Annotated in this window: 52 protein-coding genes and 1 pseudogene (1 of these 53 only partly in view); 36 read left to right on the top strand and 17 right to left on the bottom strand. The window is 45.2% G+C overall.

What is annotated here, in order from left to right; all coding sequences use genetic code 11:
- Positions 1-28 precede the first annotated feature (28 nt).
- Entirely contained in the window at positions 29-1,243 is a 1,215-nt protein-coding gene (locus M1D71_RS29065) for an ATP-binding protein (protein WP_458124706.1), read from the top strand.
- Positions 1,244-1,306: 63 nt separating this feature from the next.
- Here M1D71_RS29065 and M1D71_RS29060 read toward each other — a convergent pair whose 3' ends face one another.
- The 4 genes from M1D71_RS29060 to M1D71_RS29045 are packed head-to-tail and all read right to left on the bottom strand — an operon-like array spanning position 1,307 to position 5,250.
- On the bottom strand, positions 1,307-2,107 hold the full coding sequence (locus tag M1D71_RS29060) for an ABC transporter ATP-binding protein (RefSeq protein ID WP_458124705.1): 801 nt from the start codon (positions 2,105-2,107) through the stop codon (positions 1,307-1,309).
- Positions 2,107-3,138: a FecCD family ABC transporter permease gene (locus M1D71_RS29055; RefSeq protein WP_169482588.1), complete on the bottom strand. Its 1,032-nt coding sequence runs from the start codon at positions 3,136-3,138 to the stop codon at positions 2,107-2,109. The genes M1D71_RS29060 and M1D71_RS29055 overlap by 1 nt, the downstream gene beginning before the upstream one ends.
- Positions 3,135-4,175: a FecCD family ABC transporter permease gene (locus tag M1D71_RS29050; protein ID WP_458124704.1), complete on the bottom strand. Its 1,041-nt coding sequence runs from the start codon at positions 4,173-4,175 to the stop codon at positions 3,135-3,137. Before M1D71_RS29050 ends, M1D71_RS29055 begins: the two co-directional genes overlap by 4 nt.
- Positions 4,168-5,250 carry an iron-siderophore ABC transporter substrate-binding protein gene (locus tag M1D71_RS29045; RefSeq protein ID WP_458124703.1) on the bottom strand — a complete coding sequence of 361 codons (1,083 nt, stop codon included), beginning with the start codon at positions 5,248-5,250 and terminating at the stop codon, positions 4,168-4,170. Before M1D71_RS29045 ends, M1D71_RS29050 begins: the two co-directional genes overlap by 8 nt.
- Before the next feature lie 293 nt (positions 5,251-5,543).
- Here M1D71_RS29045 and M1D71_RS29040 point away from each other — a divergent pair, with 293 nt between their 5' ends.
- Complete coding sequence (locus tag M1D71_RS29040; protein WP_458124702.1) at positions 5,544-7,487, top strand: hypothetical protein; 1,944 nt, start codon at positions 5,544-5,546, stop codon at positions 7,485-7,487.
- A gap of 27 nt (positions 7,488-7,514) precedes the next feature.
- The gene (locus tag M1D71_RS29035; RefSeq protein ID WP_458124701.1) at positions 7,515-8,276 is read left to right on the top strand and encodes a leucine-rich repeat domain-containing protein; all 762 of its coding nucleotides are present in this window, start codon (positions 7,515-7,517) and stop codon (positions 8,274-8,276) included.
- 165 nt (positions 8,277-8,441) lie between these two features.
- On the opposite strand, the gene M1D71_RS29030 is transcribed toward M1D71_RS29035, so the two are convergent.
- The gene (locus M1D71_RS29030; protein ID WP_458127381.1) at positions 8,442-9,533 is read right to left on the bottom strand and encodes a substrate-binding domain-containing protein; all 1,092 of its coding nucleotides are present in this window, start codon (positions 9,531-9,533) and stop codon (positions 8,442-8,444) included.
- A gap of 441 nt (positions 9,534-9,974) precedes the next feature.
- Here M1D71_RS29030 and M1D71_RS29025 point away from each other — a divergent pair, with 441 nt between their 5' ends.
- The 5 genes from M1D71_RS29025 to M1D71_RS29005 all read left to right on the top strand — a co-directional run bounded on the left by M1D71_RS29025 (position 9,975) and on the right by M1D71_RS29005 (position 16,946).
- Positions 9,975-11,591, top strand: coding sequence for a xylulokinase (locus M1D71_RS29025; protein WP_458124700.1), 1,617 nt, complete (start codon positions 9,975-9,977; stop codon positions 11,589-11,591).
- Between the two features lies 1 nt (position 11,592).
- Positions 11,593-12,288, top strand: coding sequence for an L-ribulose-5-phosphate 4-epimerase (locus M1D71_RS29020; protein ID WP_036611813.1), 696 nt, complete (start codon positions 11,593-11,595; stop codon positions 12,286-12,288).
- A 272-nt stretch (positions 12,289-12,560) separates the two neighbouring features.
- Positions 12,561-13,985, top strand: a complete 1,425-nt coding sequence (gene araA, locus M1D71_RS29015; RefSeq protein ID WP_458124699.1) for an L-arabinose isomerase — start codon at positions 12,561-12,563, stop codon at positions 13,983-13,985.
- A gap of 160 nt (positions 13,986-14,145) precedes the next feature.
- A complete protein-coding gene (locus M1D71_RS29010) occupies positions 14,146-14,916 on the top strand; it encodes an AAC(3) family N-acetyltransferase (protein WP_458124698.1) in 771 nt (256 codons plus the stop codon).
- Positions 14,917-15,254: 338 nt separating this feature from the next.
- The gene (locus M1D71_RS29005) at positions 15,255-16,946 is read left to right on the top strand and encodes a diguanylate cyclase (RefSeq protein ID WP_458124697.1); all 1,692 of its coding nucleotides are present in this window, start codon (positions 15,255-15,257) and stop codon (positions 16,944-16,946) included.
- 157 nt (positions 16,947-17,103) lie between these two features.
- Here M1D71_RS29005 and M1D71_RS29000 read toward each other — a convergent pair whose 3' ends face one another.
- The 4 genes from M1D71_RS29000 to M1D71_RS28985 form a co-directional block, all read right to left on the bottom strand.
- Positions 17,104-17,487: a hypothetical protein gene (locus M1D71_RS29000; RefSeq protein ID WP_458124696.1), complete on the bottom strand. Its 384-nt coding sequence runs from the start codon at positions 17,485-17,487 to the stop codon at positions 17,104-17,106.
- Positions 17,488-17,621: 134 nt separating this feature from the next.
- Positions 17,622-19,679: a S8 family peptidase gene (locus M1D71_RS28995; RefSeq protein ID WP_458124695.1), complete on the bottom strand. Its 2,058-nt coding sequence runs from the start codon at positions 19,677-19,679 to the stop codon at positions 17,622-17,624.
- Positions 19,672-20,667 carry an AAA family ATPase gene (locus M1D71_RS28990; RefSeq protein ID WP_458124694.1) on the bottom strand — a complete coding sequence of 332 codons (996 nt, stop codon included), beginning with the start codon at positions 20,665-20,667 and terminating at the stop codon, positions 19,672-19,674. Before M1D71_RS28990 ends, M1D71_RS28995 begins: the two co-directional genes overlap by 8 nt.
- A 347-nt stretch (positions 20,668-21,014) precedes the next feature.
- Positions 21,015-21,353, bottom strand: a complete 339-nt coding sequence (locus M1D71_RS28985; RefSeq protein ID WP_278297552.1) for a helix-turn-helix domain-containing protein — start codon at positions 21,351-21,353, stop codon at positions 21,015-21,017.
- A 220-nt stretch (positions 21,354-21,573) separates the two neighbouring features.
- Here M1D71_RS28985 and M1D71_RS28980 point away from each other — a divergent pair, with 220 nt between their 5' ends.
- The 4 genes from M1D71_RS28980 (at position 21,574) to M1D71_RS28965 (ending at position 24,678) form a co-directional block, all read left to right on the top strand.
- The gene (locus M1D71_RS28980) at positions 21,574-22,377 is read left to right on the top strand and encodes a DNA-binding protein (RefSeq protein ID WP_458124693.1); all 804 of its coding nucleotides are present in this window, start codon (positions 21,574-21,576) and stop codon (positions 22,375-22,377) included.
- A gap of 185 nt (positions 22,378-22,562) precedes the next feature.
- A complete protein-coding gene (locus tag M1D71_RS28975; protein ID WP_458124692.1) occupies positions 22,563-23,762 on the top strand; it encodes a WXG100 family type VII secretion target in 1,200 nt (399 codons plus the stop codon).
- Positions 23,762-24,175, top strand: a complete 414-nt coding sequence (locus M1D71_RS28970; RefSeq protein WP_458124691.1) for a hypothetical protein — start codon at positions 23,762-23,764, stop codon at positions 24,173-24,175. Before M1D71_RS28975 ends, M1D71_RS28970 begins: the two co-directional genes overlap by 1 nt.
- Positions 24,176-24,273: 98 nt before the next feature.
- Positions 24,274-24,678 carry a hypothetical protein gene (locus tag M1D71_RS28965; protein ID WP_458124690.1) on the top strand — a complete coding sequence of 135 codons (405 nt, stop codon included), beginning with the start codon at positions 24,274-24,276 and terminating at the stop codon, positions 24,676-24,678.
- Between the two features lie 180 nt (positions 24,679-24,858).
- Here the strand turns inward: M1D71_RS28965 and M1D71_RS28960 are convergent.
- Positions 24,859-25,979, bottom strand: a protein-coding gene (locus tag M1D71_RS28960) for an IS3 family transposase (protein WP_458123683.1) whose coding sequence is annotated in 2 segments (ribosomal slippage) — positions 24,859-25,730 and positions 25,730-25,979 — 1,122 coding nt in all. Because the reading frame shifts where the segments join, the coding sequence is not laid out codon by codon here.
- A 132-nt stretch (positions 25,980-26,111) separates the two neighbouring features.
- Here M1D71_RS28960 and M1D71_RS28955 point away from each other — a divergent pair.
- The 3 genes from M1D71_RS28955 (at position 26,112) to M1D71_RS28945 (ending at position 27,346) form a co-directional block, all read left to right on the top strand.
- Positions 26,112-26,498 (top strand): hypothetical protein, encoded by a 387-nt coding sequence (locus tag M1D71_RS28955; protein WP_458124689.1) that lies wholly within the window; start codon positions 26,112-26,114, stop codon positions 26,496-26,498.
- A gap of 34 nt (positions 26,499-26,532) precedes the next feature.
- Positions 26,533-26,862: a hypothetical protein gene (locus tag M1D71_RS28950; protein ID WP_427436675.1), complete on the top strand. Its 330-nt coding sequence runs from the start codon at positions 26,533-26,535 to the stop codon at positions 26,860-26,862.
- 79 nt (positions 26,863-26,941) lie between these two features.
- Complete coding sequence (locus M1D71_RS28945; protein WP_458124688.1) at positions 26,942-27,346, top strand: Imm7 family immunity protein; 405 nt, start codon at positions 26,942-26,944, stop codon at positions 27,344-27,346.
- A gap of 56 nt (positions 27,347-27,402) precedes the next feature.
- Here the strand turns inward: M1D71_RS28945 and M1D71_RS28940 are convergent, their stop codons facing one another.
- Positions 27,403-27,828: a hypothetical protein gene (locus tag M1D71_RS28940; protein WP_458124687.1), complete on the bottom strand. Its 426-nt coding sequence runs from the start codon at positions 27,826-27,828 to the stop codon at positions 27,403-27,405.
- 369 nt (positions 27,829-28,197) lie between these two features.
- Between M1D71_RS28940 and nikA the strand changes: the two genes are divergently transcribed.
- The 6 genes from nikA (at position 28,198) to M1D71_RS28910 (ending at position 35,182) form a co-directional block, all read left to right on the top strand.
- The gene (gene nikA / locus M1D71_RS28935) at positions 28,198-29,748 is read left to right on the top strand and encodes a nickel ABC transporter substrate-binding protein (RefSeq protein ID WP_458124686.1); all 1,551 of its coding nucleotides are present in this window, start codon (positions 28,198-28,200) and stop codon (positions 29,746-29,748) included.
- On the top strand, positions 29,748-30,695 hold the full coding sequence (gene nikB / locus M1D71_RS28930; RefSeq protein ID WP_062836581.1) for a nickel ABC transporter permease: 948 nt from the start codon (positions 29,748-29,750) through the stop codon (positions 30,693-30,695). Before nikA ends, nikB begins: the two co-directional genes overlap by 1 nt.
- Positions 30,692-31,546, top strand: coding sequence for a nickel transporter permease (gene nikC, locus M1D71_RS28925; RefSeq protein WP_458124685.1), 855 nt, complete (start codon positions 30,692-30,694; stop codon positions 31,544-31,546). The genes nikB and nikC overlap by 4 nt, the downstream gene beginning before the upstream one ends.
- Positions 31,543-32,343 (top strand): ABC transporter ATP-binding protein, encoded by an 801-nt coding sequence (locus tag M1D71_RS28920; RefSeq protein ID WP_458124684.1) that lies wholly within the window; start codon positions 31,543-31,545, stop codon positions 32,341-32,343. Before nikC ends, M1D71_RS28920 begins: the two co-directional genes overlap by 4 nt.
- On the top strand, positions 32,340-33,308 hold the full coding sequence (locus M1D71_RS28915; RefSeq protein ID WP_458124683.1) for an ABC transporter ATP-binding protein: 969 nt from the start codon (positions 32,340-32,342) through the stop codon (positions 33,306-33,308). Before M1D71_RS28920 ends, M1D71_RS28915 begins: the two co-directional genes overlap by 4 nt.
- A gap of 368 nt (positions 33,309-33,676) precedes the next feature.
- Positions 33,677-35,182: a malate:quinone oxidoreductase gene (locus tag M1D71_RS28910; protein ID WP_458124682.1), complete on the top strand. Its 1,506-nt coding sequence runs from the start codon at positions 33,677-33,679 to the stop codon at positions 35,180-35,182.
- A 211-nt stretch (positions 35,183-35,393) separates the two neighbouring features.
- Here the strand turns inward: M1D71_RS28910 and M1D71_RS28905 are convergent, their stop codons facing one another.
- The gene (locus tag M1D71_RS28905; protein ID WP_458124681.1) at positions 35,394-38,348 is read right to left on the bottom strand and encodes a hybrid sensor histidine kinase/response regulator; all 2,955 of its coding nucleotides are present in this window, start codon (positions 38,346-38,348) and stop codon (positions 35,394-35,396) included.
- A gap of 310 nt (positions 38,349-38,658) precedes the next feature.
- Here M1D71_RS28905 and M1D71_RS28900 point away from each other — a divergent pair, with 310 nt between their 5' ends.
- Both M1D71_RS28900 and M1D71_RS28895 read left to right on the top strand, forming a co-directional pair.
- Entirely contained in the window at positions 38,659-39,795 is a 1,137-nt protein-coding gene (locus tag M1D71_RS28900; protein ID WP_458124680.1) for a response regulator, read from the top strand.
- Between the two features lie 316 nt (positions 39,796-40,111).
- Complete coding sequence (locus M1D71_RS28895) at positions 40,112-42,217, top strand: TerD family protein (RefSeq protein WP_458124679.1); 2,106 nt, start codon at positions 40,112-40,114, stop codon at positions 42,215-42,217.
- A 79-nt stretch (positions 42,218-42,296) separates the two neighbouring features.
- Here M1D71_RS28895 and M1D71_RS28890 read toward each other — a convergent pair whose 3' ends face one another.
- Positions 42,297-42,950 carry a glycosyltransferase gene (locus M1D71_RS28890; protein ID WP_458124678.1) on the bottom strand — a complete coding sequence of 218 codons (654 nt, stop codon included), beginning with the start codon at positions 42,948-42,950 and terminating at the stop codon, positions 42,297-42,299.
- Positions 42,951-43,020: 70 nt separating this feature from the next.
- A pseudogene (locus M1D71_RS28885) lies at positions 43,021-43,757 on the bottom strand (glycosyltransferase).
- A gap of 372 nt (positions 43,758-44,129) precedes the next feature.
- Here M1D71_RS28885 and M1D71_RS28880 point away from each other — a divergent pair.
- Entirely contained in the window at positions 44,130-45,005 is an 876-nt protein-coding gene (locus tag M1D71_RS28880) for an AraC family transcriptional regulator (RefSeq protein ID WP_458124677.1), read from the top strand.
- 166 nt (positions 45,006-45,171) lie between these two features.
- Here the strand turns inward: M1D71_RS28880 and M1D71_RS28875 are convergent, their stop codons facing one another.
- The gene (locus M1D71_RS28875) at positions 45,172-45,858 is read right to left on the bottom strand and encodes an MIP/aquaporin family protein (protein WP_458124676.1); all 687 of its coding nucleotides are present in this window, start codon (positions 45,856-45,858) and stop codon (positions 45,172-45,174) included.
- Between the two features lie 207 nt (positions 45,859-46,065).
- On the opposite strand from M1D71_RS28875, the gene M1D71_RS28870 reads away from it, so the two are divergent.
- From M1D71_RS28870 to M1D71_RS28845, 6 genes are all read left to right on the top strand, one after another.
- Positions 46,066-46,191: a hypothetical protein gene (locus tag M1D71_RS28870; RefSeq protein ID WP_458124675.1), complete on the top strand. Its 126-nt coding sequence runs from the start codon at positions 46,066-46,068 to the stop codon at positions 46,189-46,191.
- 27 nt (positions 46,192-46,218) lie between these two features.
- Positions 46,219-46,428: an S-layer homology domain-containing protein gene (locus tag M1D71_RS28865; RefSeq protein ID WP_458124674.1), complete on the top strand. Its 210-nt coding sequence runs from the start codon at positions 46,219-46,221 to the stop codon at positions 46,426-46,428.
- 162 nt (positions 46,429-46,590) lie between these two features.
- Positions 46,591-47,556 carry an SMI1/KNR4 family protein gene (locus M1D71_RS28860; protein WP_458124673.1) on the top strand — a complete coding sequence of 322 codons (966 nt, stop codon included), beginning with the start codon at positions 46,591-46,593 and terminating at the stop codon, positions 47,554-47,556.
- 333 nt (positions 47,557-47,889) lie between these two features.
- On the top strand, positions 47,890-48,624 hold the full coding sequence (locus M1D71_RS28855; protein ID WP_458124672.1) for an SDR family NAD(P)-dependent oxidoreductase: 735 nt from the start codon (positions 47,890-47,892) through the stop codon (positions 48,622-48,624).
- Positions 48,625-48,690: 66 nt separating this feature from the next.
- On the top strand, positions 48,691-49,110 hold the full coding sequence (locus tag M1D71_RS28850; RefSeq protein WP_458124671.1) for a MarR family winged helix-turn-helix transcriptional regulator: 420 nt from the start codon (positions 48,691-48,693) through the stop codon (positions 49,108-49,110).
- A 31-nt stretch (positions 49,111-49,141) separates the two neighbouring features.
- Positions 49,142-49,504, top strand: coding sequence for a winged helix-turn-helix transcriptional regulator (locus M1D71_RS28845; RefSeq protein ID WP_145324899.1), 363 nt, complete (start codon positions 49,142-49,144; stop codon positions 49,502-49,504).
- A 75-nt stretch (positions 49,505-49,579) separates the two neighbouring features.
- Here the strand turns inward: M1D71_RS28845 and M1D71_RS28840 are convergent, their stop codons facing one another.
- Complete coding sequence (locus M1D71_RS28840; RefSeq protein ID WP_458124670.1) at positions 49,580-50,650, bottom strand: SDR family oxidoreductase; 1,071 nt, start codon at positions 50,648-50,650, stop codon at positions 49,580-49,582.
- A 258-nt stretch (positions 50,651-50,908) separates the two neighbouring features.
- On the opposite strand from M1D71_RS28840, the gene M1D71_RS28835 reads away from it, so the two are divergent.
- The 3 genes from M1D71_RS28835 to M1D71_RS28825 all read left to right on the top strand — a co-directional run bounded on the left by M1D71_RS28835 (position 50,909) and on the right by M1D71_RS28825 (position 54,958).
- A complete protein-coding gene (locus M1D71_RS28835; RefSeq protein WP_458124669.1) occupies positions 50,909-52,060 on the top strand; it encodes a response regulator in 1,152 nt (383 codons plus the stop codon).
- A gap of 231 nt (positions 52,061-52,291) precedes the next feature.
- Complete coding sequence (locus M1D71_RS28830; protein WP_458124668.1) at positions 52,292-53,611, top strand: ATP-binding protein; 1,320 nt, start codon at positions 52,292-52,294, stop codon at positions 53,609-53,611.
- 210 nt (positions 53,612-53,821) lie between these two features.
- Entirely contained in the window at positions 53,822-54,958 is a 1,137-nt protein-coding gene (locus M1D71_RS28825; RefSeq protein ID WP_458124667.1) for an SGNH/GDSL hydrolase family protein, read from the top strand.
- A 120-nt stretch (positions 54,959-55,078) separates the two neighbouring features.
- Here the strand turns inward: M1D71_RS28825 and M1D71_RS28820 are convergent, their stop codons facing one another.
- Complete coding sequence (locus M1D71_RS28820) at positions 55,079-55,621, bottom strand: dihydrofolate reductase family protein (protein ID WP_458124666.1); 543 nt, start codon at positions 55,619-55,621, stop codon at positions 55,079-55,081.
- A 69-nt stretch (positions 55,622-55,690) separates the two neighbouring features.
- On the opposite strand from M1D71_RS28820, the gene M1D71_RS28815 reads away from it, so the two are divergent.
- From M1D71_RS28815 to M1D71_RS28805, 3 genes are all read left to right on the top strand, one after another.
- Positions 55,691-56,599 carry a helix-turn-helix transcriptional regulator gene (locus tag M1D71_RS28815; protein WP_458124665.1) on the top strand — a complete coding sequence of 303 codons (909 nt, stop codon included), beginning with the start codon at positions 55,691-55,693 and terminating at the stop codon, positions 56,597-56,599.
- A 263-nt stretch (positions 56,600-56,862) separates the two neighbouring features.
- Positions 56,863-57,132 (top strand): CD3324 family protein, encoded by a 270-nt coding sequence (locus M1D71_RS28810; protein WP_458124664.1) that lies wholly within the window; start codon positions 56,863-56,865, stop codon positions 57,130-57,132.
- A gap of 147 nt (positions 57,133-57,279) precedes the next feature.
- Positions 57,280-57,671 carry the 5' portion of a hypothetical protein gene (locus M1D71_RS28805; RefSeq protein ID WP_458124663.1) on the top strand. It continues 157 nt past the right edge of the window, so the window shows 392 of its 549 coding nt (coding positions 1-392); it begins with the start codon at positions 57,280-57,282; its stop codon lies off the right edge, out of view.

The raw sequence follows: 57,671 nt of genomic DNA, 5'->3' as shown, positions 1-57,671 counted from the left end.
TCTTAAATTAATATAAAGTGGTGAATTTATGAAGGAATTGCACAATCAGAAGAACCAGAAAGTATACTATATGTCCACACTAACGATTATTGTCCTGATGGTATTCGGATTAATACAGTCCACGACAGGCTGGAACGGAATTACGTTCGGTTATATTATACATATCTTATGTGTGCCGATTTTGGCTATATGTTTACTGATATACCCAAGGTATGGGAGTTTTTTTTTGCGGTTGAGCATCATTATGCTTGTATTTATATACTTCTATGCGCTCATTTATATATATCCCGAGACTTGGACAACCTATATTCTCATTTGTCTTATTCCTGCGCTCGCCATTCTTTATTTTGATCTAAAATTATTCTATTTCTCATTGACTTTAAATGGAATATTTATCATCCTTACGTTTGGCTATATCTTCCTGATTGATCAAGGGGTTGTCTATTCTTATCTGTATGGTGACATGGTAGGCAATCTGATCAATATTATGGCGAGTCAGGTGATCCTGTTTCTCATTTTCCATCTGACTTTTAGTCGAATACGTAAACAACAACTATATTCGGAGCAATTACAACAATCGGAGCGTTTGAAGATGATTGCTCATCTAACCGCTGCTGTCGCACATGAAATTAGAAATCCAGTAACCGTTGTTCGAGGTTTTTTGCAGTTATATGGGAAGGATCCTTCCTTCAGTGATTCGGTGAAAAGCAAGTTCGCTTTGATGATAGATGAACTAAACACCGTCGAGCAGGTTACCTCTCAGTTCTTGACTTTGGCTAAACCTAATAAAGATCTCCAACCGGAAGAGGTGGGGGTAAGAGAGATTCTTGAAAGTGTAACAGGCTTGCTCAGCTCCTATGCGAGGTTATCGGGTAAACATATGGATATCCAGGTAGAGAGATATTGTACGATTCTCATTAATACGATCGAGTTCAAGCAATTACTAATGAATCTCATCAAAAATGCGTTAGAAGCTTCGGATGCGGGCCAAGCCGTCAAAGTAACAGCCAGGAGAGTGAAACATAACGTTGAGATCAAAATAATTGATGAGGGAAGCGGAATGTCAGAGGATCAGGTGAAATCACTGGGTACTCCGTTTTATTCATTGAAAGCAAATGGGACGGGGCTTGGATTAATGATCTGCTATAATATCGTGGAAAAGTATGAGGGAACGATCGAATATCATAGCGCAAAAGGTCAGGGGACCTCGGTGACTATTCGCTTTTTAGCTAAAACGGTATAGGCGTAAAAATAAGATAGCGACAGTTAGGACAAAGGGATCTTTGTCTCAACTGCCGCTATTCGTCTATCTCGCATGATATCGCCCTTTGGGCACCACCATCGGTGATCCTGAAACGGGATCTTCAATGACCGTACATTCCAATCCGAAAATGTCTTTCACTTGTGGGGCGGTTATTACCTCTGCAGGTTTACCCTCAGCCACAAGCTTTCCGGTATGAAGCGCAAAGATATGATCCGCATATCGCGCAGATAAGTTGATATCGTGCAGTACCATCACAATGGTCGTTCCGTGTTTGCGATTCAGCTCCGTAAGCAGGTCCAGAATCTCGACTTGATAGGTGATGTCCAAAAAGGTCGTAGGCTCATCGAGAAACAGGATATCCGTCTGTTGCGCCAGCGCCATAGCAATCCACACACGCTGACGTTGGCCGCCTGAGAGTTCATCAATATTGTGATTGGCAAACTCGGTGATTTTCATGATGGTCATAGCTTCGGCCACAGCCTCATAATCCTTCTTGGTCCATCCACTGAACAAGGATTGGTGTGGAAACCTTCCACGACCCACCAGATCCGCTACCGAAATGCCTTCCGGAACAATGGGAGACTGCGGGAGTAATCCGATCACCCGAGCCAATTGCTTGGGCGGGATTTTGCCAATGGCTTTGCCGTCCAGCGTAATGCTGCCCGAAGTAGGCTTAATGAGCCTGGCCATCGTTTTCAAAAGGGTAGACTTACCGCAGCCGTTAGAGCCAATAATGACGCTAATTTTATTACTCGGTATGACAATGTCCACACCATGGATAATCGTTTTATTTTCATATCCCGCAACGAGTTGTTTCGCTTCAAATACATGTGTCGGTTTCATTATAACTCCCCCTTACGATTCATTCGGATTAACAGGAAGATCAGATACGGTGCTCCGAGTAATCCAGTAATGACGCCTACGGGGAATCTGTACTCAAAAGCAAACTGTCCGATGAGGTCGGAGGCCAGAACCAGATTAACGCCAACCAGACCTGCCGGGAGGATGTTCGAGGAGCCAACACCTACGAGCCTCTTCGCAATAGGCCCCGCAAGGAAGGAGACAAAGGCAATCGGACCTGTAGTCGCGGTAGCAATGGCAACCATGCAGACGGAACTGACAATAAGTGCAATTCTGGTTTTGTCCGTATCCACACCTAGTGAAAATGCCGATTGTTCTCCGAGTTCCAATATACTGAGATGTTTACCCAGCATCATGATGATGGGTGAGCAGATTAGTACGGTAATCACGAGAGGCGGTAGTGCACTCATCTGAGAACCGTTCAGACTGCCTGTGAGCCATCGAATTGCGGCAGGAATATCCTTTTCAGAACTAACCAGCAGGAGGTAAGAGATCACCGCATCAAGCATAGCTTGAATACCAATCCCGATAAGTATTAACCGTCCGATGGAGAATACTTTTCCTCTGGAGAGTACATAAATGAACAACACTGTAGCCAGACCTGCAATCACTGAAGCCAAGGAAACAATGGCTCCGCTTGCATGAAGTACGACGATACAGAAAACAGCCGCAGCGCTTGAACCTGACGTGATCCCGATGACATTAGGATTGGCCAGCGGATTCCGCAACATGGTCTGGAAGGTATAACCTGCAATGCCGAAGGCGAATCCGGCAAAGAGACCTGTGAGCATTCTCGGTAGACGTATCGTATTTACGGCAAAAGACACACCTTTGATCTTCTCTCCTGAGAGGGAGCTGATGACATCTTTAACCGGATAGATTGTGTTGCCGAGCAAAAGCATGGCGCAGCAAAGAGCACATGCAAGTATGGCAAGTAGACTGGTGACAAGTATCCAGCGGCGACGTCGATGACGTCTGCCCGCCATAATAAATTCAATGGATTGATCTCTCATAATGAACGCACTTTCGATCGCATCGCAAGGATGATTAATATTGGAGCACCTATAAAGGCAGTAACGACACCGACTTCAAGCTCTCCAGGGTTGCTGATGAGTCTGCCACCGACATCGGATATCGTTAGAATGATCGTTCCAGCTACGGCAGACATGGGTATGACAAAACGTAAGTCAGGACCCAGTATAAGGCGTATGACGTGGGTAGATAACAATCCGATGAAACCAATAGGTCCAGCCAGTGCAGTAGCTGCTCCGCATAATAGAACCCCTGCAAGAGCCGCAATGAATCGAAGTGTTCCAGTTCGAACACCTAGTCCTGTTGCAACATCGTCACCGAGAGCCAGCGCGTTCAGTGCTGGGGCCGTAAGAAACGCAATGAGTATACCGATGAGCAGAAACGGGATGAACGTGCTGATTCCACTCCAGGTTGCCGATCCTACGCTGCCCACTTGCCAGAACCTGAACTGGTCCATGACATAAGAGCGAGGGATCATAATGGCGGTGACAAGGGAGGAGAGCGCGGCACTTATGGCCGCTCCGGCCAAAACGAGCTTAATGGGCGTGGCTCCGCCACGCCCCATTGAGCCGATTCCGAATACGAACACGGCCGTTATTGCAGCTCCGGCTAGTGCCAGCCAGATATATTGATTGGCGCTGCTGATGTTCAGGAATGCAATACCGATCACCACAAACAGGGATGCCCCTGTATTGACGCCCAATATGCTTGGGTCGGCAAGCGGGTTCCGAGTAACGGCTTGCATAAGTGCTCCTGACACGCCGAGTGCTACTCCGCATAACAAACTGAAGACCGTTCGGGAGATCCGTTTGCGCACAATGTTTGCCCCATATGAGTCTACCTCTGGGTGAAATAATCCGTCGATTAACTCATGAAACCTCACGGGTCTAGAGCCGAAGACCAGTGAGGCAATCATAGTTGCAGCGAGCAGAATGAAACAAATGATTAACACCAAGATGAAGTTCTTGGGGACATGTGCTCGTATTCGATTATCGTTCGAAAGCGATGTACTATTCATTGATCTTGTCGATGGCTCCACTAATCAATTTCAGGTAATCATCAATAGTATACGAAATGGACAGCGGGTTTGGCGTTCCAGCAGCAACCAAAGGTGTGTCTGCTTCAATGAATGCTACGGAACCACGTTTAACCGCAGGGATTTTACCAAGCAGTGGATCAGCCTGAATGGCTTTCAGCAACTCGGAATTACCATAACCAACAAGGATATCTGCATCATTAAGGGCCTCAGCATTCTCTGCGCTTAGACTCAGGGAGTAACTGTTAGGATCTTCAATTTGGCTGGTAACACTCTCTGGAACAACCAACCCTAGCTCACCAAGGAAGGCCACGCGTGAATCTACAGGTGTATAGATATGAAGTTTGGACATGTCTTCAGCGGAGAAGTTAACCCAAACCACTTTTTTGTCTTTGATCTGAGGATATGCGGCTAATTTGTCGTTGACCATGGTCTCTGTATCTTTGATCAATTGCTCGCCTTCTGCTTCCATACCCATACCCTCCGCATTGAAAGTAACCTGCTCACGCCATGTTGTTGCCCATGGAGCCGTTGGATAGGCTACAACCGGAGCAATTTCACTAAGCAGATCATAGTCTTCCTGAGTGATACCGGAGTATGCTGCAAGAATAACATCCGGATTGGAATCGGAAATCGCTTCAAAATCAAGTCCATCTGTATCTTGGAAAACGTTCGGGTCTGTTACGCCGAGTTCATCGAGTTTCTTAGCAGTCCAGGGTAGCAGTCCGCTATCATCCTGAACACCGAAGTTTGCTGCCGAGAAGCCTACAGGAACTTGTCCAAGCGCGAGAACGACATCTTGGTTCGCCCATTGTACAGTAGCTACACGCTCAGGCTTTTTCTCAATAACCGTTTCACCCAAAGCATGCTTGATTGTAATTGGATATCCGGCATTCTCATCTGTAGCGGCTGGTGTTTCTGTAGCTGGAGCTGTCGAATCACTTGCAGCAGGAGTTGCTGCTGGCTCAGCTGTTTGGTTGCCACAACCTACCAATGCCAAGATGAAGACCAGTGATAGAAGTAATGTTGTTAAGGAAAGCTTTCTCTTTGTGTTCATGTGTTTCCCCTTCCTGTAATCTTAAAATATATTTGGTGGTGCTGAATATCCGGGTTGATCTATTACATCCATGAGGATGTGAACAAGTAAATATATAAAACGTTTTATGTATCTGATAATGATTATCAACATCAATAAATATATCTTTTATTTAAAGGGAGTGTCAATGAAAAAAATTGTAAAGGCTCATATCATATTAGGGGTTTCTATTAGAAAGGGATGAACATATTATCGATGTATTGCATTCCAGATCATGGTATATTTGTAGTATTAAATAATGTAAGGAGATAGCCATGAGTCGCACACTAGTTTTTTCACTAAAAGTAATACCTCTACTGTTAACCACGATCCTGCTGTTTTCCCTAATTTCTGTATATCCTGCCCAGGCAGAGGGTGAAGTTGCCAACATTGAGGATGCTGTAGTAACAAGTCAGTTGAACCTTAATTGGTCTTCGTTGGATGAGTTAAATAGTGGAGTTTCCAATTCCATTGCCTATGGTGGAGGGATCTATATGATGCCAGCCGCTGGAGGCTATGTTAAAACCTCAAAAGATGGGGTTACATGGAAGACAATCTATACCGGAAATCCAGTAGATTTTAGTTTGATTATTCGTGGAAAGTCTGAATTCATGGGTTTTCGTGAGGAAACAGACAACGTAACCGTATGGACATCTAATGATGGTCTGTCATGGAAGAAGTTAAATAATCCAATACATATAAGAGTTTTAAAAGACGCGGTATGGAACGGAAAACGATATATTGCAGTTGGTGGAACCACATATGAAGGAAAGATTTTCTCTTCAGAGGATGGATTGACGTGGACCGAACGAAAAACAGGAATCTCCACCAATTTTACAGCCGTAGCATGGGGCAATAATACCTTCGTAGCTCAAGGTTATGAAGGCGGAGTCGTAGCGGTATCTAAAGACGGAATCACCTGGAAAAAGGTGAAGACCAATCAGCCTAATTATGAGCAAGTTTGGGATATGACCTATGGCGGTGGAGCTTTTGTTGCTGTAGGGGATGCAACGATCATGACCTCGAAGGATGGACAGAAATGGACATACGTATCGTCCAAAGCTTTTTGGTCCAAGGTGTACTGGGCAAAGGACAGGTTTTATATTTTTGGTTTTGAATATGTGAATAAAGCCAATCATGTCCTGAAAGAGGTCAACTGGACATCCAAGGATGGTAAGAGCTGGAGCGATGCTGGGTTTGCAACTAGCCCTAAGCAGAATCCGTTTTTTACCATTCACAACGGCAAACAGTATATAACGATTACGGATGCTGGTATTCAAACATCTGCGGATGGGCGCAAATGGAAGCTGACAAAGCGATATCCTTTTGTGCTTCCAAGTAACGTATATGAAGCAGCAGTGAGCAAGGATAGGCTGGTGCTGGTGGGTGGGTATCGTAGCCAGCTTAACTTCCTTTCCGTCAGCTCGCAGGGTTCTGCAAAGATGAACACGGCTGGCAAATGGCAATCTTCTTATGTGGATCAAGCGTATCCACTTCGGGGAGTTGTATGGTCAGGGAAGGACTTTTTTGCGGTAGGAGATAACGGGAAGATGATGTCCTCTGTTGATGGGGTAAAGTGGACAGTCATTAAATCACCGACAACTCAATCACTTACAAGTGTGTTATATGCCAATAATACGTATTACGTGGCAGGGGAGGCCGGCACGATTCTTTCTTCCAAGGATCGGAAGACGTGGAGAACCTTGAACACTAATGTAAAGAAAAAAATCAATGCGATGGCATCAAACGGCAAAACACTGGTAGCCGTTGGAGAAAAAGGGCTTTTGCTCGTCTCCGAGGATGGTCTGAAGTGGAACGAAATCCCTGCACGGTTTCCTGGACATAATTTCGATGTGGTATGGGGTGACGGAAAATTTGTCGTGACCACTGCCAGTCACTATGGAAATGCACAGAGTGCGGTTATTTTGACTTCAGAGGACGGTAAGAAATGGGCGAGGACAGAGTTCCGTGATGAATTATATGCTCGTGGAATGAACACTGGATTCTTTGGCATCTCATACGTGGGCAATCTCTTCATTGCTGTTGGCAGTGAAGGTTCCATCTTCCTTTCCGATGACGCTGAGAAATGGACCAAGCAGGATGTCTTGACGGTAGACGATTGGTACGATGCGGTGGAGTTTAAAGGGAAAGTGTACGTCTTTGGAAATACAGGTAAAATCGTTACGGCTGACCTCAACTCCTTGAAACGGAGCCACTAATTTAAGATGCTTAAAGGGAGATTCTATATGCGTAATCAATTCATCAAAAGTATGATCGTTTTATGTATGGTTTTTGTGCTATTACCGACCACTATTATCTCGGCTGCATCGCTTATCAAAGACCCGGTCTTGGTCAAAGTTATTCGAACAGATTTGAAGCTGTCGGCTAAGAAGGAAATAAAGGCTGGCGATTTGAAAAAATTAAAATCCATATATGCTATGGAAACGAAAAATAAGATTTCTAACCTGCAGGGTCTTGAACATGCCGTTAATATGACGGATTTATTCTTGCCTGGTCAAAATATAAAAAATATTAAGCCACTCCGCAAGTTAAAGAAATTGACTTTCTTAGCTGTTGAAGGCAATCAGATTACAGATATCTCGCCACTTTTAGGTCTGACTAATCTGCAAAATCTGGTTATGGACGATAACAAAATCAAAAGCCTGGCTCCATTAAAAAATATGCGTGAGCTGACCAGTTTACTCGCCAGTGGGAATCAGGTGACCAATCTAAGTACCCTTCAGAAATTAAAGTTGGAATGGGTTATTATGAATGATAATAAAATTCAAGATCTGACACCTTTGAAGAATCATCCGACCTTGGAGTATCTATATGTAGAAGATAACCTCATTGAGGATATTGCAGTGCTCGAAACCATCCCACATCTAACAGAGGTATATTTGGCTAACAATCCGTTGAATGAGCGTGCAGAGCAGGTTGTGAAAAACTTGGAGAAGAAAGGCGTTGTTGTAAGTTTGGTGAGTGATGAAGCGGATCAGGCGAAGTAGTTTTGATTAGAGAAGATGTATATGTATATGTATATGAAGAAGAAGTAATCCCTCATTACTAGTGAACAAGAACAAAGAAGGCCGCAGATGATTCTGACGGCCTTCTTCATGCATGTTGGACAGAAACGCTCGGAAACACCTTCATCGCTCCGTTCCAAACCAATGTTATTCCACTTCGATCTCCTTCACCGTCTCTCCCTCAACCAGCACGGGCTGATAGTAGGTGTTCGTCGGCAGATCCTTTTTGCCTTGCAGATTTTTGATCACCCAGTCGGCAGCATCGCGGCCCATTTGTTCTTGGGGATGGGTTAGCGTTGTTAGCCTTATGTTGGCGTTCTTGGCAATGTACGAATTGTCCTGTCCTATGATGGATAACTCATCCGGGATCGAGATGTCCAGTTGCCTACAGGCGTGCACGACCTCCAGTCCCACCTCATCGTTATAACAGACGATCGCGGTAAGCGCATCTCTGTTTTCGTCCAGATACGTTGCTACATTAGAAGATAACTCTGGTTTCGATGCTGTATCAAAGGAGAGTACTTGCTCAGGATGGAACCGTAACTTCGATTCACCCAATGCCTTAATGTACCCCTTCATCCGGTACTTTCCTTGTAGGTCATCCATTTTCGCAATAATGCCAATCTGGGTATGGCCTTTGGCAATTAATTCCCGAGTGGCAAGATAACTGGATTGTACGTCATCCAGGCAGAAGAACGGAACCTCCAGCTCCTCATAGAATGCATTAATCATCGTAAACGGCACATCCTGCTCCTTGAAGGACAGGTAGTATGCAATGTTTGGGTTGTACAGATTACTTTTGGTCGGTTCGACAATCAGACCATCCACGCCGTAGGAGAGCATCATTTCGAGGGCTTTTTTCTCCTGTGCCACATCATTATTGGTGCTGGCCAGCAGTAACGAGTAGTTGTCCTCATTCAGGCGACTCTCGATGCCGCGAATAATGGAAGGAAAGATGTAATCCGAGATGTATGTCGTGATCACACCGATCGTTTTCTTCGACGTATGGCCGCCTGATCGTGATCGGTACTGATTGCTAACGTAGGTTCCTGAACCCTTTTCGCTTCGTAGAAACCCTTCGTTTGATAACTCCAAAATGGCTTTCCGCACCGTTTGGCGACTTACGTTGTAGCTGTCCTGTAATGCCGACTCCGTTGGGATCTGTTCACCTATGCTATAGGTCCCCGAGAGGATATGACTCTTTATATCATCAATGATGACCTGGTATTTTGGCTTCACGTAGTCCACTTCTTTCATCGTTACTCATCTATATAAATGTTGTTGTTTAAATAGTTGTACGTACATATTTTAGCATGATTCAGTTGGGATGAAAATAAAACAGAACATTTTTCGAAATAAACCGTACATATTCGGACTTATTGCATAGAGGTGTACCTTACAGCATAGCCGTTTTATATCTATTTAAGACCTTTGGATAACCAAATAGAGTGTATTTTGTGCACTTTGTAAGTATAACTATTATATATTATTGACAAATGTACGTACAGAAAATATACTAAGGCTGTCAGAAAAGGAAAGCGCATTCTTTGAAAACACAGACTTTTTGAACAACCTTTTATACAAAATTCATTATTAGCTATTGCCATAAGTAAAAGCTTCACCTTATATACGCATCCTTTGGGATGTAAAATCGCGACCGGAGAGGGGATACACGTGATTATGAGTCAATTGGACTTGAAAGAAGCCATTACCAAGGGCGCTACTTCACTTGGCATTGAATTTGGATCAACGCGGATTAAGGCGGTGTTGATTGACGAACGTTTTGAAACCATCGCGTCAGGCAGTTATGAATGGGAGAACCTCCTGAAAGATGGATATTGGACGTACAACCAGGAGGATATCATCACTGGTTTGCAAGCGGCTTATCGTGAGATGAAGCAAGATGTGGAACAGAAATACGGAGTCACGCTGCGAACGGTCGGTTCTATTGGATTCTCGGCCATGATGCATGGATATATCGCATTGGATAGCGCAGGCGAACTGCTGGTACCTTTCCGCACCTGGCGTAACGCTACTACGGGAGCAGCTGCAAGAGAGCTGACGGAACTTCTGCAATTCAATATTCCGGAACGTTGGAGTATCGCCCACTTGTACCAAGCGATTTTGAACGAAGAGGCGCATCTGCCACGGATCGATCACCTGACAACCTTGGCTGGATACATCCACTGGTTGCTAACGGGCAATAAGGCGATTGGGATCGGCGATGCTTCAGGTATTTTCCCAATTGACGAGTCTACACATAACTATCACCCATCCATGATTCAACAGTTCGACGAACAGATTGCAGGCAAAGGTTATCCATGGAAAGTCGAGGACCTTCTTCCCAAGGTATATCTCGCTGGTGAGCAGGCAGGTGCATTGACGGAAGCGGGAGCCAAGTTGCTCGACCCTTCGCAAGATCTGCAAGCAGGCATTCCACTTTGCCCGCCAGAAGGCGATGCTGGAACGGGTATGGTGGCAACGAATAGCGTGAGAAAACGTACGGGGAACATCTCCGTCGGCACATCCGTATTTGCGATGATCGTACTGGAGAAGGAATTATCCAAAGTGTATCCCGAGATCGATATGGTCACCACGCCAGATGGCAGTCCAGTAGGGATGGTACATGCCAACAACTGTTCCAGTGATATCAACGCATGGGTTGGATTGTTCCGTGAATTCTCTCAAGCGATGGGATATGAAGTGGATAACGGCAAGTTGTTTAGCGTGTTGTTTAACAAGGCTTTGGAGGCAGACCCCGATGGTGGCGGCTTGCTCAGCTACGGTTATTACTCAGGTGAGAACATTACGGGACTTGAGAAAGGCCGTCCATTGTTCGTCCGCTCCCCGGAAAGCAACTTCAATCTGGCAAACTTTATGCGGACACATCTGTTCAGCGCCTTCGGTGCACTCAAGCTGGGTATGGACATTTTGACGGAGGAAGAGAATGTAGCCATTGACAGTATTTTGGCGCACGGTGGCCTATTCAAGACTCCTGTCGTCGGACAACGGATTGTAGCTGCTGCGATGAACGTACCGGTGTCGGTGATGTCTACCGCTGGGGAAGGCGGCGCATGGGGCATGGCACTTCTGGCTTCGTACATGATCAACAAGGATCAAGAGGAGAGCCTGGATGTGTTCCTGGAGCAGAAAGTCTTTAACGATGTTGAGGGAGTCGAAGTGGCGCCGGATGCATCGGATGTGAGAGGGTTTGAAGCATTTATCGAACGCTACCGGAATGGACTTGCGATTGAGCAGGCAGCTGTAGACCATCTGGTAGAGAACGGGAGGGAATAACATGTTAGAGCAACTGAAAGAAGAGGTATTCCAGGCGAATCTGGAACTGCCAAAGCACGGACTCGTGAAATTCACATGGGGTAACGTCAGTGCAATCGATCGGGAAAGCGGTCTGTTCGTGATCAAACCAAGTGGCGTCAGCTACGATACGATGAAAGCAAGCGACATGGTTGTGGTCGATCTGGACGGTAACGTGGTGGAGGGTGAGATGAGACCTTCCTCGGATACCGCAACACACGCCGTACTATATAAGCATTACTCGGAGATTGGCGGCATCGTGCACACACACTCCACATGGGCGACCATCTGGGCGCAAGCCGGACTGGACGTACCTGTAATGGGGACAACACATGCGGACACGTTCTATGGGGCGGTGCCTTGTGCACGTTTCCTGAACCAGGACGAGGTTGATCGTGGATACGAAGCGGAGACGGGACGCGTCATTATTGAAACGTTTGAGCAGCGTGGAATTGATGTTATGGCGGTTCCAGCAGTACTGCTCCATGGTCACGCACCGTTTACGTGGGGGAAAGATGCCAAGTCTGCGGTGGTGAACAGTGTCGTGCTGGAGGAAGTATGCAAAATGAACCTGTACGCGCGGCAATTAAATAACTTCGCGAAAGAACTGCCACAAGGCATCTTGGATAAACACTATCTGCGAAAACACGGAAAAGACGCGTATTACGGACAGAAGTAATTAGGTTATAACAGTGACTGGAAGCATGTTCTGGCTTACAAGTGGTTTAGTGTGGAAATGATTTGTTCAACTATATTTTTTACACGATAACGGAGAAGACAGAAGAAAGCTGGAGAAGCGGAGCGTTCGCGTTTATCACAGGATTTTCCCTTTAAAAAAGGGAATCAAAAAAATCCGGGGATAACCAGCGATCGAAAGATTATTCTGGCTGCGCAGTGTGCTAGTGTAAACCCATTTGTTCAACTATAAAATAATGAAATGAGGATGATTATATGTCAGCAACAGCAGCAAAAGAATTCTGGTTTGTGGTCGGTTCACAGCACTTGTACGGAGAAGAAGCACTGGGCGAAGTCAAAGCCAATGCACAGAAAATCACGGATGCCCTTAATGCCAGCGGCGTACTGCCTTACCCACTCGTATTGCAGGATCTGGCGGTAAGCGCAGATAAAATCACGAGCACGATGAAGGAAGTTAACTATCGCGACGAAGTAGCAGGTGTCATCACATGGATGCATACGTTCTCCCCGGCAAAAATGTGGATTCGTGGTACGAAATTGCTGCAAAAACCTTTGCTGCACTTGGCAACCCAATTCAATGAAAGCATTCCTTGGGCAACCATCGACATGGACTTCATGAACCTGAACCAAGCGGCACATGGTGACCGCGAATATGGCTTCATCAATGCTCGTCTGAGAAAACAAAACAAAATCGTTGTTGGCTACTGGGAGCGCCCGGAAGTGCAACAGCAGGTTGCAGACTGGATGGACGTAGCGGTAGCTTATAACGAAGGCTTCAACCTCAAAGTCGCTCGCTTCGGTGATAACATGCGCAACGTGGGCGTGACCGAAGGCGATAAAGTGGAAGCACAGATCCAATTCGGATGGACGGTTGATTACTTCGGTATTGGTGACCTCGTGCAGTACGTGAACGCCGTAACGGAGCAGGAGATCGATGATCTGATCGCTCAGTATGGAGACCTCTACGAATTCGATTATGGCACGAATAGCAAGGAAGCTTGGGAAGCCAGCGTACGTGTGCAAGCGAGCTATGAAATTGCGATCAAACGTTTCCTGGATGAAGGTGGATACAGTGCCTTCACTACGAACTTCGAAGATCTGCATGGCATGAAGCAGCTTCCGGGTCTGGCAGTACAACGCCTGATGGCACAAGGGTACGGATTTGCCGGTGAGGGTGACTGGAAAACAGCTGCGCTGGATCGCTTGCTGAAAATCATGGCCCATAACGAGAACACGGGCTTCATGGAAGATTACACATACGAGATGGCTGCTGGACAGGAAGCTATCCTGCAATCTCACATGCTTGAAGTTGATCCGACACTTGCCAGCACGAAACCAAGAATCATCGTGTCCCCACTGGGTATTGGCGATCGTGAAGATCCGGCACGTCTCGTATTCGATGGCAAAGCAGGCGAAGGTGTCGTGGTATCCATGGCAGACTTCGGTACCCATTACAAACTCTTGATCAACGAAGTATCCGCATTTGAACCAACTGTTCCAGCGCCTAACCTGCCGGTAGCGCGTGTATTGTGGAGCGTTAAGCCGAACTTCCAGGACGGGGTAAAAGCATGGATCGAAAATGGTGGCGGTCACCATACGGTTGTATCCTTGAACCTGACGACAGATCAGATCGTAACGTATGCGAAGCTGGTGAATCTGGAGTACGTTATCATTAAGTAAAAGTGGATTGGCAGCAACTGCCTGAACTCATACAAATTCGTTGTCTGCGGCCGGGGGTTAACCCTCGGCCCTTTGTTTGTTATGCTATGAAGCATGATGTGAAGCTGAGCAAGGAGTTACTTTTCCTTCGAAAAGGGATAAGAAATGGAGGAGGACAGACATGTACACAAAAGAAAGTTTAATTCAGCAACTAGAGCAGCTCGGTTTGGATGGGCAAGGCACGTTGCTTATTCACTCTTCAATGAAGAGTTTAGGCGAGGTTGAGGGTGGGGCGGACACGGTGTTGGATGCCTTTAGCGACTATATGAAGGACGGATTGCTGGTGCTTCCCACCCATACATGGTCTACCATTAATGCGGATAACCCAATGTTCCACGTGGAAAATTCTACCTGTTGCGTGGGCATTCTGCCTGAACTTTTTCGTAAACGTCCGGGCGTAGTTCGTTCGTGGCACCCGACGCACTCGGTAGCGGCACTGGGAAGGGATGCAGGGGCCTTTACGAAGGATGATCATCTCTTCGATACACCGTGTGCGAGAGGTTCGGCATGGGGGAAACTGCTTGATCGGAAAGCGACGATCTTGTTAGTAGGCGTTGACTTGAAGCGGAATACATTTATTCATGGGGTCGAAGAGTGGGTGGACATCCCTGGCAGAATGACGGACGAGCATGAGATGCTTTATACGGTTTTACCAGATGGAAGCCAGATTTCAGTACCATCCCGCAGACATTGTGGATTGCCATGGTCGGAGCATTTCTGGAAAGTAGACGAGGTATTGGTTCGCGAAGGTGCGATGCGTACAGGAAAGCTCGGTGATGCGGTTGTTAGAGTGTGTGATGCGGCTAAGATCGCAGAGGTAATCACGGAGATGCTCAAGGATAACCCCGATCTTTTCACGGATAATCTCCCTCTGGATGAAGTATACAAATGATGTAAGAGCCGTCCGGTAGCCGGATGGCTCAATATGAATCACATGGCAATGTCCCAATATTTTCCGAGCAGATGATCTTCCTCTCCTGTTGTAATCCAAACCTCCAAAAGTATTCACAAATAATCAGAAATAGATCAGCATTTCGATCAGAGGTTGGTCGGACTTCCAGTGTATGGGCTACTCACCCTTATAGTGGTGTGATAAGATATGGTTAAATTAACCAATAATAATTGGCATAGCATATTGATTATAGTTGTTTATTGAAGCTTTACATAAGTGTCACAATAGAGTCATGAACAACCACGTTGTCATTGTAGCATCTAAGAAGGAGAAGATTCGTGAACCCATTAGTATGGTATGATCTCTTTTTATTTGTCCTATTGTTTGGTGTAGGTGTGTATGTATTTGCTACCGTTAGAATTACGAACTTACATAAGGTTTACTTTTTGTTCCATGGGTTGATGATGCTCTGGCCTTTCTGCCAATTCGCGTCTACGTTGACGGATGATCCTGGATTGCAACTATTCTATGTAACGCTATCCTTTGTCGCCGTATCCCTGCTTGGGAGTGGTTGGCTTCTGCTGACGATCTTCATTTCCGGTTATGCGGAGCGTTTGAATGCAAAAGGGACCTTCTTGTTATTTGTTCCAGCGGTGATTGGGGCTATAGGTGTGGTCGTAAATCCATGGAATGGGTTCGTCATTTCACTGGAGGGTGGATATATCGAGCGAGATTACGGCCCGTGGTTCTGGGTTGTGATGGTTATTCTAGTGAACTATTTCGTAACTTCGCTCGTTGTCCTGTTCAAGGCGCAGTATTCTTCTCGGATGCCCTCCATGATCCAAAAACAGGTGAGAATCACCCTGTGGGGCATATTGGTATTGGCTGTGTTTGCAACGATTGATGCGATTCTTAATGTCGTACTAGCCCGCTGGTTGCCGATCATTCCTGGCATGACTTCGCTGGGGATCTTTCTGTCCGACCTCGTTTTCGTCTATGTGATCAAAAGATACAATGTGTTCGATCTGGTCTCGATTGCTCATGAGGATGTGATCAATACGATTCCTTATGGCATTCTGGTATTGGATAAGAATCAAACCATTATTGAAGTGAACAAAGCCTCCCGATCCTTTATGGATCTGCATGTGGGGGACTATTTTGATATGAAGGCGTTTCTGGGGTCTGTTCGTGTAGAGGGCAGCAGCCAGAAGTTTCTGGATCAGTATAAGCGAAAGAGAAATACCGTATCTCAAATTGAAGTCGTCATGGAGCGTGGCATCGAACGTCATTTCATCCTTCAGGCGTCTCCAATTGTTGGCCCTGCTCGGTTGCCTATTGGCCATATCCTTACGTTTCAGGATGTCTCCCAAGAGCGCTTCTATGTGAAAGAAATGAATCGGCAGAATGAGGTGCTTCAGGAGCGAAATCAGGCGTTAGACTTGATACGTCAGGAGTTATCCGAGGCTAATCGCAAACTTGAGGAATTGGCCCTTACAGACAGTTTAACCAACTGCTACAACCGCCGATATCTGACCCAGCAGCTGACGCATGAAGTAAGCACCAATATTCAATATAAAACCCCGTTCTCACTCCTGCTCCTGGATATTGATTACTTCAAAGCGATCAATGATCGCTACGGACATGTTATCGGGGATGAAGTGCTCGTTCGAACGGCGGAGGCGGTCAAACAATCCATCCGCAGTACCGATATTCTGACGCGTTATGGCGGGGAGGAGTTCATGATCTACCTTCCACACACGGAGCATGATCTGGCGAACCAGATCGCGGAGCACGTAAGATTAGCTGTGGAGTCCAACCGCATTATGGTGGATCACGAGATTAAGCAGGTGTCCATTACGATTAGTATTGGGGTCCTGTCCTTTGAGGATTTTGAGTATGAGCATGTACCAGACAACCCGGAGGGGTATTTGATCCAACTGTTCGCTGCGGTGGATAAGGCGTTGTACCAGGCGAAGCAGAATGGGCGAAATCGGATTGAGTTTGCGGCGTTTGAGCGGGGAGTTGTTTGAAAAGGAAATAGGTTGACGAACATTGAGGAGGAGCAGAAAGAAGATAACTAGATATACGCAAACAAAATACAAATGAATTATCTATCTTGAAAGGTTTGTCTAACAAGATAGATAATTCATTCAGAAACTTTTCTTAGCATCCTAGATGGTGATCTTTTTATTGGATTCTTGTTCTTATTGCTGCGCGAACTCTATCCCGTACTTCGTTATAAATAGAAATATTAGTGCCTTCAGCAACTTCGAGTGTCACAGCAATGGTGTATGATATTTCATCTCTTGTACCCAGTCCTGTAGCATCTTGCTTACAATTAACTTTAATCGTTAATATATCACCGTCTATAAATGCTGCAGCTCGTTCTCCTTCAAAAATTTCGTGCTGTACTGTTCCTCTTTGTACAGCTTTTGCATCTGCTTCAAACCTAGTTAATTGTAGTAATTCATGTTCAGAATCGAACCAAAGATGGGCTTGTCTATATTTTTGATTAGTATTACTTAGTGGACTGAACCAGCTTAACGTAACAGTTAATCTCCTTTTATCCACTCTCCTACTAAGAGAAGGAGGTAAAGGTATTTCAAATAATTGCCCATTTTCCTTTTTTATTTTACTATACCCTAAGAGTGTAACTTTTTGGTCAGATGCATTTAATATCTTATACTGATTAACAAAACCATAACCTACATACCGTGGTAATTTTTTATCTCTGAATTTTGTTTCTCTAGGTAGCTGTAAAATTGATACGCATTATTCCATTGAGCTCCATGAACTAGCAATGTCTTAATAAATAATGCTCCAAATTCAGTTAAAATCTCTTCTTTATCAGGTAAGTTACTTAATAGATCTTCTAGTACTTCATATATCTCACCAGCAAATCTCGTAGCTAAAGCCGTAGCATTACTAGTACCCCGTGTATATATAACTTCGTTCGTATTACCTGAATCACCAGGGTATGCCACTTTATGTCCTGGTGCAAGAGATGAACTATTAACATCCAATAGGGCAAATCCATTACTTCCTAGGATATTTTCTGTAAAAAGTTGTTTGCCGCCAGATAGCAATATATCAGGCTTAATAGAATTTCTAAATCCTAGACCAACACGACTATAAGGACTCATCACTTCTTCACTACTAAATACATCAATTCTGGTTCCCATATTTTTTATTATAGAGTTATCTTTGTGACTAGCGCCTATACATAATGAATTAATAGATTCGGAAGGGGATAATATTCTTCTTTCTATTACATTTTCGGCAATAGATTTCACAACTTTTTCAGCAATTATAGGATCGTTTTTAATGCCCGAAAATTCGTCTCTAGGAACGTCTAACAATATAGATTTAGGATAATTCCCAGCACTAATCAAAAATAACACTTTATACTTTACAGATAAATAATCTATTAACTTTGCCCATGGACTTAATTGAAGGTCAAAAGGCCTTGCGGGGTCACCAATTGATAAGTTTATTATTTTAATATTTGGCGCAGATGCAACTTCTTCACCATCGCCTTCAAATAATCTTTTAACGGCTCTATGTATAAGGTCGACTGGAAGTAGATTATCTGGGATATGTTCTGAATTGTTCATAAAATCATTAGGGTTAGGTTTTAAGATAGGCCGAACATAAATTTTTCTATTTAAAGGCAATGTTTGCGAGTCTAATTCTCCATGTATTATTAAAGACGCCATAGTTGTACCGTGAAATCTCTTACTAGCTTCATAATTTATCTCAAACTCATCTGGGTCATCTATAATTATCCGATCTCTCAGCAGACTGTGATTTTGTAAAGGTAATCCATCAAATAAAGCTATTACTGGAGGTTTTTCTGATAAAACTGAATTTTCAGATGATGTAGGTGCTTCTTCAACTATAAGTTCTGATGGTGCTATTACTGCTGACTGACCAACTGGCCGAAAGTACATTATAGAATCAGCTTTTATTAATTGAACATTTGAATCATTATTTAAACTTTGAAAGATAGTAATTGGTGCTTCTACTAGCAAAGCATGGTAGGATATCTCCTCTATAATACTTTCAGCTAAGACTTCTCCATTTGCCTCTTTAATTAACTGTTTGATTTGGGTAGATGCTTCTATTCTTTTGCTGTTATTTTTCCTATACCATAATTCAATTTCAAATCTTATTAGAGTCTGGCCAAACTCAATCTTCTCTTCTAAAGCTTCCTTTAAACCTGTGTTATAAAAGCGGTCTTGTATTGACCATAATCTAAGATCTTTAAGTTGAGCAAATAAATCCCTCCATTTAGTTGTGCCGCGTTCAAAGCTTTCTTGATTTCGATATTTCTCCCATAGACTCTTTAGTTCGCTCATTGCAGTTTGATTAGACATTATAAGAAACAAGCGAGCTCCTAATTTTTTATCAACAATTTCGTCGTCGTGTGATGACATATAGAAATCTTCATCAGGATCAATAAACTCATCCATTTCAGCTAACCACTCTAAACCATTGATATCTTTTACTGCATTTGTGAAGTTTTCTATACTTCCTACAGTCTCGAAGACTACTGCATATTCTGGAGTAACTCCTACTGTATTAGGTGTAACTGTACCTCGGTGATTAGCAAAAGCATCCTCAAGTTGTCTCAATTTAGGCAGTACACGGCCTATTTGGTTAGCATGATCAGGGTATCTTATGTTTCCTCCTCTTCCTGGTGGTTTTTTTGATCTGTCAACTTCAACTGGTTTTGGGAATATTAACATTGGTCTATCATTCACCTTTTTCAGCCCCTGACTCTATATTGGAATATTGGAATTTTATACTTTCTAGTGATTTTTTTACAATGCCTTTTATATCGGAATTTGGAATTGACATAATATACTTCCTTTTTATATCTAGTCCAAATTCATTTAACTCCGAGTAACTTAACCCCTCTAAGCTCTTTAATAAGGTGTTTTTAGAATGTCCAAGATTAAAGTTGTTCTCACTTTTGTACTTTTCTATCCACTGTTCAATTTGGTTCTTTGTAGGAAGTTTAATGTCCAACTTTAATTGAAACCGTCTCCATACTGCTCTGTCTAAAAGTTCTGGATGATTTGTTGCTGTTACTACAACTACATGACTAGGGAGATTATCAATTTGTAGTAGTAATGAGCTTACTACTCGTTTAATCTCTCCCGTTTCTTGAGAATCCCCTCGCTCTTTACCTACTGTATCGAACTCATCAAAAAAAAGAACACATCGTTTAGTTTTAGCGAAATTAAAGAGTTCGTTTAACTTATTTGCTGTCTCTCCTAAGTAACTATCTACTAAGCCCTCATATCTTACAGTTATTAGAGGGACCATTAATTCGGTAGCTAGTGCTTCTGCAATGGATGTTTTCCCGTTTCCAGGAGGGCCCGCAAGCATTATTCTATTTCTTGGTTCTAAATTATAAGTTCTTAGTAGGTCGACTCTAAAATGTTCCTGAATCAAATCATGAAGGTTTTGTCTAACATTCTGATCTAGTATCAAAGAATCAAGCGTAAAAGTAGGAGTTTTTTCGTAATACAAATTCTGATTTCTGTGAAAATTCAAAGTATTTATACTACCATCTAGTCGTTTTTTTGTATTTTTTTGTAGAGCTTTTTCAAGTCTATCTGCTAATATAGTATGGTTTTTACTTTTTTCATCTACTATTAAAGCCTCTACAGATGTTTTAAAGAGTTCTTCATTTCCTTGTATTCCTGATTCAACAAGTTTTATGATTAAATCTGACCTTGCCAAATTCTCACCTCCTTAGATTTAATAAAATTTGATTTAGACATTATTTTTAATGTTAGATAAGTATCATTATTTAAATATAGTCATCAAACGTAACAGATTGTGTACATTAAGTTTAATACAGTTTCCCCTCTGGAACGCCCCCATATTCACTAACACTGTAAAGTGTCTGCTAATAGTAAATATGTCTTTTTATATTCAAGAGGACACATGGTTTCCAAAAAGTTAGAAGGATGCACGATAATACACTTTATTCTAGCATATTAAAGCTGCTAGATAGACTGGAAAATGGAACAGCAGATTGTTATTACCTCTAACTAAAGATAATAAGTAATTTTCTTAATAAATCACTATCTAAAAGCATCTCTAAATTCTTTTATGATGTTGTTCAAGTTCTGAACTTGTTTAGGATTTAAATCATTAATTATCGATCTGTAGTTGTCTATAAATTGCAAGTTTAGCGAATCAGAATCATTATTGGAGTTATAGAATAAAGAATAACTAGGGACATTCAAACCAGTTAGAATCTTTTCCAAAGTATCGATGGAAAAATTCCTTTCGCCGCGTTCTACAGAACCAACATATGCATCATCCAATCCTGAAAGTTCTGCAAGTTGCTGTTGTGTTAAACCCTTCGCCTTACGAATTGCTCTAATCCGTTCTCCTACCGAATTTCGTAATGTTGTCATATTAACCACCTCTCCTAAAGGTTAGGAGAGTATTGAAGTAATTAGCAGGGTTATAAAGGCAGTAAAACATATTGAAAAAACTGCGATTAAGTACTATATTGGATTTATTGTACTACTTCTTTGTAGTTTCTAAAAGAAAATAAATAGGATACTTTATGCAAGGCATAAATGACTTGGTTTAATAGCCTATCGTAACCTATATAGAGGGAGGATCTTCTCTTTGCGTAAATCTATCTTAAAATCACTCAAACCGGACATCATTGTTGAAATGTTGGACATGGCTGTGGCTTTTGAAAATTGGAACAAGGTGATGGAGAGGGCGGACATGTTATATCAATGTGTGCAGTCGATCCATGAAGAGCGGCCGGAGTATCAGTCAAAGGGAGTGCCTGCACTACATATACACATCGAGCGGCCCTGGGTTTACTATTACGGGTTCAGTCACTTAATGCGGGGTATGGCTCACCAGAAGTTGGGACAGGTAGATCAGGCACGGGCATGTATCGATCAATATGCAGAACTGGGGTGGATGGAGGGTCTGGATGAGGTAGGTATGCAGGTGGTGCAGGAGTTCAGGCATAAGGCACAGGTGAATCGGTATGTTCTTGAGATTGAAGCCGGGCAGGTGCAACTGCTGGAGGAGTTTGTGAACTTTTTGCTTGAGCATCCGGAGGAAGGGTTGGCAGGTCTGAAAGTGATTACGGAGGCAGCAGTGCTGTATAGATGGAAGATTGATCGAGTTTTAGATGTGTTTGAGAATCAGATACAGGGTGTTGGCAGAGAAATAGATTCTTCAAACAACGTTAATATGTACCATTACTGTTATCAGCGGGCTTTGTATGAACGGTGGATGGGAAGACCGCAGGAGGCCGTGGAATTCATTTTGCAGGCAATCAGGTTAGGGGATAAGCTAGGGATGGATCGGTATTTTATAAGGTGTACGGCATTGTTGGAATCATTGCGGGAAGAGGCGACAGCGGAGCAGATTGGACGGTATCGGGTGATGTTGGAGGAAATGAAGTAGGAGAGGTATTTACTGAAACTGGTAGGATATGCCTTGAAGTGGGTATATGCATATAGGACCATAGCACCGATGATTAGCACAGCTTGTGTTTTTACCATGGTGAAATCAGGATGTTAGCAGGATAGTTTACATATTACACTTCTGCTAACATAGGATAATCCTACTTCGAATGAGCGGAGAAACGTATGAGTACAATCAAAGTTACCCCTGAACAACTACATCACGTATCGAATCAGGTGGATCAAGCCAGACAACAGTTGGAGAGTATACGAAGTGATCTGACGAGACAGATCATGTTTGTTCAGATGATGTGGATGGGCGCGACGCAGGAGCGATTTTACTATGAGTTCGAGCAGTCACGACCTATACTGGATAAAGCGCTGGAGAGTATGGTGAACACATCGAAGGAATTGAAGGATATCGCCACGCGTTTCCAAGATGCAGATGCTCAGAAGGTAAGTCTGGGTGGTGCGTTTGGAGCTATCGGTGCCGCAGCTATGATGACCAAATCAGCAGGTGGTTCAAGTTCGGGTGATAAGGGCTATCGGATGGCGCAAATCAATATGTTCGGTAAGTGGGTATGGATGCCTGTCAACGAGAATGGTGTTGCGGATCAGGCTGCTCTTCAGGCTTATCAGAGGGATCAGGGAAATCTGGACTTTAATCGCATGCAAGCTGTGAACGTTGAACCGCCTGGAGAAGATATTTTTGCGTTACAGATCAAGGCATTTGAGATGGGGATTCATCCTACGACGGGAGAGCCTGTATCAGATAAGTATGCTCAGATGATGGTGACCTCTCTGAAGTTTAGTCAGATATTCATGGCGATTCAGATGGTTCGTGGGAGCATGCCGGGACGTTCGGGACCATTTAAAACGTCGTCATCTGGTTTGGCATCTAAGATTCAGAATAATATAAAGAAGGCTGAACAAAATTTAGGAGCTACACATGGAAAAGTGAATTCTAGTTCAACTATTAGTAATAAATTCCCGAATGAAGACTTTCCACATGACGGCAAAGTGCTCACATATCATTTAGAAAGTGGAAGAATAAAAGGAATTGATGGTAGAACTGAAGTTGATTTCGTTATCAATAAAAATGGAGAATTAATCATTGGGAAACGACATCATACATTAGGAGGACGGGAAGAGGTCCTTGCTGCTGGGCAATTAAAGATTAATGGTCAAGGAGAAGTAAGAAAGATTACTAATCAGTCAGGGCATTACCGTCCTTCTCCGGAAGAATCAAGTATGTACGCCGACTTGCTAAAGAACGCAGGTGTAAAGGTGAAGAGCTCTTGGCTTGAACTTTATAAGTTTGAGACAGACAAAGATGGTTATGTTGTAGACTCCAAACCAGTAATAATAAAGAAATTAAAGGAGTGATGATGTTGATAAAATATATGGACTTAGATTCTTTTAAGGAATACTTACTAAAAACTGTAGATGAATTATCTACCTATCATAACGAAGTACTGGGTGAAAACAGTAAATTCATAATTACTCCGATTGAGGAGCGGGGTAAATCTTTAAATTCTACAGACGAATATCTTTACCGGGGGATGTTAAATTCGAATAATTTAGATGGACGCGAGTTCGATATTGATTCTGTTATAAAGATGTTGGGTTGTAGAGTACCCTTATGCCCCCTTTGGATAAAAGTTTTGCTTAAAGAAGTCAGGGCTGAAGCACCTGTAATTGAACTGCAGACGAGTTTAAGATTTCGTAAACCAAGTTTGTTACAAAACCAAGAAACGGGGCATCCTCCGTTCATAGCAGTTCTACAGTCCTTAAATTAAAGCCCTTGTGATTTACTGGATGGAATCTTTATTTAAATGGACATGGAAGAATTGCCTATTATTTAACTATTGGCATTTAAGCGTTGGAGAGTTGAGCTATGATAGAAGCAAAAGTGAATGATACTTACTATGATGGATACGAAGGATATCCTGTAATCCTAATGATATTTGGAAACTTTACGGAGAAAAATATCCTAAAGATGTGGGATGGATATTTTAAGACATTATTGGATCTTATGTGCCAGTATGAGTCTACTGACAATGGTATTCTACAAGAATACTATGCCCATGAAGGTTGGTATGAGGAAAGTCCATGGGAAATACAGGACCTTGATTCAGCTATTCATTTATTTAAGTCCTTCAATGTGAGTAAAGTAACTGGTGAGCAAATAGAGAATGTTAAAAATATTGTTCCTACTCTCCCAGAAGTAGCACATCAGATATCAACATTTTTAGAACTAGGCAAAACGAACGGTTGCAGCGTGTATATTGAATACGACTGATTGAGATTAAAGAACATACTTTAAAACGATAACGCAGTTGCTAGGGCTGCGTTATTTAGTCGTTACCTTGTACGTAACTCTAAATAGGTTTAATAGTTAATCGAGAGGAGAGCAACACATGGGGCAGCTACTAACCAAAGCTATTGAACGTTTATCGTCTATTGGATTGTCAACATTAAATCAGACAACTTTTTTAAGGGCTGTTTGGCGATACTGAACAGGCGTCAAATACCCCAGCGATCCATGAACTCGATGCCTGTTAAACCAGTTGACGTAGTCGTATAATTCCAGTTCTAAATGACGAAGGTTTCTAAATTCCATCTGGTAAATAAACTCCGTTTTCATGACCTTGTAGGTGGCTTCGGCCACGGCGTTATCGTAGGGACATCCTTTCTTGCTGAGTGATCGGCCAATACCAAACGTACCTAGAAGCTGGTCCATCGTGTGGTTTTTAAACTCACTTCCACGATCGGTATGAAACCACTGGATTTGGCTTAAGTCGCCTTCTACCGTTGCAAAGGCACGCGAAACCAGAGCAGCGTCCTTATGTGGACCTGCACTATGACCAATGATCTCGCGATTGAACAGGTCAATGAGGACACAAACGTAATGCCACCGATGCCCGACCTTCACATACGTTAGATCGCTTACCACGAAACGCTTCGCTTCCGTCTGATTAAACTCCCGATCTAATTCATTCGCTGTTGTCGCCTCATTACAAGCTGTTTTGAGAGGCTTAAACTGAGCAATGGTGTACGTGGAGACGAGACTGTGCTCTTGCATGATTCGACCGATGCGACGCCTAGAGACGATGATTCCTCTTTCCTGAAGCTTGGCTTTTATCTTTCGTGTACCGTAGGCATTTCGATTTTTGCGAAAGATGCCCACAATGGCTTCCGCTAGCTTGTCTTCATTTGGCTTTTCCTTCGCTTCATAATAGAACGTGCTTTTGGCAATTTCGAGGACGTTACACATTGCTGATACTGAGGATTTATCACGGTTATTTTGGATGATAGCTACTTTCGTCCCATGATCAGCGCGGCTTGCTTTAAAATATCGTTCTCCATCCGTAGACGTTGGAGCTCTTTACGCATAGCCATTAATTCGTTTTCTTCAGGTGAACGGTTGTCTTTCTCTCTGAAAGAGCCCGTGGCCTGCGATTGCTTGATCCAGCGGTCTAGAGCCGAAGCAGTGAGGTCGTACTCCTCCACAAGGGCTGCTCTGGACTTGCCATTTTCATAGAGCTCTACCATTTGTTTTTTGAACTCGGTTGTGAATGTGCGTCGTTGTTGTTTAGGCATTGTAGAGATCCGCTCCTTAACATGATAGTTTTATTCTACAAGCCCTTATTTTTTCTGTCCAACTAAGTGTAGCCGATCCATATTTCATTTAAGGATACAGAAGATAGCTCACTAGAATCTTCTTCTCATGTTTTGATTAAAGAATATCTTAGACGCGTTAATCAATTATTAAATGAGATGGATGCTTCAATAGATCAATATCCCCTATTTAGTTTTGCTAAAATTCTTGGAAAAGCTATAGATGAAAAGGTATATCGGGCTTGTTCAAAACTGGACACGCTAGGAAAACCTTATGTGAAGGTAATTTGCTACGGTTATTTAGAAGTTTCCGAATTAGCAGATCAAGGAGTGGGTGAAGCAATTCAATACATCGACCTCTACGAACCGATGCTAAAACTCTTTGAACGAGGCGAGAGTTTTACCATAAGACAAGGCGAAATGGTTGTAGGTGATTCAGCTTATCCTCTTAAGTATTGGAGACATTTAAATATCTCAGTACAAGATATTAGCCACATCTAATAGGATCATGTAGATCAAACTGGGGGGGATAGTAATGTCCGTAGGTCTATACAGATATAACGGGGATATAGAAGATCGGAATTGTGAACTTACACTCAGTGAGAATATTGCTACTCAGGAATTTTACGATGAGTACTGGGAGGCAGCAATACATGAATTAGGAATAGCCCTGATTCGGGATGGATCTAAAATATATTTTCACCAATTAGAAGCTGCTGTAGTTGAGTTAAAACGATTAAGTGAGTGGGCAAAGGAACATTTAAACGGGAGTGAGTTAGATTATATGACGGGTAGAATTGAAAATGTACAAGATATATTACCTAGCGCATTTATTAGTGAAACTACAATTTTGTATATATTCTGAGGTTAGTAGCGACTATAGAAGATAAATAGTTTTGAAGCACTGTCTACATAGTTTACGGATAAAGGAGCTGTGAAAGGTAATGTACGAATATCATGGCTGGGCAACCATTAGAGAATGTGCGTCGTTTGAAGAAGATGAGTATCAATATGGTTTAGTTATTCAACATCTGCGGGAATATGTAGAGGAGCTAAATTGGCCTACAGGTGTTTTGGACGTGAGAGCAGTTAATGGTGACTTTCAACTATGGATAGCGGGCCTAGATAATCACAAACCTGTATCAAAATATGATCCCGCCGAAGTGTTGAAAAAGGTAGGTGAAATAGCTCCGGGTTCCTATGGAATTCTTTATGTAAGAGATAGTGATGATACGGAATCCTTCGATCAGTTTAAGGTCTACACTTTAATCCGAGGTAAAGTAATGGAGAATAATGATCCCTTTCTCTCCCCATTCATACCTAAACTAGAAGATGATTACGAAGGATAATTTCATATCGAACTTTTCAGCATGTAGCACTTTGAATACAGGATATAAGAACACTCTTATTCTATGGCGCCATAAAGTTCCGACATTCGCTCAGCCAATTCCAACTGCGGCTGCATTCGTTGATGATTCATATCGATAGGTGTCATGTACAGCACTTCTTTTCCCTGCTCAAACATCGTGATATGGAACAAAACCCCTGTTGTATCTTCTTGGTCTGGATCAAGTATGATTTCTAAATTGCGTATCTTTTCAATCCATTCCTGAATCAGCACTTGATCTGTGGTTATTTTTATAGTACCATCACCACCACTCATCATTTCAATAGAATCAACTTGTGTAATATCGCCAGGATAGAAGGTGTGTAATTCCTTCGGCACTTTACTTACTACGACTTGATCGGGCTTAATAGAACTTTGGCAGCCGCTAAGAATCAGGACCATAACTGTAGCAGACATTAAGGTGATAAGTGAATATCTTCTCATCGTACTCCCCCTCTTAGTCCTCAAACGAATTTTGTATTTGAAATGTTCCACATAAACCTTTTCTCGTTTAATCCCTAGAACCCAACGAGGTTACTGGTCACATTTGCTGGAAGACTACGAAACTGGGTTGTAATTCTCCGAGGAATCTTGCATGGTTCTACCTGTAAACAATCCCGGATCGTAAAGGAAATGCCTACTAATCAAGCACTCATATGTAACAAAAAACATGAAGAATCCGCTCTCATCCGAGAGTCGGATTTTTTCTCGTTACATCACCAATATAACTCTTGTCAAAACGTAATCATTACGATATGATAGTACTCATTGTTTAGATCATAATGATTACGATTAAGAGAGAGGGGCATTACCTTGAATAAAAAGACGCCACTGCTAGCGCTGGTCTCCTTGGCCTTGAGCGCTGGACTGTTGAGCGCCTGCGGATCATCTGAGTCCAGTCCCGCTGCGCAGTCATCCACCGATAATAAAAATGTTCACTTCCTATATAACTTCTCCACCAGTTCGCTAGATCCACATGTGGATTCCAGCTATGTGCCGCTACGCGCGGGCATTACGGAGACACTGGTTCGTCTCGATGAAGAGAATCTGACGGTTGCTCCATGGCTCGCCGAGAGCTGGGAGAGCGAAGACGGTCAGCATTGGACGATCGACCTGCGAGATGATGTGACCTTCCAGAATGGCAAGCCAATGACAGGCGAATCCGTTAAGGCATCCCTTGAGCATGCACTGGAAGAGAATGTAGCGATCCAGAACGCGTTGAAGATCGATACGATTGAAGCCGAGGGCGACAAGCTGGAGATTACGACAACTCAGCCGTTCCCGGAGTTCGCTTCGGAACTGGTGAACCCCAACACGGCGATTATCGACGTGAGTGAGCCAGACATTGTGAACAAGCCCATTGGTACGGGCCCGTTCAAGCTGACCTCTTTTACCCCAGGCAGCAAGCTGGATCTGGATCGCTATGATGAATATTGGGATGGAGCATCTCCACTGGATTCGATCACGTTCTCATTCAATGAAGATGCTAATGCCCGCACACTTGCGCTCAAATCTGGGCAGGTAGATATCGTATACCGTCCGGAGGTCGAGAGCCTCGAATCGCTCAAAGCAATGGATGGTATAACTGTGGAGTCCACGTCGACGTTCCGCGTGCATCAGATGACGACGAACATGCAGCGGGAGAGTATGAAGGACATTAACGTCCGTCGTGCGGTGGATGCGTTGATCGACCGTCAGGGCATCGTGGACACGATCCTTCTCGGATACGGCGAAGCGGCCATCGGCCCGTTCCTGCCATCGCTACCGTTCGCGCCGAATTATGCAAAGACTGCTAAGCAATCCGGGCCTGACGCCGCAGTGAACTACCTTAAGGAAGCTGGATACGAGCTGCAAAATGGCGTGATGACGAAAGATGGCAAGCCGCTGGAATTGACGTTGTTAACGTATTCAGCTCGTGCCGATCTGCCATTGATCGCCCAGGTATTCCAATCTGATGCCAAGAAGATTGGCATTAACGTCCAGATTCGCCAGATCGACACGCCAGAAGATTATATGGCATCCAACCGCGACTGGGATATTGCGACGTACAGTAATTTGACGGCTCCGCGTGGGGATGCAGGATATTACCTGAATGCAACCTACCATCCGAAGGGTGCTCTTAACTTCAGCGGATCGGAAGATCCAGAGCTGACCAAGATCATCGACGAACTGAATCTCACGGTTGCACCGGAAAAGCGCGCAGAGCTTGCCGAGAAGGCAGCCAACTACGTGCATGACAACGTGCTGAATTCATTCGTGCTGCATCCAGGTACGATCGTTGCTTATAACGGCAAGAAGATTAAGAACTGGGTTACAACCCGCAGTGAATATTACATGATTACCAATAAGCTGGATGTGATGTAATGTTTCGCATTTTGCTTCGCAAGTTTCTTGAGGTATTTATCTTTCTGTTGTTCATTATGTTTGTAAGTTTCCTGTTCATTCGTCTGGCTCCTGGTGATCCCGTGTTGACGATATTGAATGTAGACGAACTATCCGTCAGTCAGGAGCAGGTCGAAGCTGTACGCGAGGAGATGGGCTTCAACGATTCGCTTCCTGTTCAGTTCGGCAACTGGTTGCTCGATTTCGTTCGGCTCGACTTCGGTGTATCGTATTCGACAGGCCAGCCTGTCATGCAGACCCTGATGCGTGCGTTGCCAGCTACCGCTGAACTGACGATTGGCGCATTACTGGTCATGCTCGTCATAGCGATCCCGCTCGGCTCACTGTCAGCGCTCCATCGCGGCAGTTGGATTGACCGGGGTAGCCGCATGTTATCCATTGTGGGTGCGGCGGTGCCGAGCTTCTGGTTGGGTCTGATCCTGATCGACATGTTCGGCGTACGCTTCGGCAATCTGCCGACCATGGGCCGGGATGGATTCACATCGCTTATTCTGCCATCTCTGACGCTGGGACTTGCCATCTCCAGCGTCTATGTGCGTCTTTTGCGTTCCAGCCTGCTAGATTCACTAAGTCAGGAGTTCGTTCGATCCGCCCGGGCAAGAGGATTATCCGAAGGTCGGATCTTCATGCTTCACGCTTTTCGGCACAGTCTGCCGCCTGTCATTACGGTATTCGGCGTCAGCCTCGGCAGCCTGATCGGTGGAGTCGTCGTGATTGAAGTGTTGTTCGCTTATCCGGGTATCGGCAAGCTCGTCGTTGATGCCATACGCCAGCGTGATTATCCACTGATCCAGGGTTACATTCTGATCATGGCTATCGTGGTATTCCTCGTGAATACGGCGGTTGATCTATCTTATCGTTATTTGAATCCTGAAATGAAACTCAAGGAAAAGGAGGCCCACCGATGAAAACCATGCCCCTGCCCATTCCAACTACAAAATCTAAAAAACATAGCTGGCAGGCGATCGTTGGTTTGCTATTTGCACTGCTAGTCATCGCGGCCTCCGTATATGCCTTTTTAGTTCTGAAACATGATCATAGCTTAACTGATCTGCGCGGACGATTGCAGGACGCAAGTGCTCTCCATCCATTCGGCACCGACCATCTGGGCCGTGATGTACTGACACGTCTGCTGCTTGGCGGCGGGCAAACAATGGGTTATAGCCTGCTGGCACTCGGTGCTGCATTGCTGATCGGCATTCCGTTTGGACTGATCGCAGGATACAAACGTGGTTGGGTCGATAAGCTGTTCATGCGGATTGCCGATGCCTTTCTTGCTTTCCCTGATACCATCGTGGCGATTGTGCTCAGTGGCCTGCTTGGCGCGGGAATTGGCAATCTGGTGTTGGCCATCGTGATCGTAAAGTGGGTTAGCTACGCCCGCCTCGTTCGAAGTACGGTTTTATCGGAGTCACAGAAGGATTACATTCGTATTGCTCGGACCAACGGACTATCGGACGGTCGAATCATGAGAAAGCATCTGCTTCCGCATATCGCAGGGCATGTGCTCGTGTTAGCCAGTCTCGATCTTGGTAAAATCATCCTGCTCATCTCATCATTGTCCTACATCGGGCTTGGCGCACAGCCGCCAACACCTGAATGGGGTGCGATGCTGAACGACTCACGGCCTTACTTCCAGTCTCGGCCAGAGCTGATGATCTATCCGGGCCTTGCCATTGTCTCGGTAGTATTGCTTGCCAACATGCTGGGTGACTATCTGCGAGATCGGTTTGACGTGAAGAAGGAGGTGCAGCCATGATTCTCTCCATCGAGGAACTGAGCATCTCCAGTCGGGATCGCACTATTGTAGATCAAGTTTCTCTGGCTGTTCGCGAAGGTGAGTTCATGGCACTCGTTGGACAGAGCGGTAGCGGCAAAAGCTTGCTCTCGCAAGCCATCGGTCGTCTGCTGCCGCCCAACCTGCATGCGTCGGGGCGAGTCATGTTCGAAGGCAGCAACCTGCTCGAACGGAAGCCGAAGGAGATGCGCGCCCTGCGGGGAAGCCGCATCTCATATATTTTTCAAGACTATCAGGGAGCGTTTACGCCATTTCGCAGCATTGGTGGACACTTTGATGAATATCAGAAGGTACATGGGGAAAAGTCTTCTGCCCTCCGCAAGAAAAGGGCTGAGGAAGCATTGGAATCGGTTGGCCTTAGCGCTGAATTGCTGCGTCGCTATCCGTTCCAGTTGAGCGGTGGACAGCTTCAGCGGGCCTCAATTGCCACGTCACTGATGCTGTCTCCTCGCCTGCTGATTGCTGACGAAGCAACAACGGCGCTCGATAGTGTATCCGGGCATCGCGTGTTGGAACTGCTGGCACGCAAGCAAGCGGAGACGGGCTGTGCGATTCTGTTTATTACACATGACTGGCGCCATGTACGTCGCTATGCCAGCCGTTTGGCAGTCATGAAGGAAGGGCAGATCGTCGAATCTGGCGGGAAGCATCGCATTCTCGATCATCCTCAGCATGAATATACGCGCCAGCTGATTAATGCGGCTCCCGTTTTGAGTCGCTCGCTGAAGTCGGGATTGAAGGAGGCAGGAACGGAATGAAGACGACCGCCAATGAAGAACGCCGTGGACTTGTGCAGTCCGAAGAATACGGTGTGCAAAGCCATGACTTTGCAAAAGACGTAAACCATGCAGACACAGGTAGTGCAGTCATAAATACTACAGATACAGATCATGCAGATACAGATGCTGATATAGATATCGCCGGTGCAGAGACTGTTTCATCGTTCAGCATCTCCGGCGATCCTGTGCTTCACGTGGAACATCTCAGCCGAACGTATGCAGGTGCAGACCGACCGGCTGTGAATGATATTTCCTTCTCCCTGAACCGCGGCGAGTGTCTAGGCCTGGTTGGCGAGAGCGGCTGTGGCAAGAGTACACTTGCCCGCTGTCTACTGCGGATCGAAGATGCGGATAAGGGCTCGATTACACTGGGCGGACAGGATATCGCGCGGCTGAGCGGCCGACGGTTACGGCCTCATCGCCGGAAGATTCAGATTGTATTCCAGAACCCAATGGCAGCACTGAATCCGAAGCTCAAGATTGCCGATTCGCTGATTGACCCGTACGAACAACTTGGACGGAACGCGGAACTGTCCCACTTTACCTACACGTCGAAGGATGCTTACGTCCAAAAGCTGCTTGAAGCAGTCGAGCTTCCAAGCGATATGGCTGGACGATATCCGCATGAGCTAAGTGGTGGACAGCGTCAGCGTGTCACGATCGCACGTGCTATTGGTATTGAGCCGGACGTTGTCGTTCTGGATGAACCGACAGCCAGCCTGGACGTGATCTCGCAAGGAGCCGTTCTGCAGTTGCTTACGGATCTCCGGACATCGCTGGGTCTGTCATACTTATTCATCTCGCATGATCTGGCTGCGGTACATCGCATGAGCCAGCGCATCATCGTTATGCGAGAAGGTCAGATCGTTGACCGCTTTGGCGCGGATGCGTTGTTCGCTGAAGAACGCCATCCCTATACGAAAGAACTGATTTCGATCTTCTGAGTACTCCCCGAAACGCCGGGGGTGGTAATCGTTAATTTTAAATATAAAGCCGCCTTACGAAGAGATTCGAGAGCGGCTTTTAGCGCATCCATTTTCACGGCTAAACCAGGCTCCTTTCTTTGTTTTGAACAAATATATCTTTCAGGCCTATAACCGGGCTAACGTTCCGATGTAAACTAGCGTATACTGATGGAATAGCAAATATCTTGAAATTGCATATTTAAATTGCTCTATATTATTGATACACTAGATCAAGGTTATATTCATTCAGAGAAGGTGCGACCCCGTTCAAGAATGGGCTTGCTGCAAATGCCAAATCGATAACGCTTACATCCTTTTGGCAAATATAGGATATAAGGACGGTAGACATGAGCCAGGGACAAACGAGTACAGATGTTATCTTGATTGGTGCCGGAATTATGAGTGCAACTTTGGGAACTTTGCTAAAAGAATTGGCACCAGACTGGAATATTAAGGTTTTTGAAAAGCTAGCCACTGCAGGAGAGGAAAGCTCCAACGAATGGAATAATGCCGGAACCGGGCATGCTGCATTGTGCGAACTTAACTATACCGTTGAACGACCAGACGGAACCGTAGATATTAGCAAAGCGATTAAAGTGAATGAACAATTTCAGATCTCAAAGCAATTTTGGTCCTATCTCGTCAAGAGCCGTCTGATTCGTAATCCGCGGGACTTCATTATGCCGATTCCTCATTTGAGTTATGTGCATGGAGAGAGCAATGTCCAGTTTTTGAAAAGACGGTATGACTCTTTATCGAATCACCCGCTATTCGCAGGTATGGAATTCTCAGATGACAAAAAAGAGCTGGCGAAATGGATGCCGCTGATGATGAAAGATCGTACAAGTAATGAACCTGTTGCAGCGACCAAGATTGACTCCGGTACGGACGTTAACTTTGGTGCTTTAACGCGTATGCTGCTCAGACATTTGAAGGAACAAAACGTGGATATCCACTACCAACATAGCGTGAAAAATATGAAACGGACCAGCGATGGACAATGGGAATTATCCGTGAAAAACCTGAAGAGCGGTGCAGTCGAACGCCATAAGGCAAAATTCGTCTTCATCGGTGCGGGCGGCGGAAGTCTGCATTTGCTCCAGAAGACGGGCATTCCGGAAGGAAAACATATCGGCGGATTCCCGGTCAGTGGGATCTTTATGGTGTGCAAAAATCAAAAAGTCGTGGAACAGCATCACGCCAAAGTATATGGCAAGGCTTCGGTAGGAGCTCCGCCGATGTCCGTTCCGCATCTGGATACCCGTTTTATCGACAATAAGAAGTCGCTGCTATTCGGGCCGTTTGCCGGGTTTTCGCCGAAGTTCCTGAAGACGGGTTCCAATGCCGACTTAATTACGTCTGTTAAGATGCATAATCTGCTTACGATGCTCGCAGCAGGTGTCAAAGAAATCTCTTTGACCAAATACCTGATTCAACAACTAATGTTATCCAAAGAACAACGTATGGCAGAATTGCGCGACTTTGTTCCGGGTGCGAAGAGTGAGGATTGGGATATGGTTCTGGCGGGGCAGCGTGTGCAGGTGATCAAGGATACCGTCCAGGGTGGCAAGGGAACGTTGCAATTCGGTACGGAAGTGGTCACGTCTGCAGATGGGACGATTGCGGCCTTGCTAGGTGCATCACCAGGTGCATCCACCGCAGTTCAAGTCATGCTTGAGATTCTTCAGCGGTGCTTCCCGCAGCAGATGGAGGCATGGGAGCCGAAGATCAAGGAAATGATTCCTTCCTATGGCATATCCCTTGTGGAGAATTTGGATCTTCTCAAAGAGGTTCATTCTTCTACAGCCAAGGCGCTGGGGTTATCGGATGAAAAACATGTCCTTCACGTATAACATTTAGCCTATCGTGTTAGATAATGGTCAAGCCAAAGGAAAGAGCTAAGCCGGGATGAACCGTGCTTAGCTCTCTTTTGGTTTATTTGGTATATCTGAACCTGAAGCTGAACATATCCTGCTATCATCGCGTTCACCTTACTCTTACATAAAGCATACGGATCTGATCGTACAGAATGCCAGTTGTAGAGTTATAGAACTATCTTATCGCTTAGACTCCTGTGTTGCGGTCCAAGGGGATAACAAAGGATACTTTCGTACCTTGATCCGGTGAACTGACGATGTTTAAGCCTTGTCCATACATCTGAGTCAACCGGCGATGTGTATTGGTTAATCCAATGCCTCCGGTTCCCCCTGGTCCCTTCTTGGGCCATGCCAATGCCCGTTCGATCTGTTCCGGTTGCATCCCTACACCATCATCCTCAATCTCAATCAAAGTACCTGTTGCCTGACGCATAATCCGGATACAGACAGTTCCGCCAACCACTTTACTTAGAACGCCATGCCGAACTGCATTCTCAATAAGCGGTTGAATGGTGAGGGGGGGCAGGGAAAGATCAAGTTCGTCTGGGATATCCCAGATCACATTCAATCGATTCTCAAATCGTTCCTTCTCAATGTAGAGATAGGCACGTGACAGATCCAACTCATGAGTGACCTCCACCATTTTCTCCGAATTGACAAAATGAAAGCTGGTCTGAAGATACTCGATAAAAGCATCGCCCAGCTTCTGCATTCGCTCCGTATCCATCTCACTAAGAACCATGATTGAATTGAGCGTATTAAAAAGAAAATGTGGCTGAATCTGTGCCTGTAAGTATGCAGCCTCCATACGCAACCGCTCATCGATGGATTGTTTCAGCGCGATCAGTGATCCAATGCGATGTCTTAACTCAACGGCATCAACAGGCTTGGTGACGTAGTCTGTAGCTCCGGCCATGAATCCGGCATAGATGTCGGCCGGTTCGTTACGGGCCGTCAATAACAGGATGGGAAGCTCAGAGATCGAATAACGTTTGCGTACGTTCTCGGTCAGTTCATAGCCGGAGATATGAGGCATCATAACATCGGCAATCAGTAAGTCCCACGGCTCCTGATCCAGTAATTCGAGTGCCTCAAGCGCCGAGGCCGCGGGTTGAATATGATACGGTTCATTTGCAAGCATGGAGATCAGCACTCGCAGGTTTACAGGATCATCATCGACAGCAAGAATACGGGCGGCAGTCTTATCGTGAGATATGGTTTGCTGCTGCGGCTCCGCGATCGCAACTTCATCAAAGCTGTGAGTGTCCCAGCGCTGCTCAGTCTGGTCAGAGAGCGCTTCGGTATCTTCCCGTGGAAGTGAGATCTGGAAGGTCGATCCTTCCCCAGGCACAGACTGCACGGTGAGCTGTCCACCATGGAGCTCAGTGAGCTGTTTGCTGATACTTAGACCCAAGCCGATTCCTCCGCTCAAGCGAGCCTCTGGGGTTCCCTGTTCGTATGCATCGAATATTCGCTGTTGTATCTCTTCACTCATGCCAACGCCTGTATCCGAGACCTGGATCAAGACATAATCTCCTTGTTCCCGAACAGATACTGTAATGGTACCCTCATCGGTAAATTTGAGTGCATTATGCAACAGGTTATAGAGCACCTGTACAAGTCTTCTCTCATCGGCTTGAATTAACGGCAGTGATTCAGGAATATCTACCTTCATGTGGACAGGCCTTCCCTCTGCCATAAATCGGAACATACCGATCACACCTGGGATGACAGATGCAAGGGAAAGTGGTTTCTTTTGAAGTTTAATACGTTTCTCCTTCAGACGAATGACATCAAGCAGGTCATCAACCAGTTGGGACATGCGTCGACCGATGGTAACTAACAGTTTCATGTCATCTGCCTGCTGCCCACCTGATTTACGCCGTTCACGGACCGCGATACTCTCGGCTATATTAATGATGCCATGCAACGGTGTACGCAGCTCATGAGCCGTATTCACAAGAAATTGATCCTTCTGCCGATCCTCCTCTTTGAGCTGTTCGTACAACTGCTCAATCTGACTTGAATTGCGGAAGTATTTCCTGAACCAATAGGCGGAGAAGCCGAATATGGCCGCGATCACATCAATCGGATAATATACGTTGGTGATCTCGCTACGCGAGTTCACAATTCCCCATAGCACGCTGGATAGGCTGCTGGTTGCCGCAAAGAGCAAAAAGCTGGCGTCACTTCGTTTCTCAGCTGCCATTCGGAAGAACAGGTATACAGACCAGCCAATGGCAAACAGATAAAGGAAGTCAGATAGTCCAATCTCAAGTACATGGTAGATCAGGGTTACCGGTGCGATTAGCAAAAATACACAATACACACCAAGCACGCTGGCGTAGATACGAAACAGTTTACGCCCTTGTAAACTATGGGAGAAACTTCTGGCCATCTGTAGAAGAAAGAATGCGAACAGCGGATAGGACAATGCTTTGGCCTTAACGATCCAAGTGAAGTTGAGTGGCATCCAACTCAATAACAGATTGTCATGGTCGGAGGTGACCGTTAGGGCAGCAACCAGTGTTAGCATCGAGAACGTCAGCAGAGCTCGTTCCTTCCGGATAAACAGAAACATGATAAAAGCGTATAAACTGTGCAAGATCAGTATGGCGAACGTGATCTTTTGCAGATCGATAGACAATCCTCGTTCACTTCCAATGGCTTCTGGAGAACCAAAATAGAGAGAGCGTGTGATCCCACCGCTATAAGGGTCATCGAAGTTAGCGGTCTGCACCAGAAGATTGATTTCGGTGGAACCGCCAAGCGCATAGGAAGTCGTAAATGCAGTCCTCTCCGGTCGATAGGCTTCGGCATGGGTGGCAGGTTGACCGAATTCGGCAACAATGGTCCCGTTCATCTCGATGATCGATGAGGTCTGGATTTTCTGACCCCAGAGAGAGACTTCTTTCACAGATGAATCTAAAAGGATGCGAAGATGATACGTTCCATATCCGAATGACGATGAGGATTGTGGTAATGCATTCCGCCAGTCACCGGGAACTTGAATCCGTGTGGATGGGGTGTCTCCTATTTCTACGTCACGATTAGTGATTAACGCCTGGGGGTAAAATCCCCATTCTCCATTCAGGGATATGGGTGAAGCGTTGGTGAGGTCCCATCCTCGAAGGTCCAACACGCCTTCGGCTGGTTCAGGATGTGCGGGTATAGTGAAGGACTCGGACCATATCCAGCGAAAGCCAAGTGAAATAGTTAGGAATAAAATCGACAGCAATACATATCGGGGTATCTTTTTATAGGTTATTAGTTTCATGGCAGACTTTAGTTTTCGACATTTTACTTCAAACTCCTGCAAAATCTCTGACAAAGAGGAATTTTTTTGAATATCGAAACGTTATCCCTTTATTCATACGATAGCGGTACCACTCAAGGATTTATGGTAAAATTATAGATTAAATGATGATCAGTGAGCCAGAGGAGTTGTACGTATGAGAATGATTTTGGTAGATGATGAATATCTCGCTCTGAGCAGATTGAACAAACTGTTGCAAGAAAGAGAGGATTGTGAAGTTATCGGCTCTTTTCTGACGGCAGAGGAAGCCATAGATCATATCGAACGTCATTTGCCGGAAATCGTCTTCATGGACATCCAGATGCCCGGAATGAACGGAATCGAGGCGACCGAACGCATTCATGAAGTTTCCCCGGAAACAGAGGTTATCTTCACAACAGCACATAATGAACATGCACTGACGGCCTATGGACTTGAAGTGCTGGATTATATCATGAAGCCTGTAACGCGAGACCGTTTGGAAAAAACGATGAAGATATATCAACGCCGATGTGTGCCAAACAGTCCGAATATGGCAGAAAAGCCATCCATGGTAATACGGTGTTTGGGGATGCTTCAGGTCCAAACGCATCCGAATGAGCCACCGAAGCATATGAAGTTCAGAACAAGCAAAATTAGAGAGTTATTTGCCTATTTGCTTCACCATCGGAACAAACGGATTAAACGGGATAAGCTCCTTGAACTATTGTGGCCAGAGTTGGATGAGAAGCGAGGCATATCCAATCTGCATAGTGGTATCCATCGCTTGCGCAGCATGATGAACGAATTCATGGGCGAGGACAAGATGTCCATTCGTTATCAACAGTTTGGCTATCTATTGGAAACAGGAGAGTTCAGGGTTGATGTGGAAGAATGGGAAGGTCGTCTTAACCGGTTATCTCCATTGTCATCGACTACAATGGTCGAGCATCGGCAGACCTCAGATCAATATGAAGGCAAGTATTATGGTGAGGACGATTACGTATGGGCTGAGTTAGAGCGTCAGCGCTTGCATGCACTATGGCGTAATCATGCCATGCAACTCGCACAATATTACATCGGACTGGGACAGAATACGGAAGCACTCGCGCTATATCACCGGGTACAGCAATTCGAGCCATCATTGGAGGAAGTCGGACTGGCGTTAATGAAGACCTATGATCGATTAGGCAATAAAGATCCCGTGATCGCTCAGTATAATCAGTTAGTTACTGCGTTACAACAAGAGGCGGGCATACGTCCTGGCTTGGAAGTTGAGTTGTGGTACCAACAGTGGAAACATTCAAATATTTGATTGGAAATACACAGCCTCGCAGCTTTGTTTGCGAGGCTGTTTTTTTGTTACCTCATTAAATTCATGTCGTAATACTTTCACCCTGTTGGAAGATCGTAGAATCTGAGATGATGGGTTCACCAGAGGTTCGGGTGACTAACTTCGAACCGCTGGCCTTCAGGCTATTGCGATCCTTCCTTCTAACTTCATTGGCGAAAATAGGGTCGCAGCTCTCCTGAAGATTTCATTTCAGAGAGGAGGCGTCCAGGCTATCACATTCCTTCCTTCTATCCTAATCCAATATTATAGGGATGTGGCTTTCCTGGACTCTTTTATCATGAACAATACGATTTATTTGCGCAGAGCGAACAAACTTATTATCGAATCAAACGAAGGGAAGCAACAGTTGCCGAAGACACATCTGGCGACTGCCCTTAAAAATATCGAAGCACTCGGATACACTTTCTCGGATGAGTTGATGCAAGCAATGCGGCAGCTGTCCAAAGAACAATTTGAAGCAGTATATATTCAACTTGTGGCTGATCTGAGAGTCATGGTCGGCGCACATGTGAAGTATCAACCGATGTATGCAGGATTCCCGATGCAGGTGATGCAAGTGGATGAAGCGGAGTTATATCTTAATGCGATTATTCATTATCTGACTCATCTGACCGTGGTCTATCCGGATCAATCTGTGGAGAGAACGCCTCTGCAGGAGAAGTCGGACTTAAAAGTTATCGGTTTGGGAAACAAACAAGCGTTTCAGGAGCTAATCCGTGAGATCATTGAAGCCAAGGGTTCCATCTCTGAAACGGACAAGAAAGATATCGATACAGTATTGGAGCACGGAGACCCCAGCGAAGTGGATGCAATTCTGCCTGCTGAAATTCCGTTCAAAGAAAATGTAGGTTTCGTTGTAGCCTCACTGTTGAAGCATGAAAAAGCGGGTATCGACCGAATCGGTCCGTATTTCAGAACGGCAACCGACGTCCTTCGTCTCGCTGTGGCCTGGTCTAATGGTGACGTTAGTCTGGCTACGGCTTCTCCCTTCCGGAAATTCAAACGTCGCGAAAGACGACTACTGCTCGGATTGCTGGAGCAATGTGGTTCAATAACGGAGGATATGCTGCGGTATAAGGACCGCTGGATTCGCCTCGGCGAAATTCTTCATCCTTCGGAATATAAGCTTCGGTATCCGCGATGCGAAGAAGCCTTTGATATTCTGCGTAATGATAAGCCGTATGCGACCTTCAACGGAAGTGTGGAACTTGCGTTCCAATATCGAAATGTCTGGAGTCTAATCGATCTGTTGTCACAGCGTCCAGGTGAATTCGCGAGAAGACTGGATCACTTGCTGCGGATGACTGAAGATGAAGCATATGTGCTGCTGGCATTTGGTGAAGTTATACCACAGGTATCTACCCCAGTATTGTTACAGGTGCGAGAGCATTTTGCCCACCGTAATGAACCGCAGGATCTGCGTATCTTTTTCCCGAAAGGTAATGTAGCCAAAGCCTTTGCCGTTCCGAATGAGCTGCCAGAGATCGATGAAGCAACGTGTCAGGATGTCGTACAATTGTGCGAGCAAGCGCTGGTAGAGCGATTCGCTAACCTTTCCCCGCTTGGGAAGACCTATGTCGATCCGCAGCTCCATAGTTATCTGGTGCCCTTTTCCCAAAGATCAGCAAGCAAGGCTCTTCATACCATTGTTCGTGGAAGCCGTGTGCCGATGGCAGAGGGTGATACGATTCGTTTCTTCAACTGGTGGAAAGAGGGGGACGTAGATGGCAAGTCAACAGGGCGCGTGGACATTGATCTGTCTGCGGTGATGTACGATGAGAACTGGAACTATGTGGAGCATATCTCCTATACCAATCTGCGTTCATCCAAGTACCGGGCCGTTCACAGTGGGGATATCGTGACAGCGCCTCAAGGGGCAAGTGAGTTCATTGATCTCCATATTCCTTCGATCGTTGATTATGGCGGACGTTATGTGGTGGCGAGTCTGCTTTCCTTTACGAGTCATCCGTATTGTGATTTGCCGGAATGTTTTGTGGGTTGGATGATGCGGAAGAAGCAGGGTTCTGGCGAGATCTTCGAGCCGTCCATGGTGGTTAACAAGATTGATATCAGTGCGGATACGCAGATAGCGATTCCCGTCATTATGGATCTGGTGGAGCGTACGGTAATCTGGACCGATCTGGCGCTAACCAGACACCCGGATTATTACAATAATGTCGAGGGCAATCAAAAAGGGATGGTCCTGATGGGCAAAGCCCTGACCACGTTGCGTAAACCGGACCTGTACGACTTGTTCACGCTCCATGCCAAGGCCCGAGGTGAACTGGTGAATACGTTGGATGAGGCCGATACGATCTATTCGGTGGAGAAGGGGGTCACCCCATTCAGTATGGAGCAGATCATGGCGGAATATCTGGCTTGAGTCCAAGCACATATGACTATCGGGTCGAGAACAGAGAAGAGCAGCGGAATGCTGCTCTTTTTTGAGATTCAATCTGCCGTTAATTTGCATTTCGACATACAAATTTTTTTGGGTTTTTCACTTTCAGCACCTTAACATTTCTTGTTAAGAGGTCTTTATCGCTTACGATCCAAGTATGATCTTTGGAGTTCCTCCTGCGAATCGCAAGGGAGTTAGCTGTACCTCCTGAATAAATCGTATAGCCCTTTGCCATGCTATCGGAACAAAACGTTACGCATTCTCCTCGATTTTGATCCGGAAAACCAACATCGATTATCACATGTCGTTTTACGAGAAGGGTCGCTCCTTGAATCAGGGGAACATATTGATTCGCCTTGGTAGGGTAACGAAGCAGAAGGAGATTTTTGCTGCTCAAATACATATAGTGGGCTCGTTTCCCTACAATATCTGCGTTGGTCTTTAACAGAATGTGCACGCTATCCGTTAAATAGCGGGGAGCATAATAATCATCGTCATCCAATTTAGCAATGAGATTGTACTTAGATAGTGAAGCCCCATAATTCAGGCAATAGCCAAGCGATACATGTTCCGGCTGTGAAACAATCCTTACGTTCCTATATTTTTTTGCCTCCTTCATATATTCATTCACACGCAGATTATTATTATTTAATATGATGATAAGCTCTTTACTCCTATAATTCTGCCTGTTGTAGTTACGAAAAAGGTTACCCATGCATTGTCGCCGTTTGGTACAAACGATGATGGAAACCCCTTCAGATCACGAGAATTGCCTGAGTTCGCCATTATAATACGCCCTTTGGCTTTTTCTGCACATATCTCTTGTAATGCGTAACGGGTGGTATTTTTTGGATTTGGGAGATGAGTTCTTTGTCGCTAATGATCTATGTATGGTTGGATGAGTTTTTCCTGCGTATCGCGACAAAATTACTTTTTCCCGCAGAATAAACGTTGTACCCCATTCGTCTGCTTCTAATGCAAAAAAGATCATCCTCACCGACGCTTCGATTCGGGAACTGAACTTTGTTTACTACCTTGCGTTTAAAGACAAGCGTTGCGCCAGGGATTAGGGTCACAGGACGATGTTCATCATGTGGAAAACGAAGGATAAACGTCTTTGATCCGCGTAAATACATGTAATGTGCCCGCTTGCCAATGACATCGGCATTGGTTCTTTGAAAGGTCTGCACGCTTTCCGTCAAATAGTAGGGAGCGTAATAATCATCATCATCAAACTTGGCAATATAGTTGTATTTCGTTTTCTTAATAGCGTAATTTAGACAAGCGCCGAGGGAGGTACGTTCCGGAAGACGATAAACGTGTACGTTTGGAAGTTTTTTGGCTAAGCTTAGATAAGGAGTAAGGGGGATGTTATCGTTGTAACAATAATGATAAGTTCTTTCTTGGCGTGGTTCTGTCGGCTGTAGTTACTAAATAGGTTTCTTATATAGCTTTGGCGTTTCGTGCAGGCAATAATAGAAACTCCCTGCTTTTTGATAGATCTTGTTGGCCTGGCTCCCATTTTGACCGCTCCCCTTATCCGTTATGATCAAAACTATCTCTCTTTAAAATATGTGAACGGCAAATAAGAGGAACGGCATATCTGCAAAATGGAGAATACGCACAAAACTTGTCAATGTACCTGTCTGCTCCATTCGATTCGAACGATGTGGGAGCTGGATGCTGGTACTATAACGACCCATCTAAAACATTGGAGAGTGCGGGAATGGTAACGAAAACCAGACTTCTGCATGTTGAAGTAAATCAACCAAAACCTTCTGTATGAACAAGCGAGATTTTTGTAAGAGAAGAGCTACCTACAGAATGGTGCAGGAAATGTCGGATGCGAAGGGAACGGCTTTGCTATCCTTGAATTAACGAGGGAGGGGATGACATGGATACGCTGGCGCGATTGAACGAGGCCTTGAGTTATATTGAGGAGAATCTGACGGACACCGTGGATATGAAAGAGATTGCACGGATCGCCTGCTGCTCGGAGTACCATTTTACGCGCATGTTTTCCTTTCTTAGCGGCTTTACGCTGTCGGAATATATTCGACGTCGACGCTTGACGCTGGCGGCACTGGAGCTAAGCCGGAATGACAGCAAAGTCATTGACGTTGCACTGAAATACGGGTATGCCTCGCCGGATTCCTTCGCCAGGGCTTTTCAAAGCATGCATGGAGTTACACCCTCCGAAGCGCGGAGTCATGGTCCATCGCTCAAAGCCTTCCCTCGGATGACATTTCAATTGACCATTCAAGGAGGAAGCGAAATGAACTACCGCATTGAACACAAAGAGGCTTTTCGAATCGTGGGTATTAGTAAAAGGGTGCCGATCGTATTCAACGGGGTGAATCCGGAGATCGCTGCGATGTACCAGCGCCTTACACCGGAATTGATTGATACGATCAAGGGATTATCAAACATACAGCCTCTGGGCTTAATTAGTGCATCAGCCCATTTCAGTGAGGGTCGGATGGAGGAGAAGGGGGAGCTGGATCATTACATTGGTGCAGCCACGAAAAAAGCAGTGCCCGAAGGTCTGGTGCAGCTGGAGGTGCCAGCCTCGACATGGGCGGTATTTACCGCTGTTGGTCCTTTTCCGAGTACGCTTCAGGAGGTATGGGGACGGATCTATGCGGAGTGGTTCCCCTCCTCGGATTACGAACTGAGCGAAGGGCCGGAAATGCTCTGGAACGAACACAAGGATGTGACGTTGCCGCAGTACAGAAGCGAGATATGGATACCGATTCGGAAACGGCCTTAGGAGCATGAATGGGAAGTCTTGTTTTATAATCGGTGGAGAGATCGGGAATATGATTATTGTATCCGTCCGATCTTTTCTTTTTTTGATGTTGGATGCAAAAAAAGCCCCCACCAACTTTGGAAGGAGTGGGAGGGCTATGCGTTACAAATAGAAGGGCGTTGTACCCTTACTTTCCCTTATTGGTGTTCAGTCCCTGATATACAGCAACTGCCAACGCCGAACCAACAAGCGGGGCGATTAGAAACACCCATACTTGGGATAAGGCCTGTCCGCTGAGCAAAAGTGCTGGTCCCAAGCTTCTTGCGGGGTTGACGGACGTTCCCGTTAAGGCGATACCAAGAATATGTACGAAAGCGAGCGTCAGTCCGATGACCAGACCGGTGATGTTTCCATTGCTCTCAGTGGAGGTCACGCCCAGAATCGTATAAATAAATACGAAGGTTAAAACGACCTCGACAATGAACGCCATTAGCGCTGTAATCCCGATCCCGTAGCCAGGGCCGAAACCATTTTGACCGAGCCCCGTCGTAGGCATGCCCGCGGAGACGATGATGGCGTACAGAAGAGCAGAGGCCGCGATCGCACCGGCGATCTGCGAAATAACGTATCCGATGAAATCGGTAGCCTTTAGTTTACGGCTAATGAACATGGCGAGTGATACCGCTGGGTTGATATGACACCCCGAAATCGGTCCGATCACGTAGGCCATCGCCACAATAGACAATCCAAATGCCAATGCAATGCCCAAATACCCAAGCTCTCCTCCTGCTGTTGCGGCACTGCCGCAGCCGAATAGAACAAGAACAAAAGTTCCAATGAATTCAGCAGCATACTTTTTAAATGAAACGTTCATAACCTACCTCCCAAGAAATAAAATACAATTTCGATTATAAACGAAACTAGTATACAAAAACTGTACAAGAAAGAGGCATGCACCTTTTCAAAATGAAAAGACAGTCTGCCAGAGCTTGTTCTGCAAAACTGTTATTTCGCTCTTATCAACGATCTGCGCAGCAGTGCCTCCTATTCGGTGATTTGGAATCCACAGGATTTCGATGACATGAAAAACCACTGGGGTAAAGAAGACGTGAACAACATCGCGGCAAGACTTGACCTCAAGGGGAACGGGGATAACACATTCTCTCCAAACCGCAGTGAACACGCTCCGAGTTCGTGGAGATCGTAGTCACGGGTCTGGGCTTGATGCGTTCGGATGCGACAGGATACTTCTGCGCTGTCCCAATATAAAGATGGGGCAAGCGTATCGAACTGGGCTAAAGCGGATGTGGCACAATTGATCGAAGCAGGCATTATTCGGGGCAATGGTCCTGAAGTACTCAGCCCGCAAGCGACGATGACGCGTGCAGAAGTTACAACGCTGATCGCCAGAATGCTGAAAATCACAAATTTAATTGATAAATAAAAGTGATTCAAACAACCTTTGCTGACACTAAAGTCGGCAGAGGTTGTTTTGTTTTCTGGCGATTTTAGACTACGGACGTTTGATATCGATCGCCTTTGTGGAGTGGGCAGCACCTAAATGATATAATTTCTACAAAAGAAATAAGAGAGGGAGGCAAGATCAATGAATGATGAACTCTTGGAACGGTTAGGGGCTTGGCATGATCAGGATGAATATGAAGAGATTGTGGAGGCGATTACAGAGGTTGAGGAGGACGAGCGAGATTATATTCTGATCAGCCATCTCGGTAGAGCATTGAATAATCTGGAACGGTATGAGGAGGCAATGGAGCAGTTCTTGTCGGTTGCAGAAGAGGGGCAAAATGATCCGCTTTGGCATTACCGCATCGGTCTGGCTTATTATTATTTGGAGCAATATGAGAATGCGCGTGAGGCTTTTGAAGCAGCGGACCGATTGGAGCCGGGAGATGAGGACACACAGGAATTCCTGGAATGGATTCGGAACAAAATAGCAGAGGAACTCACAGAGGAATCCATAGAGAAGCCCTTGGATACCGTCCCATCTGTCGCTGAAATCTCAATCGCACCTGTTCGTGTTAGCCATCTGGATCCAATGGGTTTTTGGAATGACAGTGCTGAAGCCGTGGATCAATATGTGTTAGCCCCGCCTACGGATGGACAGATTGAGTCACTGGAGGAGCAATTGGTGTTCAAGCTGCCAACTTCCTATGTTAACATGATGAAATTACATAATGGTGGTGTTCCCCACTATCGGTATTATTCTGTTAGCCAAGCAGAGGCTGCCAAGAAGATCCGCGTTGAGGTCGTGGGAATACTGGGTATTGGACGGGAGAAAGCACATTCGTTAGGTGGTGAAGCTGGCAGCCGGTATATCATCGAGCAGGGGGGTTACCCCGAAATCGGTGTTGTTCTATGTGAGTGTCCTTCCGATTCGGAGGTGGTGATGCTGGATTATCGTGAATCCGGCAATGCGGGTGAGCCCGAGGTTGTTCATGTGGATAAAAAAGAAAGCTACAAGATCACTTGGCTTGCGCCCAATTTCGAAACCTTTATTCAAGGCCTGGTGAATGAGGAAAATCAACCTGCAAACCTTCAGGGTTCACTGTAGTAAGGTTAAGAGCTTCTCTTTATACGAACCGTTGAAAAGGCTGCATCCGTAAATGACGGATGCAGTTTTTTTATGCTGCCCAGTTATGTACGATATGCCGGAAATGTCGCCAATACCGAGCTTTTTGTTCAGCTCCGTTAGCTTCGCTAAGGAATCCAAAATAAGTATATAGAGGCGTGCTCGTTGCATAAAGGCAGTTACTCTGCTAATATTTAGTCATCTAATAGTTAAACTATTGAATATTAGATGACTAAATATTTTTATGTTTTCTTTAAAAGAAATATAGCAATTGAATCAGATTCGTCCAAATAAAATACGTTAGGAGCGTTTCACATGGGAAAATTAAATACTAAAGTAGCCATTATTACTGGCGGAGCCTCGGGAATCGGGGAGGGCATGGTTGATCTTTTTGCACAGGAGGGCGCCATCGTCATTGCTGCAGACATTAATGAGGAAGCGCTGGAGAAAGCAAGCCAAAAAGAGAATGTGTACGGAATGAAGTTGAATGTATCTTCGGACGAGGATTGGCAGGCACTGGCGAAAGTAGTTAATCAACGTTTTGGAAAAATTGACATTCTGGTCAACAATGCAGGCATTTCTTCGGAGAAGCCATTTGAGGAAATCGATGCACAGGATTGGCAGAAAATGCTGTCCATTAACGGTTTCGGCCCATTCGCTGGCATGAAACATGTCACTCCTTATATGGCAGCCCAGAAGAAAGGTTCCATCGTCAATATCTCATCCTACACCGCTTTGATTGGACAAGGTTTTAACCATTACTCGGCATCCAAAGGCGCGGTGCGTGCATTATCCAAAGCCGCTGCAACCACCTTCGGACGTCAAGGTATTCGAGTGAATGCTCTTTTTCCTGGGATCATCGAAACACCAATGACCCAATCCTTGAACACATCGAAGGAACTGCTAGAACGATTGATTCAGGCAACACCTTTGCAGCGTCTGGGTCAGGCCATTGATATCGCCAACGCGGCGTTGTTCCTGGCGTCGGATGATTCTTCGTACATTACGGGATCTGAACTGGTGATCGATGGTGGCTACTCAGCCCAATAGCGTGTAAAATGATGACAGCCCTTAAGTTGAATGAGGGCTGTTGTTTATTTTTTCGAGGAGGATCTAATGGAAGAACAGAACATTTTTGAGCTTATACACAATATGGATAATTTCACCAATAAATTGATTATACAATGGAACAAATCATTCAATGAGGACCTCGGTGTCTCTCATGTGCTTGTACTCAGCCATCTCCACCAAAATGGAAAAAGCCGACCTTCGGATATTGCCAAGATTTTGGGGTTAACTCCACCTACACTCAGTTATTTATCTGACAAGATGGTAGCCAAGGGATTAGCCGATAGAATGGTAGATGAAGCGGACCGCCGCATTATTTATTTGAACATTACGGATAAAGGGGTGGAAGTCCTCGAAAGAGCAATATTGGAGGGGCAGAAGTTGCGTAAGAAATTATTCCAGAAATTAAACGAAGAGGATCGAGCGCAATTAGTCCATATTTTTGAGAAGATGAATCGAGAAGATTGAGCAATAGTCTGGAAGGGAGACAGAAGGTGATATGGAGGAACCGCTCAAAGTATATAACACCGCAGTTGAAGCCTTTCTTGAAGTGATCGGGGGAAAGTGGAAGCCCGTTATTCTATTCCATCTTACCTTTGGCAAGAAACGTAATGGCGAACTGATGAAGCTGATCCCTGCGATCACCCAGAAAGTGTTGACTCAGCAACTTGGTGAACTAACGGAGGCGGGGGTTATTGTCCGTATTTCCCATCACCAGGTCCCTCCTAAAGTGGAGTATGAGTTAACAGAGTATGGGTGGAGTCTTAAAGAAATTCTCCACCTGATGTGTAGATGGGGTGATACACATGTGGAGAAAGTGTATGGCGACAGAGGGGAAATTCTGTTTAAACCGCCAACCTGACGGTTGGATGGTTGAAGGAGTATAATAAGCCGATTCTGCAATTCAGGATTCGGCTTATTATGTTTTTTCTCTCTTTTATGGAATGATTTTGCGATCACGCAGATTCCCAAAAATATCCATGAACATAGCCTCCGTGTCGATGAATTCGTGAAATCCGAATCGGCGAGCCTTGGAACCATCTGCGAAGAAATCGTAATCCCACGAGAAGACAAAGTCACCGAATGCCCAGGAAGAGACATCATCATAAGGGGTGTTTACCAAACCATACTTTTCAATCATGGAACTCCAAAGAGCTTCTTTATCTGCCATTGCCGTTGTAAGGGAGAGGGGCAGTGGAGGAGCCGTTTCCAGTTCGAAAAATGAAGCGATTTTGGGCCAGAGTTCATTCCAGCGAAACAGATCGCCATTGGTGATATTAAATGCCTGATTGGCACATCGAGGTTCGGTTGCTGCCCAGACGGTTGCATGAGCCAGCAATGTCGCATCAGTCATTTCAAGAAGGGAATGATACGCTCCTGGTTTCCCAGGAAAGCGAAGTGGTAAGCCAAGTTCCTTGGAGATAGAGGCATATACCCCGATCACCATCGCGAGGTTCATTGGATTACCCAGAGCGAATCCACATACAACAGAAGGGCGCAGAGCTGACCAGGTCCAGCTGCTTCCGGGTTGCCGATCCTCAAGAAACTGCTGCTGGTCGACATTGAATTCAGGAGGCATATGATGTGCGTCCGTTTCTTTGGCAGGTGTTTTAAATGGACCCAGATGTGCACCGTACACCTTATAACCTTGCATCAGACTGATATGTTCGAGATTTGGGGCAATCGGTTCAATCGCATTCACCACATTGACGAGCATGGCCAGATTGGGTTGCACCAATTCGGCCCAGGTTGGGCGATCTTGATAAGCAGCATAAAAGATATGAGTAACTGTCGTTAAATGACTCAGTTTGTCTTGCGTGTCCACTTCGTTCAGTAAATCGGCTGATATATAACGTAACCTGGGGGCATCGTGCCCTCCACGGCGTGATACACCAATGACATTCCATTGCGGAAGTGTCATCAGATAATCAATAAGATTTCTTCCAATAACGCCTCCGGCACCGATGACAAGCGCAGTGTAACGGGTAACCAATTGTTCGGGTTTCAATGGACATGCTCCTCTCTTCTTCTGTTCATATTGTGGGTCAGAAAAAGAAGGATGAGAAGTACGCACCTCAAAGTCACATACGTACTTTGAAGTAATATATGAGCCTGGTACAGGATATGAGCGTTATAAGGTTTCCCCAAAGCTTTGATTCGCATCTGACATATGGAACCTTCCTCTCTTCTAGTCCGGATCTGTTACCTGATATGGTATAATAGTGTAAATAAATCTCAAGACTTTAGGGTCGAGGAGGAAGCTCCGGTGAAAGTGATATTGGTTGACGACGAACGTCTAGCGTTGATAGGCCTTCAAAAATCACTAGAGAAGGAAGTAAGCGGTATTGAAATTATCGCTACATATATGAATCCGACAGAGGCTATAGGGGGGATTATGGAGCACCGCCCTGATGTGGTATTTCTGGATATCCATATGCCAGAGATGGACGGTATGGATCTGGGAAAACAGATTCAGGCCACAGCACCTGGGGTCGAAATTATATTTGTGACCAGCTACGACCAATATGCAGTGCATGCCTTCGATCTACAGGCGTTGGATTATGTCATGAAGCCCATTCAGAAGGATCGACTAAAGCAGACGGTGAGCCGAGTACGGGAGAAACTGAGTTCAAAACGCGAGCAGCGGTCAAATAATACAAATGTGCCTTTAATTTGCTGTTTTAATCAGATTCAATTCAAGCTTCCAGACAAGGAGATGCAAGTTGCCAAGTGGCGCACAAGTAAGGCACAGGAGCTGTTTGCATATCTGCTCCATCATCGGAATCAGACCATTCATCGCAGTGTACTGCTTGAGATGCTGTGGCCTGAATTGGAAGAGGACAAGACGGTACATCAACTCTATACTGCCATGTATCATGTACGCCAAACCCTCAAGACATGCGGAATGGATATGATTACAATTCAAAGTGGTCACTTGGAAGCAGGCTACAGGCTTGAATTGGGTGGAGCTCAGTTAGATAGTGAGCAGTGGGAACAGGAAATCAGGCAATGGAAACTTGTAGACTCAAGTACAGTTCATGCATATGAGCAAGCGCTTCATCTGTATAAGGGCACGTACCTTGGCAATTACGAGTACATGTGGGCGGAGCCTGAACGAGAAAGGTTACGCTACCTGTGGTTGTATCACATGAGACAATTAAGTCTCTATTACCAGAAGGAGGGGCTAGGGGAGAAAGTCATTGAGAGCACAAGACGTATCCAGCATATGCTTCCGGATGAGGAAGAAAGTTATTTTATTTTAATGAAACTCTATGATGAAATGCACAACGATCTCGGTGTGGAGGAGCAGTACCGTCTCTTAACCACCAGAATGGAGCATGATTTGGAGATACCCATCAGTGAGAATATTAGCAAATGGTATCAGGACTGGAAGCTCGGTTTAACCAAAGTCAGGTAATGATAATCTATGAATTAACTGCAAATAAAACCTGTAATACGTTACAGATATATGATAATTATAAGGAACAGGCCGTAGAAGTGAAGACTTCCGGCCTTTTTATGTTGCTTGCGCGTTCATTCCCTAATTTTAATTATTTCTAATGCTTCTTTCATATGTTAGTATATTTTACATTAGAAGCGCGGGTTAGGCAGTGGGCGCTAAACGTTGCTATAGTGGGTGAAGAGATCGATGCGCAATTGGGTCAAAAATGAGAATGTGCAGATGACGGCCATTGCCTTTGCCACAGCGGTAGGGGCACAATTCAAGATTAATCCGTTCCGGGAAGATTACTTCCGAATCGGGCTGGGCGTTAGCATTCTTTTATTTCTGCTGATGATTATGCCGCACCTGTCTTATGTGAAGACAGGAATCCTGACAGGCATTGCGAATTTGCTGTTTCAGTCGGCAGATCTCATCAATCATGTACAGACCGTGTCCATACTGGAAAGCATGCGAGACAATGTGGGGGCAGGCGTGTATTACGTGGTCTTTGCCTATGGGCTTAGCAAGTTCAAGCATCGATTCCATGAAATGCAGCCTCTTCTGCTCGGCGGGCTGATTACCTGTATTGATTTCTCCTCTAATCTTGTTGAGCTACTTCTTCGCGGAATGTTAAGCGGGACCAATATCTTTTATATGAAGGAATGGTTGTATCTGCTTGTGGTAGGCGGTCTGCGAAGTTACTTTGTGATTGGGCTCTACAACAGCTTGGCCGTGAGGCAGATGCGGCTCTTGCATGCCGAGCAGGAGAAGCGGATAGAGCAGATGCTGAGTGTGAACTCGGGTCTGTATGGCGAGGTCTTTTACCTAAAAAAAGCGATGAATACGATTGAAGGCATCACAGCAGACAGCTATGATCTATATCGCGATCTGCGGGAGCAGGACATGAATCAATACAGTCAGCGCACCTTGGGCATTGCTCAGCAGATTCATGAAGTGAAGAAGGATTCACAGCGCATTCTGGCGGGACTACTGAAACTGTATGATAACGAAAAAGCGGTCAACATGAGCCTGTCTGAAGTACTGAACTTTGCCAGCAAAGCAAATCGAAAATATAGCGAAATGCTGCATAAGCAGGTCGAGATCGACATCGAGCAACAGTATGATTGTGAGTCTCCGTATTACATTCCTCTTCTCACGGTAATGAATAACCTGATTGCCAATGCGGTCGAAGCGATTGAGCATGACGGAACGATCCGGATTCGTGTGTATGAGCAGGAAGATGACGTACATTTCGTCGTGATGGATTCTGGAAAAGGCATACCTGAAGCCAAACGGGATGTTATCTTCGAACCGGGCTATACAACCAAGTTCAATGAAGTCGGCATTGCCGCAACAGGCATTGGTCTGTCCCATGTACGTGATATCGTCCAGTCATTGGAGGGACGAATTAAGGTAGAATCGGGACCTTTGGAAGGAACAGGGACAACATTTGTTATAGCTATTCCTAAAATGAATCTAATCAAGGGGGCCGATGTCAATGACACGTTCTATCATGATCGTGGATGATGTGGTGCATGTACTTAGCAAAGTGAATAAACAGTGGAAGTATGAGCGTTAAGTGAACAAAAAAATAATAAATCTCCTGATGGCGAACGATGGATTGAGCACATCTGATATGATGGACTTGAGCATGGCTTGCCTAGGGACATTTTATCAATACAAAAGAAAGCGCTTAATAATTATTTTTTTATTGAATTAATGAGGGGGGAATAACAGGTGAGTGTACAGGCGAATACCGGTTTACAGGTTTATGCGTTATCGGAACTGACTTATCTGAAAGTGCATGGCAGAACAACTGGAGAGCGATCACCGTTGACGTTGTTTTGGACGGGGAGTGCAGTCGAACTCAATGTACAGGGCTCCGAACTATGGGTTGAGGTAGAGTCGCAGTATGATAGATATGAGACATGGATCAGCATTCTGATCAACGGTGTTCCGGTGAGTAGACAGATGTTAACGGCGGGAAGGTACTGGGTCTGTGTGTATCGAGGCATGAACGCGGATGTGGTGAAGAATATACGGATCGTTAAAGATGTCCAAGCGATGAGTGGCGACCCGGGTTGTTCCTTGCAGATTCATGCGGTGAAATCGGATGGAGCATTCCTGCCTGTGCAGGAAAAACCGTACAAGATTGAGTTTATCGGTGACAGTATTACATCTGGTGAAGGTGCCATTGGAGCAAAAGCAGAGCAAGATTGGGTGCCGATGTGGTTCAGCGCCATACATAATTATACGTTCATGACAGCAGAAGCGGTGAATGCGGAGTACCGGGTCATCTCGCAGAGCGGCTGGGGTGTGCTGACAAGTTGGGATAACAATCCGAAGGGGAACATTCCCGATTATTACGAACAGGTCTGTGGTCTGCTTACCGGTGAACGTAATGAAGCGCTCGGCGCAGGAGAACAGCATGATTTTGGTTCCTGGCAACCGGATGTGGTGGTTGTGAACCTGGGTAGCAATGATGGGGGTGCGTTTCAGTCACCTGAGTGGAAAGACCCGGATACCGGTAAGGTGTACAAGCAGCGGCTGAACGAAGATGGTACGTATCATGAAGAGGATTTGGCCACTTTTGAGAAAGCGGTGGAACAGTTCCTGACTAAGCTTCGAAAAAATAATCCAGATGCTCAACTCGTATGGGCTTATGGGATGCTTGGTTTCCCAATGATGCCTGCCATCTACCGTGCAGTTGATGCGTATACGAAAGAGACGGGGGATCTTAAGGTCTCGATCATTCAGCTTCCCAATACGACTGGGGAAACGGTGGGCGCTCGAAGTCATCCCGGCGAGTTATCTCACTGTAGGACGGCAGAAGCGCTGACAGCATATTTAAATGGGATTCTGTCATCGAAGTGACCCATAGGGGAATTAAAATAAAAGACAGCTCCAGGTCGTGCCATACGCCAAAGGCAGAATGTGTATACATCGGACCATTGGGAGTACTGCATATTGGGCTGTCTTCCTTTTATTTATTGGCTATTTCAGCTGTTGTACCTCATAACGAATCGAAATGATCTGCCCGAGTGTCTGGGTTCGGATCATTTTGAATTGACTTGGCACAGTGCCTACCGGGAACAATGGGATGCCTTCGCCAAGAATTTTTGGAATGATAGCAACTTCAATCTCATCTAATAATTTTTTCTCCATCACCGCTTGAACGAGCTTACCGCCACCGACGATCCATACGTCTCCATCCGAATTCTGCTTTAATCTGGGAATGAGCGTTTCTACCGACTCGGTTGTGAACTGTACATGTGGAGCAGTCGGCTGTTCTGAGCGGGATAGCACATACGTTGGGCGATCCGCATAGAGGAATTCCTCAGATAGTGTGAGCACCTCTTCGTACGTGTAACGTCCCATAACGACGCTACCAATCGTTTGATAAAAGGCAGCATATCCGTTGTCTCCACCATCACCCTCCACATCAAATAACCAATCTACCGAACCGTCCAGTCTTGCGATATATCCATCCAAACTCATAGCAATGTACAAAATGGTTTTGTTATCAGACATGTTCATCGCTCCCTTCTAAAATGTATGATACACTCTAACTATGACAAAAGATGACGTAGTTAGGATGTTGAATTCATGAATAATCGGAAGCTGGCCATCATGCGCCTGATGGACTCCAGACAGAAGTTCACGGCCCGAGAATTGGCAGAACGGTTCGACGTCTCGGTTCGTACGATTCAGCGAGATCTGGATGCATTGCAGGCACTGGGTTTTCCCTTGTACACAGAAGTTGGCGTGAACGGCGGATACCGGGTGTTGCCCAATCGAATTTTGCCACCCCTTCAACTGACACAGCAGGAGGCATTAGGACTGTTTATGATGTTGGAGTATCTACAGCAAGTCCCGGATTTTCCGTACGGTTCCATGCGTGGACATCTGGCTGAGCAGTATTTTTCTACTTTGCCTGAGGATGTACAGGATCTGATTATGCGAATGAGGGAACATATCACCTTTGTACAGCATCCCGGTGAGCATGCGGAGCCATTAACAACTGAGATATTGGGTGCGGCAGTAGAAAAGAGAGAAATCGAGTTTATGTATCATGCCCGGGGTGGTCCTAAAAAAGTCCAGGTCTTTCCCTATGGCATCTACTATGAGCAGGGACATTGGTACATGCCCGCCCGGAATAAGGATCGTGTATTGTTGTATCGGGTGGATCGCATGCAGCAGTTGGCTGTTATGGTTTCGATGGATGAATCTGTTCCAAGTCTGAAAGCGTGGTTAGCTGCCAAAGAAGGCAGAGCGAGCGTAGAAGTGGTGCTGCAATTCACGGAATTCGGAGCAAGGATTGCTGCGTCAGATGTTTTGTTTAATTCGGTTCAAGGTCATGCATGGCGAGGACTGGTTCCGCCTGAAGAATTTTCTTTTACAGCGCGAAAGTTACTCTCCTATGGACCAGAAGTGAAGGTGATCTCACCACCTAAGTTGAAGCAGCAGGTTAGAGAATTGCTGGAACGGAGTGTAAGCCAATATATCGATGAGTAGAAGGATATAAGGTTCTGACATGGAAGATATAGGAGTACCATCTAAAGTGATTTGATTTTGATTCAATGAATGGGGGGCTACCATGATTCGATTCATAATAAGTTTAACGACCCGCTCTATGCAGAGTCCATGTGATGAACAACGGCGGTTGTTTGCATAGAGCGTGAAATTCATTTCCGCCATATCACTATAGTGCATATCCAATGTGTTCTTCGTACGACTCTGCTGCCTTAAAGATTTTAACTTTTAAGGAGTGGAGCAGCGTGAAATATATTAATGCGGATACAATCTTCCCGGAAGAATTGCTCAAAGAAATTCAGCGTCATATCTCTGGTGGCTTGATCTATATTCCGAGGCCCAAGGATGCCCATAAGAAGTGGGGCGAGGACTCGGGCAGCAGAAGGGTTGTCCAGGAGCGGAACAACGAGATTCGCCAGCTATTCACTGCTGGTAGAACCATCGATCAGCTTGCAGATCAATTCTGTTTATCCGTTGATAGCATCAAGAAAATTGTATATGGCAAAAAGGGATGAAACTATTGAAGCTACATTCGAGTAATCGAATGTAGCTTTTTCGTATGTAGAGAATGATTAATAAAGATTCATTACATATTCGAGTGCTATAACTGCGCGTACAATTAATTTGAGTGATCTTTCAATCATCTGGGAAGGTTGATGTAAATGAATATAGAAGTGAAATTGACGAGTAAGGACGAGGCATATCTGATTAAAAATATGTACCCGCTATACTTGCATGATCTATCCGGACATTATGGTCTGGGTAGAGAGCATACCCCGAACAAACATGGCATTTTCGAACCAAGTCCTGATTACAAAACGTTACAGGATCAGTATGATGTACAGAACATTTGGTGGGAAAAACCGGAGTGTCTTTATCCGTTTCTCATGATTGTGGATGGCCTACCGGCAGGTTTTACGTTCATAGCTACTCCGCCATATTGTTCACAAGGCACGAATTTCTTTGTACATGATTTCTTTCTGATGCAGCCGTTTCGAGGTGTAGGCGTTGCTGAACACGCGGCATCGACGATCTTTGGCATGTTTAGAGGAAA

This window comes from Paenibacillus sp. Z3-2 (assembly GCF_054161325.1).
The sequence above is the reverse complement of the archived record's forward strand: the minus strand, read 5'-3'. Positions and strand labels throughout refer to the sequence as shown.

Excerpts from the sequence above, each read along its gene's own strand:
- M1D71_RS29040 (WP_458124702.1), top strand. The coding sequence starts at position 5,544 with ATGAGTCGCACACTAGTTTTTTCACTAAAAGTAATACCTCTACTGTTA.
- M1D71_RS28920 (WP_458124684.1), top strand. The coding sequence starts at position 31,543 with ATGATTCTCTCCATCGAGGAACTGAGCATCTCCAGTCGGGATCGCACT.
- M1D71_RS29045 (WP_458124703.1), bottom strand. The coding sequence starts at position 5,250 with ATGAACACAAAGAGAAAGCTTTCCTTAACAACATTACTTCTATCACTG.
- nikB (WP_062836581.1), top strand. The coding sequence starts at position 29,748 with ATGTTTCGCATTTTGCTTCGCAAGTTTCTTGAGGTATTTATCTTTCTG.
- M1D71_RS28830 (WP_458124668.1), top strand. The coding sequence starts at position 52,292 with ATGCGCAATTGGGTCAAAAATGAGAATGTGCAGATGACGGCCATTGCC.
- M1D71_RS28965 (WP_458124690.1), top strand. The coding sequence starts at position 24,274 with ATGATAGAAGCAAAAGTGAATGATACTTACTATGATGGATACGAAGGA.
- M1D71_RS28845 (WP_145324899.1), top strand. The coding sequence starts at position 49,142 with ATGGAGGAACCGCTCAAAGTATATAACACCGCAGTTGAAGCCTTTCTT.
- araA (WP_458124699.1), top strand. The coding sequence starts at position 12,561 with ATGTCAGCAACAGCAGCAAAAGAATTCTGGTTTGTGGTCGGTTCACAG.
- M1D71_RS29065 (WP_458124706.1), top strand. The coding sequence starts at position 29 with ATGAAGGAATTGCACAATCAGAAGAACCAGAAAGTATACTATATGTCC.
- M1D71_RS29010 (WP_458124698.1), top strand. The coding sequence starts at position 14,146 with ATGTACACAAAAGAAAGTTTAATTCAGCAACTAGAGCAGCTCGGTTTG.
- M1D71_RS28865 (WP_458124674.1), top strand. The coding sequence starts at position 46,219 with ATGCGACAGGATACTTCTGCGCTGTCCCAATATAAAGATGGGGCAAGC.
- M1D71_RS28820 (WP_458124666.1), bottom strand. The coding sequence starts at position 55,621 with ATGAACATGTCTGATAACAAAACCATTTTGTACATTGCTATGAGTTTG.
- M1D71_RS28915 (WP_458124683.1), top strand. The coding sequence starts at position 32,340 with ATGAAGACGACCGCCAATGAAGAACGCCGTGGACTTGTGCAGTCCGAA.
- M1D71_RS28880 (WP_458124677.1), top strand. The coding sequence starts at position 44,130 with ATGGATACGCTGGCGCGATTGAACGAGGCCTTGAGTTATATTGAGGAG.
- M1D71_RS28910 (WP_458124682.1), top strand. The coding sequence starts at position 33,677 with ATGAGCCAGGGACAAACGAGTACAGATGTTATCTTGATTGGTGCCGGA.
- M1D71_RS29035 (WP_458124701.1), top strand. The coding sequence starts at position 7,515 with ATGCGTAATCAATTCATCAAAAGTATGATCGTTTTATGTATGGTTTTT.
- nikC (WP_458124685.1), top strand. The coding sequence starts at position 30,692 with ATGAAAACCATGCCCCTGCCCATTCCAACTACAAAATCTAAAAAACAT.
- M1D71_RS28855 (WP_458124672.1), top strand. The coding sequence starts at position 47,890 with ATGGGAAAATTAAATACTAAAGTAGCCATTATTACTGGCGGAGCCTCG.
- M1D71_RS28860 (WP_458124673.1), top strand. The coding sequence starts at position 46,591 with ATGAATGATGAACTCTTGGAACGGTTAGGGGCTTGGCATGATCAGGAT.
- M1D71_RS28975 (WP_458124692.1), top strand. The coding sequence starts at position 22,563 with ATGAGTACAATCAAAGTTACCCCTGAACAACTACATCACGTATCGAAT.
- M1D71_RS28870 (WP_458124675.1), top strand. The coding sequence starts at position 46,066 with ATGAAAAACCACTGGGGTAAAGAAGACGTGAACAACATCGCGGCAAGA.
- M1D71_RS28940 (WP_458124687.1), bottom strand. The coding sequence starts at position 27,828 with ATGAGAAGATATTCACTTATCACCTTAATGTCTGCTACAGTTATGGTC.
- M1D71_RS28890 (WP_458124678.1), bottom strand. The coding sequence starts at position 42,950 with ATGGGTAACCTTTTTCGTAACTACAACAGGCAGAATTATAGGAGTAAA.
- M1D71_RS29060 (WP_458124705.1), bottom strand. The coding sequence starts at position 2,107 with ATGAAACCGACACATGTATTTGAAGCGAAACAACTCGTTGCGGGATAT.
- M1D71_RS28970 (WP_458124691.1), top strand. The coding sequence starts at position 23,762 with ATGATGTTGATAAAATATATGGACTTAGATTCTTTTAAGGAATACTTA.
- M1D71_RS28900 (WP_458124680.1), top strand. The coding sequence starts at position 38,659 with ATGAGAATGATTTTGGTAGATGATGAATATCTCGCTCTGAGCAGATTG.
- M1D71_RS29055 (WP_169482588.1), bottom strand. The coding sequence starts at position 3,138 with ATGAGAGATCAATCCATTGAATTTATTATGGCGGGCAGACGTCATCGA.
- M1D71_RS29050 (WP_458124704.1), bottom strand. The coding sequence starts at position 4,175 with ATGAATAGTACATCGCTTTCGAACGATAATCGAATACGAGCACATGTC.
- M1D71_RS28850 (WP_458124671.1), top strand. The coding sequence starts at position 48,691 with ATGGAAGAACAGAACATTTTTGAGCTTATACACAATATGGATAATTTC.
- M1D71_RS28895 (WP_458124679.1), top strand. The coding sequence starts at position 40,112 with ATGAACAATACGATTTATTTGCGCAGAGCGAACAAACTTATTATCGAA.
- M1D71_RS28950 (WP_427436675.1), top strand. The coding sequence starts at position 26,533 with ATGTCCGTAGGTCTATACAGATATAACGGGGATATAGAAGATCGGAAT.
- M1D71_RS29020 (WP_036611813.1), top strand. The coding sequence starts at position 11,593 with ATGTTAGAGCAACTGAAAGAAGAGGTATTCCAGGCGAATCTGGAACTG.
- M1D71_RS28945 (WP_458124688.1), top strand. The coding sequence starts at position 26,942 with ATGTACGAATATCATGGCTGGGCAACCATTAGAGAATGTGCGTCGTTT.
- M1D71_RS29025 (WP_458124700.1), top strand. The coding sequence starts at position 9,975 with ATGAGTCAATTGGACTTGAAAGAAGCCATTACCAAGGGCGCTACTTCA.
- M1D71_RS28815 (WP_458124665.1), top strand. The coding sequence starts at position 55,691 with ATGAATAATCGGAAGCTGGCCATCATGCGCCTGATGGACTCCAGACAG.
- M1D71_RS28875 (WP_458124676.1), bottom strand. The coding sequence starts at position 45,858 with ATGAACGTTTCATTTAAAAAGTATGCTGCTGAATTCATTGGAACTTTT.
- M1D71_RS28985 (WP_278297552.1), bottom strand. The coding sequence starts at position 21,353 with ATGACAACATTACGAAATTCGGTAGGAGAACGGATTAGAGCAATTCGT.